The organism is Rhodococcus sp. 06-1460-1B, assembly GCF_002258475.1.
In the GTDB taxonomy this organism is placed as follows: Bacteria; Actinomycetota; Actinomycetes; order Mycobacteriales; family Mycobacteriaceae; genus Rhodococcoides; species Rhodococcoides fascians.
In genome coordinates this window covers 113617-166352 of record NZ_NOYS01000019.1, presented here as the reverse complement: position 1 = coordinate 166352, position 52736 = coordinate 113617, and the positions used below count along the sequence as shown (strand labels likewise).

Sequence of the window (52736 nt, the reverse complement as noted above, 5' to 3'; positions counted from 1 at the left end):
GTCGAACGGTTCACCTCGGCGGGCAAGCCGACGCCACTGACGACGGTGGCGATCATGAACGAGGACGGCGGTCTGCTCGATCGAGGGGAGCGCGGCGAGATCGTGGTCCGAGGACCTCTCGTGATGCAGGGATATCACGAGAATCCCGACGCCACAGCCGAAGTCGGCGCTCACGGCTGGCACCACACCGGAGACATCGGGTACCTCGATCGGGCCGGTTACCTCTACGTCGTCGATCGTGCCAAGGACATGATCATCACCGGAGGATTCAACGTGTACTCGGCCGAGGTGGAACAGGCCCTGCTGTCGCATTCCTCGGTGAAGGAATGCGCAGTCGTCGGCCTTCCCGACGACAAGTGGGGTGAACGAGTTACGGCTGCAGTGCTTCTGCGCCCCGGTCGCGACGCGTCCCCCGACGATCTGATCGCACACGTCAAGGCGCGGATCGGGAGTGTAAAAGCTCCCAAAGAGATTCAGATCTGGACCGATCTGCCCCGCTCGAAGGTGGGAAAGATCCTCAAGACCGAAGTACGCAGCACGATGTCTGCACCGTCACCAGCGAAGGGAAGCACAGTATGAGCGAGTTCGAGGGCAAACGAGTCTTCGTCACCGGGTCCGGTGCCGGAATCGGAAAAGCCATCTCCCGGATGTTCATCGAGCGGGGCGCACGCGTCGTGGTCAGTGACATCGACGAAGGTGTTGCAGCGACGACGGCCCAGGAAATCGGTGCCGAGGGTACCGCCAACTGCGACGTCTCCGACGAGAGCCAAGTACAGCGAGCCGTCGCCGGCGCGGTCGAGATTCTGGGCGGACTGGACATCGTCGTCAACAACGCGGGCATCGAGGTTTCGTCTCCTTTGCTGCAGCAGTCCACGGAGAGTTTCGACAAGATCTACGCCGTCAATGTGCGGGGCACATTCTTGGTTATGAAAGCCGCGATCGGTGCGCTTGTCGAGTCGAAGGGCAACATCGTCAACATTGCATCGCTGGCTGGTGTCGGCGGCACCGCGCTGCTCGGGTCGTACTGCGCCACAAAGGCAGCCGTCATTCAGCTGACACGTGTCGCGGCCATCGAGATGCGTGCCGCAGGAGTACGCGTGAATGCGGTATGCCCCGGGTTTGCCGATACCGCCATGGTCGAACGACTCGTTCCGGACTTCGAGGCGGCAACGCAGGTCCCGTTCGGCGATCTCGTTGCCGCCAAGCAAGGCCGACTGGGAACACCCGAGGACATCGCAGAAGTGACGCTGTTCCTGGCCTCGGACCGCGCAACATGGATCACGGGCAGTCACTACATTCTGGACGGCGGCCTCTCGGCGTCCCTGGTGTAGCGCTCGGAGCTCCCCGTCAGCCGAGGGCGACGGGGAGCAGGCCGGGTCGAGTCCGAGATGCGATGTCGGCCAACGCACCCTCCAGCGTCGGGTATCGGAAGTCGAACCCGCTGTCGGTCAACACCTGCGGCTCGACCCACCGACTCTTGAGGACCAGCTCGGGTTCGGTTCGGATCACCCGCGCGCCCAGCTTCAGCAGCCATGCCGGCGTCGCCAGTCCGTGATCGCGACCGAGAGCAGATCGAACCTGGTGCATGAGAACCTCGTTGGTCACCGGGAACGGTGTCGCCACGTTGACAGGTCCGACGATGTCCGAGGTGGCGTACAGATGGTCGAGAGTCCGAGCGACATCATCGACGTGAACCCAGCTGAACATCTGGCTGCCATCGCCCATGCGGCCACCCAAACCCACTCGCGCCAGATCGATGATGGGGTTGATCGCCCCACCGCCTGCGCCCAACACGATCGACAACCGCAGTGCCACTCTGCGAATCGACACGTCGGCGTCGAACAGTTCGCGCTCCCACGACCTGGCCACCTCGACCGAGAAGCCCGATCCCAGTTCGCCGTCCCGTTCGCTCATCGACCTGTCGCGGGCATCGCGATAGATGGTTCCGGTGCTCGCGTTGACCCACAGCGCCGGCGGATTGTGCGCTTGTGCCAAGGCACGCCCGAGCTGGGCTGTCGTCTGAATTCGCGACGACATGATCGCATCGGCGTTGGTCTTGTTGTAGCGACAGCTCACCGAGCGGCCGGCGAGGTTGACCACCAGATCGGACCCGTTCAGGACCTCGACGAGGCCGCGATGGTCGGACCATGTTGCATCGCTGGACGATCCGCGTCCGACCGTCCTGACGTCGATGCCGCGGTCCTCGTAGTAGCTGCGCAGATACCCGCCGATGTAGCCGGAGGCACCGCACAGGACGACGGTCGATGGTGAATCGGTCATTGGCTCAACCCTTCTGGTGAGGTCATTCGTTTCAGGAGACCGGCGACATCGGCTACCAGGCCGCGCGCAACCGGGAGTCGGGCGAGACGAACCGCCTTGGATACGACGGGCACGAGCCCGTCGACCAGAGTGCGGGTGCGAGCCTGGTTGTCGGACGAATCGGTGACCCAATGCAGCGTGACGCCCATGTAGATCATCCAGAGCAGCAGCGGGAGTGCATCGTTCAGCGACGTGGGTACCTTCTGCTTCGATGCATCCAACGTCGTGCGCATCAGATCGATGGCCATGGCTCTGGCGTCGGAGGATTCCTCGGAGAACGGACTGGAGCTGGACCTCGTCGGCAGCGCCAGCTGGAGGAAAGCGCCGCCGAACGCGTGATAGGGCGTCAGGACGTCCAAGCCGGAATGCAGAACCGCGGCCAGGTTCTCCGACAGCGACCCGCCCTGGGTGATGACCTGCTCCGCACGTTCGCGGTGATCGCGCTGGATCACCACATACAACTCGTTGACCAGTTCGTCCTTGCCGGCGAAGTAGTAGTACGCATTGCCGAGCGACACGCCGGCCTCGTCGGCTATCCGGCGCATGGTCGTGGCCTGGAACCCCTCTTCGCGAAACAGCCGAAGAGCCACTTCGACCAGCTTGTCGCGCGTCTCGGATGTGCGGGCCATGCGGTCACCTCGTTTTCTGAACGTGTTCAAAAAGGACGGTAGACCCATTTTTGAACATGTTCAAGCGCAATGGCCGGGCACTGGCCTGGATACTCGACGCATGCTCAGACGAATGGGAACCTCGCTGATCGGAGGCAAGGGGGCTCAATGGGTGCAAGCGCTGAATGCGCGGCATCCGTGGAGTCACAACGACTACTTCCACAGTTGGATTCTCGCCAACCTGCCGAGCCGGCGACGCGAGGCACTCGACGTGGGTTGTGGCCGTGGCGGTCTCGTGCACTCTCTCGCAACGTATTTCGATCACGTCACCGGAGTCGACATCGACTCCGACATGCGCCGCCGCACAGGTCTTGCGTGCTCCGACGTCACCAATGTGACTGTCTCCGAACGCCAACTCGACTCGTGGGCGGACGAATCCGTCGACCTGATCACGATGATCGCCGTTCTCCACCACCTCGACATCGACGACACGCTTCGCCAGGTCGAGCGTGTTCTCGCGCCGAACGGCCGGCTGCTCGTCGTGGGTATGGCTGCGCCACGAAGTCCTCGGGATCTGCTGTGGGACGCCGTATCCATCGTGACCAACCCGCTGATCGGCTTCGTCGGCCATCCCTGGCCGAGCTCAGCGGGAAAGCAGCCGGCACCCTTCCCGGTCAAGGACCCGGTGCTCAGTTTCGACGAAGTGAAGCGGTCGGTCGACGCGATACTGCCCGGGGCAACGATGCGACATCGCGTCGGATTCAGGCACACCATCGAATGGACGAAGCCTGAGTGACCGGAAGGTTCTCTGCTCTGAGCAGAATCGCCGACCCTCCTTGGCATCGAGGCTTAGGCTCCGATCATGGGCGAGGTCATACGAATCGATGAGCGCCGAGCAGCACGCGCAGTGGAACCGCTGTGGCGTGAGGTGGTCGGTCGCCGGCTGCGCGAGCGCAGACACTCCCGCGGCGACACGCTCGCCGACACGGCGGCGCGCGCAGGGATTGCACCGCAGTATCTTTCGGAGCTCGAACGCGGCCGCAAGGACCCGTCGAGTGAGATCCTTGCGGCTGTCGTCGGGGCACTCGGCACGTCGATGGCCGAAATTTCAGGTCTGGCGCATCACGACCTGTCGCGAGGAGACGCGACGTTGATGGCTGCCTGACGTCGTCCTTCGAGGACTTGGTCGACCAGGCCGTACTGCAGCGCCGACGGAGCCGTCAACACCAGGTCACGGTCGGTGTCGTGCCGAATCTTCGCGGCATCGCGTCCGGTGTGTTTCGCCAGAATCATCTCCATTTCGGCGCGCACCCTGACGATTTCGTCGGCAGCGAGAATGAGATCGGGAATGGTGCCTCGCCCCTGCCCCGCAGGCTGATGCAACACCACCCGGCTGTGCGTCAACGCCGAACGTCGACCCGGCGCACCTGCGGCGAGCAGCACCGCGCCGGCCGCCACTGCCTGCCCCACACATGTTGTGGCGACAGGGGATCCGATGAACTGCATCGTGTCGTAGATCGCCAGCATGGCCGCAGTATCGCCGCCCTCGCAGTTGATGTACATGGAGATTTCCTGATCGGGGGAGTCGGCCTCCAGATGCAACAGCTGCGCGATCATCGCATTCGCAACACCGGCATCCAGTGCGGTGCCGAGGTACACGATGCGTTCGCTGAGCAGATGCGAATAGACGTCGACGACGCGTTCGCCGCGCGAATCACGGGTGACGACATTGGGAATGGTGTACGTACTCATCGGGCCATCTCCATCCCGAACGACACGCGACGCGCAGGCATGACCTGATCGAACGAACTGACGATGGCGTCGACGAACCCGTAGTCACGCGCGGCGTCCGCGGTGAACCAACGATCGTGCAAGGAGTCGTCGAATATTTGTTCTCGTGTCTGCCCGGTGTCGTCGGCGATGAGGCCGAGCACCGTATCGCGGGTATGACGAAGATCGTTGGCCTGCACCTCCACTTCGACAGCAGAACCACCGATGCCGGACGAGCCCTGGTGCATCAGAATCCGCGAATGCGGTAGTGCGTAGCGCTTTCCGTGTGTTCCCGACGACAGCAGGAATTGACCGGCGCTGCAGGCCAATCCGAGTACCAACGTCGAGACGTCGCAGGGAATCAGGTGCATCACGTCACGGATCGCGAGCATGGCAGGCACCGATCCGCCAGGGGAGTGAATCCACAGGGCGATATCGGCCGACGGGTTCTCGGCCGCCATCGTCAACAGGTGGGTGGTGAGGACGGTGCCGTTGTCGTCGTCGAGTGCGCCGTCGAGCACGAGGATTCGATGACGTAGGAGTCGGTCGCGGAGTTCGGGTGGGAACATTCGGGGTGTCTCGCTCATGATTCGAGTGTGAACTCCAATAGCGCTGTCTGCCAACGATTCTGCTGTCGGCAGCGACGCTGCTCAGAGCTGCGCGACGCTCGAGGGACAATGGAGCCATGACCACACTCGAATTCTCCGATTCCGTCGTCGTCGCCGCATCGCCCGAGGACGTCTACGCCGTCGTATCCGACGTCACTCGAACAGGTGAATGGAGCCCGATCTGCCAGGCGTGCTGGTGGAACGAACCCGACGGCGGTGGTGTGGGATCGACGTTCACCGGACGCAACGCCACTCCCGACCGCACCTGGGAAACGGTCTCGACCGTCGCAGCGGCCGAGCCCGGACGCGAATTCGCGTGGGTCGTCGGCGACAACTTCGTTCGCTGGGGATACACACTCGAAGCGGTGGACGGCGGTACCCGACTGACCGAGAACTGGAACTTCCTGCCCGACGGCATCGCTTTCTTCCACCGCAAATTCGGAGACTCCGCGCAGGAGCAGATCGACACCCGCAGCAAGGCCGCGCTCGACGGCATTCCGCGCACCCTGGCGGCCATCAAGCGCATCATCGAATCGGAGTCCTGACAGGTAGGTGCGCTGGCTGTCCACTTTTCGCGTCGGCGCGCGATTCCGCCTGCAGACACGAATTGTGGACACTCAGCCCTGTAGTCGCGCCTATTCTGTGCCGATGACGTCGACGGTTCTTCAACTGACCGCGGTCCTCGAGCCTCGCGGCCCAGCGGCTGCGATCGTGCTGACCGACGCCCAGGTCGCCTCACTCGGCAGCACCAAGACGCCGCCGGTGCGGTTCACGATCGGTGGGCAGACGGTGGCAGGACGCATCGGGCGCATGGGCGGGGAGAACCTGCTGGGCCTGAACAAGAGTGTGCGCACCACGCTCGGAGTCGAGGCCGGCGACACCGTCGACGTGACCATCGAACTCGATGCCGAACCGCGCACCGTCGAGCTACCGGCCGAGCTCGCCACTGCACTCGACGCCGAACCTGCGGTGCGCGCAGCATTCGACGCACTGTCTCCGTCGAAGAGAAAAGAGCACGCACGATCGGTCGCCGACGCCAAGCGCGCCGACACCCGTGACCGTCGCATCGCGTCGATCGTCGCGGCTCTTCGGCCCTGACGTACGACCCGGCATGGGGGCGCGGGTGTCAGCGTCGATCAGACCACTGTCGCGGGCCTGTTCGATGCGACGACTTCCGTCGACCTGCCCGCCGCAGACAGGCGCGCGAGAATATCTACAGCCGAGGTGATGTCGGGAAGTGAACGAGTGAAGGGAATGCGTTGTCGGTCGTCGAAGGCATATCCCGTCCCGAATCGTAGTCCGGGTGCCAGCAGCACGCCGTGAGTCTGAGCTTCGGCGACAAGGGCACTGGATCGAAGACCGTCGGGCAGGGAACACCACAATGCCAGGCCGCCGTCTGGAACGCGAAAGTGCCAATCAGGCAGTCGATCTCGCATCAGAGCAACGGTGTGATCACGTGCGACTCTCGATATGTCGGCGCGCACTCGGCGTACCTCGTCGTATTTGCCCATCAACTCGACCGCAGCGAGTTGATCGAGAATGGACGTCGAAAGTTGGCGTCGCGCATAGGTGGCGGCGATCCTCGCCAGTAGCCCTGCCTCGGCGCGAACCCACCCGACTCGCAGCCCACCCCACACCGTCTTGCTCGTCGACCCGATCGTCACCGTCGCACTATCCGGCGTTGCCGCCCCGAAGGGTTCGATGTCGGGCGACCCGTCGAGGGACAGGTCCGCTGCTACCTCGTCGACGATGGTCAGTACTGCGTGGCGGTGCATCGTCGCGGACAGCTGTCGGCGGGTGCCGAGGGGGAGTCGAGCTCCCGATGGATTGGAGAAATCGGGCATGAAATAGGCCAGGGTCGGTGCGCTTTGACGTGCGGCACGGTCTGCGGCCGGCACGAACGGCTCGGTCTCGTCCGGGTCGATGGGCACCGGGATGCATCGGCCGCCGAGTGAGTGGACGAGTTCGACGACACCCGGATACGTCGGGTGCTCGACCAACACGCGGGCGCCCGGCTCGGTGAATGTCGCCAACACGGCATGGATGGCGTCGGTGGCACCGGAGGTGACGAGGATGTTCTCGGCCGTGGTCGGCACTCCGCGCCCACGGTAGTAGGCGGCGATCGATTCGCGGAGCTCGAACAGCCCGGACGGGGTATAGCCGCCGGACGCGAATCGGCCCTGAATCCTTTCGGCCGCGGTTCTGTACGCATCGGCCAGCAGAGGAGAAGCCGACGGTGACGCGTTGACGAATTCCAGTGTCGCAGTGTCGCGGTCGCCGGCGAGGGAACTCCAGGCCGGCATCGACCCCGTCGGGGAAACGTATGTGCCCGAGCCCCGTTGGGCGCTGATCCAGCCACCTTCGCGGAGGTGGCGATAGGCCGACGCCACCGTGACCCGACTGACGTCCAGACTGATCGAGAGTGCCCGCTCGGCGGGTAGCCGCGTCTGAGCCGACACCTCGCCGTTCTCGATCAGCCGCCGCAACTCGTCGGCGATCTCGAGGTAGAGCGGACCACCGGATCTGTTGCGCAGCGTCGACGGGCCGATACGTGCTGCCAGCTCCGGGGCCGAGATCGCGGTGGCGTCGAACGAGTCCATGCAGTCCACTGTCGCACACTGGACTGAACTATTCACGGTAAAACCAGTCCATTGTTGTCGCATGATCGCAATTGGAGCTGTATTGGCCTTGTCATTGGTCGGCGCGGGCTGGACCGTGGTCGCCCTGCGGGAGGGAGGGAGAAGCGCGCCTACTGGTCCGCCGCGCAGTCGTGTGAACGTCGACTGACGTGGCTGTGCTGCAGCAAACGCGCGCGCATTCGTCAGACGCGTCCGAGTTCGCTACCGATTCGGGGCCTATTTCGCTCGCACCTGGCAAACGCGCGCGCGTTTGCGAGATCAGCGGGGGTGGGTGCGAGATCAGCGGGGGTGGTGCGAGAACTGGGGGTGGGTACGAACTATGGGCGCTGAGGTCAGTTGCCGTCGGCGATGGAGTCGATGAACGGCGTCAGCAGCAGGGCGAGATCGTCTGCGGCAGAGGCGACATCGTCGGGCGGCTCGGGAATGTAGCTCAGGGCCAGGCGCACGATGGACTTGCTGATGACGTCGGCCTGTCGTGGACTTGCGCCCACCCATCCACGCTGAAATGTCTCCGCCAGACGCTCGCCCGCACGGTCGATCAGCACCTCACTGTCGGTGGTGATCAGGCGCAGAAGATCCTCCGGCGCGTCGCCGCTGTGCAGAGATCGGACGAGTGGATCCAGACCGCTGAGCTCGAAGAACGACGAAAAGCCTTGTCTCAGAGCGGCGGACGCATCGTTCTCGTGTTGGTACAGCGCGGTCTCGCACATCGCGACGAATGCGTCCGTCAATCTGATGGCATACCCCTGTGCGACGCCGCGTCGCGAACCGAACTCGTTGTACAGACTCTGCCTGCTCAACCCCGCGGCCTTGGCGATGTGGCTCATCGTGACGTTGCGCCAGTTGCGCTCCTGCAACAACTCGCGCAGCGCATCGAGCGCCACATCGCGCGCCAGAGTGGACGCGGCTTCACGGTATCGACCGGGAGTCGACGTCTGTTCGGCGGCGGGCATGAACACGACTCTATCGAACGACCGCATGTGGCCTGTCCAGCCAACCTTCTTCGAGATTGTTCCGATCGACGGGGTCCGCGCTCGCGATGAGGGTGCGGACCTGCCGGATGTCCTTGGGATGACCTACCCCGATTGCCCCGACGAGCCTGTCGTCGCGCACCGCGCAGGCCGTGAACCGACGGCTTTCGATGGAGCCGCGCACCACGAAATACTCGTCGTGTGCATCGGTCCACCCCGCGAATTGCAGGTTGACGCCGTGCTGTATGGACCATCCCCACGGGACATCGAGAGCACCGACGTCGAGACCGAGGATGGATCGGGCCGCCCGGGTGGCTTGATCGACGGCTCCGTTCCAGTGCTCACTCCGATACGTCCCGCCGAGTACCGAGTTGGGAACTTCGGCGACGTCGCCCGCGGCGTAGATGTTCGGTCTCGACGTGCGCATGCCGGCGTCCACCAGGATTCCCGACGCGGTCTCGAGGCCCAGGTCTGCCCCGAGCTCGGTGTTCGCGACCGAGCCGACGGACACCAGCACGGTGCCGGCGGACCATGAACGACCGTCCGCGGAGGTTGCGAGAACGGTGCCGTCGGCCAGCTTCTCCAGGCCGGTCACAGCGACGTCGGTGTGCATCGTGACGCCGTTGTCGGAATGCAGGTCTCGGTACATCTGCGAGATCGCGGCCGGTGCGATCCGGTTCAGCGGAGCCGATGCCGCCTCCAACACCGTGACCTCGGCGCCGAGCGATCGTGCCGCTGCCGCCGCCTCGCACCCGATCAGGCCGCCGCCGATCACCAGCAGTGATCTCGTTCGGACGATCTCGGCCTGCAGCGGGGCGACATCGGCTGCGGTGCGAAGGGTGAACACATGCTCGGCACCCGGTAGGTCGAGTTGCCGTGCACGAGAACCCGTTGCCAGCAGCATGGCGTCGTACGGGACCGGAGCTCCCTCGTCCAGGTGCACCTCGGAATCGGTGACGGCGGTAGCCGTGACGCCTGTGCGTACATCGACCCCGTCGATGGCTGCACCGAGCTGAACCTGATCGACCGATTTCGTACCCAGCAGCAGTTCCTTGGAGACAGTCGGTCGACGGTACGTGGTCTCCGGTTCGCTACCGACGATCGTGATGGATCCGGTGAAACCCTCGGCGCGAAGCACTGTGGCGGCGGTGTATCCGGCGGCCCCGGTGCCGACGATCACGACGTTGCCGGGTTGGCGAGCGGTCACCCGCGCTCGACCTCGACCATCTCGAAATCGGCCTTGGCCGCACCGCAGTCGGGGCACGACCAGTCGTCGGGAATGTCGTCCCAACGCGTGCCGGGTTCGATGCCGTCCTCGGGCCAGCCGAGCTCTTCGTCGTACTCGAATCCGCATTGCACACAGCGGTAAAGCTTCATTGCTTGCTCCTGAAGTCGATTTTCTCTCGGACGCCGCAGTCGGGGCACGGCCACTCGTCGGGTACCTCGGACCACGGAGTTCCGGCCGGGAAGCCCTCGCGTGGTGCGCCCGCGGTCTCGTCGTAGACGAACTCGCACACCGGGCACTCGTAGGCAGCCATCACTTCGCTCCGTATGCGGCGAGGACCTTCTCCCGCTTGGACGGCTGGATGTTGACGCGAGTGATGTCGCCGTCGTAGTGATCGAGAACGCGATGATCCATCACCTTGCGCCACACGGGCGGGAAGTAGGCCAGCGAGATCATGCTTGCGTAACCGCTCGGCAGGTTGGGTGCTCCGTCCATGCTGCGCAGAGTCTGGTAGCGCCGGGTGGGGTTGGCATGGTGATCACTGTGTCGCTGAAGGTGATACAGGAAGATGTTGGTCACGATGTGATCGGAGTTCCAGCTGTGCTCGGGGGTGCATCGCTCGTAACGGCCGTTGTCCTTCTTCTGGCGCTGCAGGCCGTAGTGCTCGAGGTAGTTGACCGTTTCGAGCAGCGAAAAGCCGTAGATTGCCTGAACGACCAAGAACGGCAACACGATCGGGCCGAACACAACGGCAAGGACCGTGTAGAGGACGACGGACATCAGCCACGCGTTGAGTACATCGTTGTGAATACTCCACGTGCTCTTGCTCAGTCGCTCCATGCGAGTCTTCTCGAGTTCCCAGGACGACCGCAGGCTTCCCCACACGCTGCGGGGGAGGAAGGCCCAGAAGCTCTCACCGAACTTCGAACTCGCCGGATCCTCGGGAGTAGCGACGCGCACATGGTGACCGCGGTTGTGTTCGATGTAGAAGTGGCCGTAGAACGTCTGTGCCAGTGTGATTTTCGACAGCCAGCGCTCGAGGTCGTCCTTCTTGTGACCGAGCTCGTGCGCGGTGTTGATGCCCACGCCGCCCATGACACCGATGCTGATGGCCAGGCCGATCTTCGAGAGCAGCCCCAGGCCGCCGTCGATGCCGAGCCACGAGAGGTTGTCGGCGGACCAGAGGTAGCAGGCGAACACCAGGCTGGCGAGCTGGAACGGAATGTAGGCGTACGTGCAGTAGCGGTAGTACTTGTCTTCCTCGAGCGCCTTCATCACCTCGTCGGGCGGGTTGTCGCCGTCCGGTCCGAAGAACCGATCGAGGATCGGGAGCAACCCGTAGACGAGCAGCGCACCGATCCACCACCAGACCGGTGCCACGGCGTTCCAGCCGAGCTGGTTGAAAGCCCACACCAGGCCGGTTGCCAGAAACACCGCCGTCGGCGGGATCAGGCCCATGAGCCAGAGGTATCGCTTGCGGTCGTGCCACTCGTCGACGGGCGCCTGTGCCTGATCGTCGACATTCGATGCCGTCATCGTCACTCCTCGTGTAGGGCGGATCACTGTGCTGTGGACAATACGCGCAATTTGTATCCCGTGTGTACAAATCAAGATATTTGTACATCAGGCGGATGGATTGTTGCGGCAGTCACAGCGTCACCGTTTGGTCGAATCGGCCTGCTACCTTCCGACTCGTTGTGATCGGTCACGAATGGTCACGGCACTCGCAGGTCCGTCTGTATCCCGTCGGGGGTACTTCACATCAGGAGTAGTTATGGACGCATTCATCGCCAAGATCATCGTCGACGTCATCCTCGGGCTCATCGGCAGCGGAAGTGCCGAGAGCGGCAGTACCGCAGTGAGCGCAATCCTCGGATCCTGACCCGAAACGGCTGCGTCGGCGAGAATGCCGGCGCAGCCCGCGGAGCGTCAGTGGCGAAGCGGTAGGAGTGAACGCGGGGCATCGCCGCACACGCTCGATGGCGAACGGCTAGAAGCGGCCCTCGGCGATGGCGAGTACGACGAGAGCGATCGCCGCGATAATGAGTATTGCTAGGAGTGCCAACTGGATTGGGCTGGTCGAGCCTGGCGGCCGAACGCCGTTCGGACCCCTTTTCTGGAGCATGGCACAGACTGTAGGTCACTTCTCGGGTTTGTGCACAAGTTGGATGGTACAAACCGGCGAATGTGCCGATATGATTCGCACACCTGTTCGATCAGGAGTAGAGTTCGAGTCGGTGGAGCGAGGAGGGAAGCCTTGCTCCACCGCTCCTACATATGACACCCGAGCGAGTGGACGGTGACGGCGATGGACGACGTGTTGCGCAAGGTAGCGGAGCTCAAAGCACTGGTCACCGAGCTCGAGGCGCTCGACCGTCAACGCGTCGGGATGGGTGACCGGCTGGTCGATCTCGAACATTACTTTCGCCGAGCTGGTTGCCCCGAGTTGTCGCAGCAGGCACTCGACGCGTTCGTCGGCACCTATGCCGGCCGAGTGCTCGAATTGGCGGACGGCATGCGCGGCTGACGCCTGCCGAAGACATCTGCCGTTCGCGTACCAGGCGGTATCTTCTGTGGTTCACTGGTTCATCCAAGTCGGGACACGAGGAAAGCCGCTCGAGATACGTGAACAGTCTGCGCGAATGGTGGGCACTTCCAGTCGACTACGGATGGAACGTTGCCTTCGCGCGCTCGCAGCAGGCGCTCGAGATCACGAAGATCCTCATCGGCCTCTGGTGTTGGCTGTTCGGCGCGGCGGCGGCCATCGGGTTGGTGGTGCCGGGCCTCGCCGAAGGCACTTTGGGTACGGCTGCACTGTGGTTCACCGTCGCTACGACAATCCCGGTCGGGGTCGCCTGGTGGGTCGGTGGCTGGCCGAGCTGGCAGATGTCGATCGCCTTCGTCTTCTACGCCGACGTCGTCCTCGCGGCCGTGGTGCTCACCATCGGTGTTCCCACGACGGTTCTGCCGACCGCCGCCCTGTTCACCGTCATCGGCAGTTACGTCGTGGGGTTCCACGGTCCCAAGCTGCTCACTGCCCACTACGGTTTCGCCTTGGTCACGACCGCGGTGCTGTACGGCTCGGCCTTGGTGGCCGAACCCGAACTACGGTTACTGGCCACGGTCTACCTGGTGATCTTGATACTGGTGATGTTCTCGGCGCCGCTGATCGTGCACACGTTCATGATGATGCTGCGACGCGATGCCACCGGCGCGTTCTACGACCCCCTCACCGGATTGCAGAACAGGCGGGGATTCGACGCTGCGATCGGGAACCTGCGACTACGGCCGGGATCGGCAACCGGAATGACGGCCGTGGTGATGGACATCGACAACTTCAAGGCCGTCAACGACCGATACGGCCATCTGCAGGGAGACGCCGTGATCCGGCTGGCGGCCTCCCGCATCCTCGACGTGTTTCCGGCACCCGCCATCACCGTCCGGCTCGGCGGCGAAGAGTTCGCCATTGTTGCCCTCGATGACCGTGACTCGGTTGTCGCCAGCGCTGAGGTACTACGAATCCGACTGTGCAACGCCACCGATCGGTCCCCGCTGACCGCCTCGATAGGCGTCGCGCATGCGGTTGTCGACGCGCGAGAGATCGGTACCGCAGTGGAAGAGTTGCTGGGTCGCGCGGACCGGGCGATGTACCGGGCCAAGGGGCTCGGCGGCGACCGCGTCGCCCTGTCGGAGGGCGAGCCTCGATCGCCGCGGCCGGCCGGCGAGCCGCACTGACGAGCGACGGCGTCGACCGATCCCGCTACTGGAACCGGTCGACGCCGTCAACGAAGTCGAAATATGTTGCTACAGAGCAACCTTGGACGCGATGGCCTGCTGCGTTCCGACGTCGAAGACCGGGTTGGTCAGGTGCACGTCGAGGGTGTTGTTGGGGCCGGCGATGAGACCGTTGAGCAACGAGGTGTACGTGCCGCAGTTCTGGAACTGCGGAATCGTGTACGTGCCCTTCACATGGGTGTCGGCCTCGTTGTTCTGAATCAGATCGATCGCGTCGAGGGCACCGGTCAGATTGGCGGTGGTCTCGCTGGTGACGCAGTTGCTACCCGGGGGAATCAGGTCGAGTGCCGCCGACCCGGACGATCCGGTGCCGCCGATGCCGAGGGGCTTGACGGAGTCGATGCGAATCTTGAAGCTCTGCGCGACATTCAGCTCCAGCTGCGGTGCCTCGGCGGGACCGCCGGCTGCAATGGTGCCGGAGACCGGAGTGGCGTCGACGATCGAGATGGTGAAGTTGGCGAGCGTCGCCGGACCGAGCTTGAGATCGGCCGACGCCTGCGGCAAGGCAAGAGTGCCGGTCACCGTTCCGCCGACGAGGTCGACGTCGGTGGCCAGAGCGGTGGTCGGGAAGACCACCGGCTGGCCGGTCTTGGCGATCACGGTCGTGGTGTCGGCCTGGAACGTGATGGGAAGGGTGTCGGCAGCGTTGGCCGGGCCGGCGACCAAGGTCGCCAGAGCGACACTCGACGCCAAGGCCGTCGCGGTGACGACGGCTTTGTTACGGATCTTCACGTGCTCTCCTGAATATTGTTGTTGTGCTGGAAAGGAATTGGCGATCAGGACAAGGTGAATGCCGGGTTCGGCTGCACCGACAGGCTGTTCACCGTGCAGTTGCCCGACATCGGCTGGTTGCTCGACGTCAGAGTGTTGGTCATGTTGTCGAACGAACCTGCGAGCGTTGCGGGCCCGCAGTTGTAGCCCAGAAGCGAGAAGCCGACGTTCGAGACCTCACCGGTGGTGGAGCTGGTGGGAGTGAGGGTCCAGGGCAGGTTCTTCAGCTGCGGCAGGCCGCAGAGGCGGTTCGATCCGCTGATCTTCGCGTCGGTGATCGACGCCGACGAGCCGTCCGCGCTGGTGGATCCGGACAGGGTGATCGAGCAGCTGACGGGCACCCCGAACGAGGCCGGTGTGGTGACGACGATCGTGCCGGGTGCGGTGAAGGCGGTATTCGCCGGTGAGATGGTGGCGGCAGCGGCACTTCCGGCACCGAGGGTGGCCCCGGCAATCGCGACTGCAGCAGCGACAGTGGTGAACGTTCGGGTACGGGACGGCAGGTTGAGCGTCATCGATCCTCCAAGTCCGAGCAGCTTCCGGCTCCCAGACGGGCATCCGGTGGCTCCGATTCTCCGGCAGCCGAAACGAACATTAGGACGACGAAATGGATGTCGGATATGTTCTTTTGCAAGACAGTGACAAGTCACAATCCGGTCGGTATGTTTGTTGTAAGTCTTGGTATTGATTTTGGTCGGCACCTCGGAAGGTATGTGCTTCATGGGTTTTCGGCCCGTTTTTCCTGGGGGAGTCGGCATGATGGGCGCGTAGGACACTCATCCTGTGGCGTTATCGAACCGTTATGGTTCGTTACCGAAACGAGACGCGCCGTATTGCTTCGGTGATACCTGAGTCGTTCAAGCTGGCGTCAGCGAGAAAAGACGACCCGAAGAGGTTTGAAACAGACAGCAACCCCTGCGTGACGGGGGTGGCTTTTTCATGTCAAACTGTGGTGTGACGTTCGCGCTGGCCGAAGTTGGTTCAACAGTCGACACGGACACGGGAGAGTTGACGGTGCAGCCGTATTTCGCCCCGGTCTGTCGACTGGACAACGGCGCGCTCGCAGCAATCGAAGTACAACTGCGCGGCCCGATGGACGGTCCACTCGCCTCCGCCGATGCACTCAAGCGCGCCGCTCGCGCCATGGACGCCAAGCGTGAACTCGATGTTCTCGCATGGGGAGTGGCCCGGCTCGAAAGCGCCGTTCGGCTACCGATGCTGGTCTCGATGGATGTCGACTCGCTCGCAGCACTCGACGAAGCCACCGAAGAACAGTTGCGCCGCGACATCGTCGTCGTCACCGAGGCGGCACTCGTGGACAGCCCGGCGCGCACACTGGCCGCGATCGACAAAGCACGTCGCGACGGAAAAGTGGTTGCCGTCGACGACGTCGGTCGCCGACCGCAGTCCCTGACGCTGCTGCCGCTCATCGAACCCGATGTCATCATTCTGTCTTCCTCCATGGTCTCCACCAGGCCCGATCTGGCCACCGCCCGTACGGCGCACGCGGTGTCGGCTCAGGTTGAGCGAACCGGGGCCGTGGTCGTGGCCAGCGGAGTCGACACCGCCGTGCACCGCAGCCGGGCACTCGGTCTCGGTGCCACCTACGGAGTGGGCGAGCTGTACCCGGCTGCTCAGACGACCGAAGAGTTGCCGGCCGACGCCGCGGAGATCATGCCGCCGTTCCCCACCTGGAGCACCCCCGCCACCGCGCTCGAGTCGCCCTACGCGATTGCCGCCGCAGGTAAGGTCGCGACGCGGAGCACCAAGCGTCTGTTGGTGGCCATGAGCACGTCCCTGGAGATGCAGGCGTCGGCGTCGGGCCCGGAAACATTGGTACTCGGCACCTTTCAGCGGGCCGAGCATTTCACACCGACCAGTCGTGCGCGGTGGGTGTCGATGGCGGAGCAGATCTCGTACGCCGGCGTCTACGGCGTGGGGATGGGCTACGTGCAAGAAGGCGGCATCGTGCACGCCCCGCTCGACCCGACGGACTCACTCGTCGAGGAGTGGAACGTGGTAGTTCTCGGCCCGCATTTCTGCGGAGTGCTCGCCGCCATCGATCTACACCGGGGCGAAGCCGATGCGGATCGTGAATTCGACTATGTGATGTCGTACGACCGCGCCACCGTAGTCCGTTGCGCCCGAGCAATTCTCGCGCGTTTCTGACCGTCGAGCCGGTGGTGTGCCGTAGCGCATGTTTCGGGCAGCTGCGGCAGGGCATACAGCACAACAGGTGATGAAGTAGTCCGGACTGCCGCATTGCTCAGACCCCGTACGTTGAAAACACAGCGTGCGGGGTCGCCTTGTCGGTCAGGGTAGGTGGGACATCTCGTGCACGAACTCCCGAGCGATGTCGTGCACTTTACGATTGTCGCGTTGCGACCTTGCGACCAGTAAAGCGAACGCCTCGTCGGCGGTGATGCGATGAACCGCCATAAGGATTCCCTTTGCCTGTTCGATCGGCGCGCGACGCGCCAACGCGTCCTGCGGATCGAGTGGGCCCTCGATCCTTGTCACGTGCGCAGCGCTCATGAGGATATTGTCGCGCACATTGCGTCGACGCAGGTCAGAGACCGAACGACACGCGCGATTTGTAGCAGACCGTGCCGCAGCCGTTACCGGCGGCGTAGCGTTCCGTAACCGCCTCGTTATCAGGCAGCCGGGTTGGCCAGAGGTCTCCCGATCAGAAGTTCGAGGGTGCGGTAGGCATCCGTACGCCGACCGTTGCTGGCATTGTCGTGGTACGCCGCGCCGGCGACGACCACGCCGACCGGAATTCGACCCGACTCGATATCGCGAGCCGTTTGCTCGGCGCAGTTCCGCAACACCGGGCAGTCGGCGCACAGCCGCCATGCCTTCTCTGCGCGTTTGCGTCCGTGCCGAGGAAGTTGTTGCGAGTCGTATGCATCCATGTCTTCGATGCACGCACCCTTGAGGCGCCAGACCTGGTCATCCGTCATCGTCGTGATCCGTTTCGCGTCGTGCCGATCGTTCCACAACGCTTATTCCCCATCCCTGGAGACTCGAAACAACCAAATGCCTTGCGGCGCCGAAGACCCGCCGTTGGGCCCCGCAGTTCTGGCCCACCGCTCAGGCAGGACGACGAGCAGCAGACCGAGATATGACGGCCGCCGCCGCGATGGTCACCAGTGCGCCGAGCACGATGGCGGGGCCTTCACCGGGTGCCAGCACGCTGCTCTGCTCCCCGAGAGTCACGGCCGAAACCGGAACGCCCAGTTGGGCGGCCGCGAGTATCCCAAGCCCGACGGGCTGGCCTGTCGCGCGCATCGCACCGTGCACCGCGATTGCACCCAGACCCAACACGAGCCCCAGCACGATCATGCTCGGGTGGCCACCCAGTGCACGCAGGTCGAGTGACGCGCCGAGCCAGACGAAGTACAGCGGACCCAGGAAACCTTCGGTGATGGCGAACAGCTGTTTCGCCAGACGTCGCGGTTCTCCGATCGCAGCGATGGCCAGTCCGAAGCCGAAGCCGGCCAGCATCACCGACGCGTGAGTGTGGACCGCGAGGGCCGCGAGGCCGAACAGCAGAACCAGGTTGAGTCGCAATTCGAGAGCGAACTTACGCTGGGCAGACACATGGTGGATTCGGCGGCGCAGTCCGGTGAGGTCGAAGTGTCGCCGGATGTGGCCGTCTTGCTGGATTCGACTATCGGCATGATGACCGCGGCCGAGGACGATGCCATCAACACCGCGTAGAGACCGGGGTGCGGTGGATCGAACGCAGTGGAGACGGCCCAGCCGAGTGCGGTAGCCAGCAGCCCGATGGCCACAGCCCGCGCAGCGCCCACCCGGAGGCCGACCCGCAGTCGAGGATCGCGAATCGGTACCTGACTGCCCGCCACGAACATCACGAGCGCGAACCCGACCTGCGCCAGAAAGCTCAGTGTCTGCTCACTCGGATCGATGACGCCGAAGCCTGTGTGACCGATGACAATTCCAGCGACGAGTTCTCCGATGACAACCGGTATCCGAAGCCCACGCGGAAGCGCCAGAAGTGGGCCGAACAAACCCACCGCGGCACACAGGGCGAGCGTCTCGAAGGTCATACGACCCCGCCGACGTCAGGCAGAGTTCAGCGTCGGGTGCATGTTCGGCGGCAGCGCCGACGCAACGAGATCACGAGGGTGCAGCACGCCTTGCTCGGCCATCATCAGTCTCATCAGCTGCTCGACAACACGCAGCTGCGCCGCCAGAGGGCTGCGCATGAGTTTGCGGTCGTAGTCGATGCGGGCGGACCGATATTCGGTGTCGAGATCGCTCATGTCATCGTCTCCTCGAACGGCGGATGCTCGACGGCTTTACCGCGAGGGGTGGTTTCGCGCCTGCAGGAAGTCTTTCCAGTCGCTGTCCCAACGCCGCATGCGAACTCGATCACCGGCCACGGTGGTGAGATAGACCAGGAATCCGACCACGACCGCGCCGAGAACCCACACGAACACGGCTGTAGAGGCCCCGTTGACGACGGCACCGACTTCGCTGACGGGCGCACGCGCGAGGGTTCCGTTCGCGTCGCACCAAATCGGAGTGGTCTCACCGATGTGGACGTCCGAGGGAACCTCGGTCGATTCCGAGCGAATCGACCCGTCCGGTGCACTCCATTGCACCGTTGCGACACCGGTGGCGAGCGTGGTGCTGTCGCTGCCGGTACTCGTGGACTGCACGGTGTCGATCACTCGGGCGTCGACCTGAACGTATTGTGCCCGTTGCTGACGCGACCGCGTCGACAGGTCGCTGTAGGTCACCGAACCGATCGTCGCGGCGACGGGTATCAGCAACAGAAGGACCGCGACACCGACGACGTACGCCGTTCGTTCGATCCTGTCGGGCAGTCGCATCAGCGGATTGGAACACCAAGGAGTTCGACGCCACCACCGGTGCGCGAGTTCTGCGAGCATGCGGTCACCTACCCCTCACCGCCGTGTGTTCGGCGTCGATTACGAGTCTCCGACGCCGTGCACTCGTAAGTAAGGGCACAAGGTCCCGATACGGCGAGGGCGGTGGCCCGTGAATGCGACCGTGGGTAGCGCGCAAGCGCGTGATGTTCGGGCGTGGTTTCATCGCGAAGTGGAGAGAAGTCCTCGTGGCGGCGGACCTTGTGCCCTAGCTCCCGGATTGTTCGGCAGCCACGCTGAGCTCATGATGTCGACAACACGAGCACTCACCACGAGGGACCGACGATGGCCGTGGCTGGGCGCAGTGTGCGCCGGAATTTCCATCAACGCCTTCGGTGGCGCGATCGGGTTGGCCTCGGGTGCCATCGATCTGGGCACCGAGGCGCACGCACGCCTGCCGCTGTCGAATACGGCGCTCGCCGGCCTCGCGTTGGTTCTGGTCGTCGGAGTGCCGATGGGACTGGCGGCGGCATCGGCTCTGGCGGGTGGCGGCAAGACCGGCCCCATCGCCCACACGGCGGGCGTACTGCTCGCTGCCTGGATAGTGGTCCAACCGCTTGTGATCGGCGAAACGAGTTGGCTGCAGGGCATGTTCGGCGTACTGGGAGTTCTCGTGGCCCTCCGAGGGTGGCGGATCACGGCGTACACGAACCGCCTCGCAAGTCGCACCGCATGAGAATCCTGGTCTCGACCGCCGGACGGCACGGAGCGACGAACTCGCTCGGGCAGGAGATGGCCCGCGTGTTCCGGCACGGGGGAGCCGAGGTCGATGTCTGCGCTCCGGATTCCGTCGTCGACATCAGTGGCTACGACGCCCTGGTCATCGGAAGTGCTGTCTATTCCGATCGGTGGGTCCCCACCGCCAAGCGGCTCGTCGAGCGGGTCTCCGGGTCTGCGCACCCACCCGTGTGGCTGTTCTCCTGCGGGCCATTGCATTCGAGCGACCGACCGGTCAACGACACCGCCGACGCCGCACGCGCGGTATCGATGTTGGATGCGTCCTCGCATCGAACATTTCCCGGTCGGCTCGACGCGGAACGGCTCTCGGTGGGCGAACGTCAGATCTTCGACAACTCCGGCGCGGTTGCCGGAGACTTCCGAGACTGGGTTCGTGTGTGCAATTGGGCCCGAGAGATCCTTGCCTGTCTCACGGCTGGGACACCGGGCTCGTAACCTTCGTGAACGTGCCTGCACCGACGCGCCGAGCGGACGGGCAGACGTGCTCGTGAATCTCTGCCGCCAACTGTGCCACCGATTCGGTCAAGACGGTATTCGCTTCGATCATGTCCTGCAGCAGTGCGGTATTCGAAAGTGTATGTACGGCAACCTCACTGCTCACCGAGTCCGCGCGCTTGGCCGAGATCAGCAGAATGGCACCCTGCAGTCCTGCCATCATCGACAGGAACAGGTTGAGCAGGATGAAAGGGTACGGATCGAACCCGTCGTTCTGGTTGTACGCGGCCCACAGCGCCATCACGCCCAGGAACAGGAAGACGAACGGCCAGGAGCCCATTCCGTTTCGGACGTAATCCGCCGCACGCTCACCCGTGGTCAGTGCATCACCGGTTCGGACGCCCGGATGTCTTCTCCACAGGTTCATCGTTCGCAAGTCTTCGAATCGGAGGGTGCAGAAGTGTCCATGGTGCCTAGTGTGGCCCCTGATCGCCAGAGTCACCAGGGGCGAAAGTCCATGACTGCTGTGCCTTTTGCCTCCCCACGCGCACCTCGGGAGACGTCCCGACCGGTCGATGACTTCCGGCCCTACGCGCCGACCGCCGCAGCGCCGATCATCGACGGTGTGCATTGCTCGACGGTCGAGAACGGCACCGGTTTCTGATGTTGGAGGAAGTTCACGATGAAAGCAGCTGTTGTCACCGAGTTCGGCGGGCCCCTAATAGTCAAGGACATCCCGATACCGCAGCCCGCGCCCGAACAGGTGCTGGTGAAGATGGAGACGTGCGGTGTGTGTCACACCGATATCCATGCTGCGCAGGGGGATTGGCCGGCCAAGCCGACCTTGCCCTTCGTCCCCGGGCACGAGGGCATCGGAGTGATCGAGGCGGTCGGGTCGCAGGTGTCGAAGGACAGAATCGGTGAGCGAGTCGCCATCGCGTGGCTCGGTTCGGCATGTGGCGAATGCGATCACTGTGTCTCGGGTTGGGAGACGCTGTGCGAGACGCAACAGAATAGCGGCTACTCGATCGACGGTGCGTACGCCGAATACGCTGTCGCCCATGCGAAGTATGTCGTCCATGTTCCCGACGGGATCTCCTCGTTCGACGCTGCCCCACTGACCTGTGCCGGCGTGACCACGTACAAGGCTGTCAAGGTCGGTGGCGTCACCCCGGCGCAGCGCGTGGCCATCTTCGGTGTCGGCGGGCTCGGTCATATGGCGGTGCAGTACGCCAAGATCGCCGGCGGCTTCGTCACCGCGGTCGATATCGAGGACGAAAAACTCGACCTCGCACAAGAACTCGGCGCAGACCACACCGTCAACTCGGCGACGACCGATCCGGTGGAGGCAATTCAGGCGCTCGGTGGAGCCGATGTCGCGATCGTCCTGGCCGTCATCCCGAGTGTGTTCGATCAGGCCTTCCGGTCGCTACGCCGCGGTGGACGTCTGGTGTGCGTGTCGATGCCGGCGCACGGCGTGTTCCCGATCCCGATCTTCGAGACGGTGGTCGGCGGAATCTCGGTACTCGGCTCGATCGTCGGCACCAGGACAGATCTGCGTGAAGTGTTCGCACTGCACGAGGCCGGACGAACGACGGTATCGGCGGTGTCGCGCAAACTCGACGAGGTCAACGACTGCTTCGACGACCTGATGGCCGGACGCGTCACCGCTCGTCAGGTTTTCGAGTTCTGAGGGGCTCTCCGATCTCGACGAGTGTTCCCCATGGGCTCGATTCGCCGTAGGGTTGCTCGAGGGCAGACACGCGCTGGACCAGCGCGTGTGCTCACAAGGAATCGAGCAGTGATGAATGCAGCGATTCAGGTGCAGAATGCGCGCCGCCACTGACGTCGCGTAGACCGACCAGCTTCAGTACGTCGATGATGCGTGTGACCGGGATACGTTGAGTCTGAGCCAGATACAACAAGTGGTCGTATGCGGTCCGGCCCGGGTGGACGGCCTCGGAATCCAGCAAGGTGCCGACCGTGAGTAGTGGGCGGTACAGCTGCGCGTACTCGACGCCCCCGATCAGTGCGGTGCCCGCGCTGGAGCGATCCAATCCGACGATCAATCGCATCGTGGTGGACTTACCCGATCCGTTGGGGCCGAGAAAGCCTGTGACGGTGCCGGGTTCGACGACGAACGACAGGTCGTCGATAACGAGCTTCCCGCCGTAGCTCTTGCTCAGTGCGCGTACTTCGATCGCGTAGGCGGCGGTGTCCGGTCGGCTCATGGACACAGCGTGCTCGGCTCGGCTCGGCCTTCGTAGTGCATTAGGACCCTCGTAGGTCGACGAACGGCATTGTCCGGTCGGGGACAGTCACATGATGGGCCGGTGGGTGACAGCGGCGAGGCGACCGGGCGACGGCACGACGGTGACCGGGCAGTGCGCTCGCGTCAGCACCGACCGGCTGGTCGAGCCGAGCATCATCTCCGCGTAGCCGCCGCGTCCGTGACTACCGATCACCACCAGCTGAGCGCCTTGGGCGTGATCGAGAAGTGCCTGCACCGGTTTGTCCTTGACCACCACGGACCGCACCGACACCGTCGGATGGAGTCGAGTGTGCGGCTCGAGCAGCCGCGCCAAGTGATCTGCAGCCGCGCGTCGGTTGTCTGGCCACTCCATGCCTCGAATCGGGAAGCCGATCGACAGATCCGTGTCCGACCAGGAGTGCACCGCAGTCAATGGTGCCGATCGAACATCCGCCTCCTCGAACGCCGACGTCATTGCGGCAGCGCTCGCCTTGGTGCCTCCACGCCCACGACCACCGGTTGGATCGCGTGGTCGATACTGCCGTCGGTCCAGCCACGCACCACGGTGACCGGGCATCGAGCATGAGTGGTGACGGCGAACCCGATCGAGCCGAGTGACCGCTGCTCGGTGCCACCGAGCCCTCGCGTGGCAATGACCACCATGCGAGCTGTCTCCGACAGTTCGAGCAATGTGGACACCGCAGAGGCTTCGGACGAGACGGTATCGACGGTGACCGTCGCCGTCCCACGAGTCGCAGTCTCCCGGGCCTCGTTGAGAATTCGGTCGGTTTCCGATCTGGCCTGGTGCACCACGGTATCGGGAAGGACGCCCAACCCGGTCAAGACCTTGGGCAGCGACATCGCCGAGACGACAAGGAGATCGGACAGGTGCAATCGTGCGTCGAGAGCGGCCCAGCGCACAGCGTCCAGAGCCGCCGCCGAACCGTCGACCCCGACGATGGTCGGAAGTGGACCCATCGATTTCCTCCTCGGTCGTGGTGTCGAACATCCATCAGACGCCGCGCACAGCCTCGGGCGCGGCAGGACAACAACACCTGGACCGAGGACTTTGGTCCTCTGTTTCCGTGACGAAAGGTCGGACCACCGCCGCCCGTCCCCCGTAGGCTCACAGGTCGAGGCGTCCGACATGGACGCAGGTAGAGGGGTGTCGACGTGGTCACGGTGTTCTTGGTGGACGATCACGAAATCGTGCGGCGCGGTCTGATCGACCTCATCGACTCCGATCCCGATCTCGAGGTCATCGGCGAGGCAGGCAGTTGCGCGCAAGCGCTGGCCCGAATTCCGGCCCTGCAGCCCGACGTCGCGGTGCTCGACGTGCGGCTACCCGACGGCAACGGCATCGAACTGTGCCGTGAGCTTCTCGATCGACTGCCGAACCTCAAGACCATGATGCTGACCTCGTTCACCGAGGACCAGGCCATGCTCGACGCGATACTCGCGGGCGCGAGCGGCTATGTCGTCAAGGACATCACCGGCATGGAACTGACCCGAGCGATCAAGGACGTCGGTTCCGGCCGGTCGCTGCTCGACAACCGTGCAGCCGCGGCGTTGATGGACAAATTGCGAGCCGGGACGGCGTCATCGGGCCCTATCGATCACCTCACGCCCCAAGAGCGCACCCTGCTGGATCTGCTGGGAGAGGGCCTGACCAACAGACAGATCGCGGCCAGGATGTTCCTGGCGGAGAAGACGGTGAAGAACTACGTGTCTCGGCTGCTCGCCAAGCTCGGGATGGAACGCCGCACCCAAGCTGCGGTGTATGCGTCGAAGCTCGCCGACGGCGATCCGCCTGCCCACCGGAAACCGGGGTCCCGGGATGGATGACCAGCACGGGGAAACCCGGTCTTCGCTACCGCAACTCCGGCTCGGGGAGCTGCTTGCCGAGGTGCAGGATCGTATCGGTCGCATCGCCGATGCGAGGATTCAAGCCGACGGTCTGCTCGACGCGATGCTCGTCATCACCTCGGGACTCGATCTGGAGGTGACGCTGCGTTCGATCGTGGAATCGGCCGTCAAGCTCGTCGACGCCCAGTACGGTGCGCTCGGCGTGCGCGGAGAAGGCCACGGATTGAGTGCGTTCATCAACTACGGCATGGACGAGGACACCCGGGTGGCCATCGGCCCGCTCCCCACCGGACGCGGGGTACTCGGACTGTTGATCGACCGACCGAAAGTGCTACGTCTGGACGATCTGACATCGCACCCGGAATCGGTGGGGTTCCCGCCCAACCATCCTCCGATGAAAACCTTTCTCGGAGTGCCGATTCGGGTTCGCGACGAGATCTTCGGCAATCTCTATCTCACCGAGAAGAAGGGCGGCAAGCAGTTCACCGAGGACGACGAAGTCGTCACCAAGGCGTTGGCGTCCGCCGCCGGCATCGCCATCGACAACTCGAGACTGTACGAGGATTCGCGGGTGCGTCAGGCGTGGATGGAGGCAACGCGGGACATCGGCACCGAGCTCCTTTCCGGGACGGACATCGACGAAGTACTGCAGATGGTGGCGCGTAAGTCGTTGCACCTGACCGGGTCCGATGCGGCGTACATCGCGGTACCCGAGGACGCAGACCAAGCCTTCGGGGATGTCACGCAACTCGTCGTCACGGTCAGTGAGGGACTCGGGGCCGATCGAATGATCGGGGCAGTCGTTCCGATCGAGGGCTCGAGCTCGGGAGTAGCCTTTCGGCGTCGAACAGCGTTGCGGAAGGAGCGACTCGACTACGGGGTCAAGGAACTGGGCTCTGCTTTCGGACCCGCAATGATTTCACCCTTCCGCGTGGCAGAGGGCGTCAGTGGAGTCCTGGTGGTTCTGCGCGCCGCGGGGCGGGGACCGTTCGACGAGACCCAACTCGAACTGGTCTCGAACTTCGCCAACCAGGCCGCGCTGGTGATGCAGATCGCGGACGCCAGCCGGCGAATGCATCAACTCGACGTGTTGTCCGACCGGGATCGTATTGCCCGTGACCTGCACGATCACGTGATTCAGAGGATCTTCGCTGCAGGATTGGCGCTGCAGAGCACTTTGCAGCGCACCGAGTCCCCGGACCTACGGCAGCGTCTGTCCAGAACGATCGACGACCTGCAGGACACGGTGCAGGACATCAGGACGACCATTTTCGACCTGCAGAGCACATCCCACTCCGCAACACGGTTGCGGCAACGTATCAACAGCGCGGTACTCGAACTCACCGAGAACGTCGATATCCGTGCCGTCGTGCGGATGTTCGGACCACTGTCGGTCGTCGACACCAAACTCGCCGATCATGCCGTTGCCGTTGTCCGCGAGACTGTCAGCAACGTCGTTCATCACGCCCAGGGCGACACTGTGACCGTTACTCTGTCGGTGGGGAACGAGCTCGAAATCGTGGTGTCCGACAACGGAATCGGTATGCCCGACAACACCACCACCAGTGGGTTGTCCAACCTGGGGACCCGCGCGGCCGAGTGCGGCGGAACCATGACCGTCTGCCCCGGTGCCTCCGGCAGCGGCACCGATGTGACGTGGGCGGTACCGCTGCCCTGACGGCTCCAGTCGTTGGTCACCTCTTTCGATGACCTCCGGCCGTTACCGCGAGTGGCGATGAGCTCGTAGCGTTTTCGGTGACGGTGCTGATCCTGCGTCGCACCACCGAGAGGAACCCGATGAACATCTCACACACCACCGGACCCGTTCTGGTCGGAATCGACGGATCGACGGCCGCGCTCGATGCAGTGCGCTTCGCAGTGCGTGAGGCGCGAGGCCGAGGAACATCACTGCGACTGGTACATGTGATCGAACCCCAGATTCAGCGTGAAACGGTATACGGGGCACCCGACGTGGACGGTGACTATGCGCGCACCGTCTTGGACCAGGCCGCGATCATAGCGAGGGCGAGCGACCCGACCGTCATCGTGGAAGCTGTTGTTCTACAGGGTGTCCCGGAAACGGTGATGCCGTCCGAAGCAGCGTCTGCGTGCCTGATCGTATTGGGTGCCAAGACCGAGAATTCGATCGCTGCACGGGTTCTCGGATCCATGGTGCGCACGGTGGTCGAATGCTCACCGAACCCCGTGGCCGTTGTGCACACCTTCGATTCCGAGCGCGACGGCGCGGTCGTCGCCGCTCTGGGAGACGCGAAGGTTTCGGCATCGGACCTCGTTGTGGCGCAGGCATTCCACGAAGCGTCGATGCGCGGGGCCACCGTGTTGGCCGTGCACACTCAGACTGTCTCGACCATTCTGGCCAGCGCCATCGGTGGTCCGGTCGACCATCTGCACCCCGAGTCAGCAATGGACGTCCGGTTGGAACCCTTCAGCGCCGACTATCCTTCGGTGCGGGTCGCGTCGGTCTACGCCGAGGCCGATGCGGGTTCGGAACTGATCGCGGTGTCCGACACTGCACAGCTGCTGGTGGTGGGGCACGAGCGCGATCGCGTGCCGGGAAGCACGTTGACGAAAGTCCTGCGGCACGCCGAATGCCCCGTCCTCGTTGTGCCGCACGCATGAGTGCCGTGAACTCGAGGGCGATCGTCGTCGGTGTCGACGGATCCGGTTCGTCACTCGACGCGGTCGGCTGGGCCGCACGCGAAGCCGAATTACGCGGAGCACCGTTGAAGCTGGTGTCCGCGTACCAAATCAGGGCCCTCTACACCAGTTTCGTCGCACTCCCGTCGCACCTCGGCTCCGAGGAGAATGCACGTGCGGATTCGATTCTGACGTCGGCATCCCTCGTCGCGCGGCGGTCGGTCGAGAAACCCGACGCGCTGACGATCATGATCGAACCGATTGTCGGACCGACTGTTCAGGCGCTGATCGATGAGTCCGCCACCGCGTCGATGATGGTGGTCGGCTCACGCGGCAACGGCGAGTACTTCGCCGAGCTGCTCGGCTCTGTGAGCACGGCGGTGGCTGTGCAGGCGCGCTGTCCGGTAGTCATCGTGCCGCGCAGCGTGGAGTTGCATTCGGCACGGGGACCGGTCGTCCTCGGGGTCGACGCCTCGGCGCACAACCAGGAGGCCGTCCGGCTGGCCTTCGAGGAGGCCTCGCTTCGGGGCACTGGCCTTGTTGCAGTCCACGTGTCGACGGACCGACTCGTCTCGTCACCCGACGCGTCGACGTCGGACAAGTCCGGGGCGATCGTGTCCAATGGCCGAACCGTGTTGGCCGAAAACCTGTCCGGGTGGAGCGAGCTGTATCCCGACGTGGTGGTGAAGCAGACAGTGCTGCGCGGCGACGTCGTCGAACGCATCCTCGGCGCGGCGGTGCGCGCAGAGGCCGTGGTGGTCGGTTCGAGCGGACGCACCGGTTTCAGTGGCCAGCTGCTCGGATCCACCGTCCGGTCACTGGCCCACCGCGTCGACTGTCCGCTGATCATCGCTCGCGGATAGCACCCGATCCGTCACGACCACCGCCATTCGCGAATCTCGGGTAGATCCTCGAAATGTTTCCGGATGTAGGCGTCGTGCCGGGTCAGTTGGTCCCGGCAGTGCTGCCGCAGTTCCTCGGCACCGGCCGGCGCCGTGTGTGCTCGGTCGAGTGCTTCGATCGCCAGGTGGTAGCGACTGATCTTGTTGAGCACCACCATGTCGAACGGTGTTGTGGTAGTGCCTTGTTCGATGAAGCCGCGGACGTGGAATCTCTGCGCGTTCGGACGGCCGTGCAGCAGCTGGTGTACCGCCCGGGGGTAGCCGTGGAAAGCGAAGACGACATCGACCGAGTCGGTGAACAGATCGGCGAACTGATCCTCCGAGAACCCGTGTGGATGATCGGCGACGGGTAGCAGCGCCATCAGGTCGATGACGTTGACCACGCGCACCTTCAGCTCGGGAGTCCAGTTACGCAACAGGTCCGCTGCAGCGAGAGTCTCCTCGGTCGGAACGTCGCCGGCGCAGGCCAGGACTATCTCGGGGTCGCCTGGTGTGTCGGTGTTCTCGGTACCGGCCCAGTCCCACCGTGAGGCACCGGCTGCTGCGTGTGCGCGAGCCTCGGTGAGCGTCAGATACTGGGGATGGCTCTGTTTGTCGACCACCAGCACGTTGACGTGTCCGCGGCTGCGAAAGCAGTGGTCGGCAACGGCGAGAAGAGTATTGGAGTCCGGTGGCAGCCACACACGCACCACATCCGGTGCCAGAGGAATCACCGCGTCGATCAGTCCGGGCCCCTGATGACTGAACCCGTTGTGGTCGTTGCGCCAGCACGTACTGGTGAGCAGCACGTTCAACGAGGCGACGGGTGCTCGCCAGGCCAGAGTGGCCGCATGCTGCAGCCACTTGGTGTGCTGAATCAGCATCGACACGCTCACCATCGCGAAAGCCTCGTAGCTCGCGAACAATCCGTGTCGGCCCGACAACAGGTACGCCTCGAGCCAGCCCTCACACAGATGCTCACTGAGCACCTCCATGACGCGGCCGTCGGCGGCCAGGTTGTCGTCGAACTCGGTGGTCGGCAGCTGCCAGCATCGGTCGGTGGCCTCGAACACGGCCTGCAGACGGTTGCTGGCGGTCTCGTCGGGGCAGAACAGGCGGAACGTGCCACCGCCGTCGGGTCGTGCGTTGTCGAGGTAGATATCCCGCATCATCTCCCCGAGTACGGTGGTCGTCTCGTGCGAGATGCGTCCCGGGGAGTCGATCGTCAGAGCGTAGTTCTCGAGCGCACGAATGACCAAGGGCTGCAACAGCACACCGCCGTTGGCGTGGGGAGTGGCCCCGAGCCTCTTGTCGCCCGTCGGAGTGAGTTCACGGATGTGCGCCGCGGGTACGCCGTTGTCGTCGAAGAGTGATCCTGGATCGTAGGAGAGCAACCACTGCTCGAGCTGCGCCAGATGCGACGGGTTCTCGCGGACGCCGGACAGCGGGACCTGGTGGGCCCAGTGCGTTCCCTCGATCAGCTTGCCGTCGACCTCGTGTGGCCCGGTCCAGCCCTTCGGGGTACGCAAGACGATTGCAGGCCATGCACTTCCGTGGTGCGACTCGCCGCCGCGGGCCGCACGCTGGATTCTCCTAATATCGTCGTGGGCGCGGATTAGAGCGAACTGCAAGGCCGGGAACACCTCTCGCGGATCGTCGCCCTCGACGAAGATCGGTGCCCAACCCTGACCGCCGAGGTAGTCGGCAATCGCTTGATCGGTGCTGCGCCCGAGCACTGTCGGGCCGGAGATCTTGGCGTCGTTGAGATGAAGAATGGGCAGCACTGCGCCGTCACGAACCGGGTTCAGGAACGCCGGGATCTTCCATGAACCCGACAGCGGGCCGGTTTCGGCCTCCCCGTCGCCGACGACACAGGCGACCACCAGATCGGGGTTGTCGAACGCCGTGCCCGCTGCGTGGATCAGGGCATACCCCAGCTCGCCACCCTCGTGGATACTGCCGGGGGTCTGCACGCTCACATGGCTCGGAATGCCACCGGGAGTGGAGAATTGGCGACACAGACGACGCACACCGTCGCTGTCGAGCGAGATGTCGGGATAGATCTCGCTGTACGTGCCTTCGAGATAGGTGTTCGCGACCAACGCCGGGCCACCATGACCGGGACCGGTGACATACAGCCAATCCGAACCGGTTCGGCAGATGAGGCGATTGAGCAGCGTGTAGATCATCGACAGACCGGGGCTGGTGCCCCAGTGCCCGAGCAATCGGGGCTTGATGTGTTCCACCGTCAGTGGTTGCCGTAGCAATACGTTGTCCTGCAGGTAGATCTGGGCAACCGTCAGGTAGTTCGCGGCAGCCCAGTAGCGCAGATCGGCGTCGAGTTCATCGGAGCTGTAGGCGGTCTCGGTGGTGGACGCGGTCATCGGTTCGTGGGTACGACAACGACGGGGACATCGACCGAATGCAGCACTGCGCGGGAGGTCGATCCGAGCAGCATCGAGGCGAAGCCGCCCCGGCCGCGGCTGCCGACCACGATCAGCTGCGCGCTCTCGGAGGCGCGGACCAGTTCGCGAACGGGTCTGTCCTGAACCACCACCCGGCGGATGGTGACGTCGGGGTAGTCCTCCGACCACCCGGCCAGGCTCTCGGCCAGCGAAGTCTTCTCTGCCAGTTCGGAGTCGGCCCACGGACCTTCTTCGTCGCGGGTCAGCACGCTCCCGAGCTCGAGGTCGCTCCACGCGTGTACGGCAACGAGGTCGACACCTCGCATCGACGCCTCGCGCAACGCGAATCCGATGGCCGGCTGGCTGTTGGACGTGCAATCCACACCCACGACCACCGGCCCGTCGCTGACCGTGTTCGACTTGATCACTGCAACAGGGCACTTGGCGTGTGACACGACAGCGGTACTGACCGACCCGACCAATCCGCCAGTGAACTCACCGAGGCCCCTCGAACCGACGACGATCAAGGCGGGTGCGACGTCGAAGTGCGTCAGATTGCTTGCAGCCGAGCCATGTTCGAGACGAGTGTCGAGAATCAGCGAATTGCCTGCCGCGGTCTTGTGCGCAACGTCGACCGCAGCGGTCAGGACCCGCTTGGCCTCGACGTCCGGATCTGCGAACGCGCCGATCCGGAGGCTGATGGCATCGCCGTAGGTTCCCGGTGCGAACAGTGACGACGTGACCAACTCGAGCGGGGCGTGGCGTCGTATCGCCTCGCGCGTTGCCCAACGGACCGCGTCGAGCGATGTGGCAGATCCGTCGACTCCGACGACGACCCGACTCGATGCATTCATGTTGTATTCCCGTTCGTTGACTGTCGTGTTCAGGTACACCTCGAGCATGGCCGGTTCGCTGGAGTGCAGACAGAGTCGGAAGTCACTCGGCTCGAGCCGGAATGCCCTGACCGCTACCCCTGGGGGGTATGTCTTGCTATCGTCGGTGACATGCATTCAGTGATCCGACGCCGTCGTCCGGGCTTTGCCTCGGCGACCGGATTGCTGATCGCGCTGACGATCCTCGGGGTACTGCTGATGCATTCGGTGGCACCGACCACGTCGGCACAAAGCGAGCATGCGGCCATGGCGTCGGCGACCCACCACGAGGACCCGGTTCAGGTGGCAGTCGGTGAGCACGACTGCCCGTCGGCACATCAGATGATGCATCCGTGCGCGGGAACCACCGTGTCGTGGGCTGCGCTGTCGGTCCCGGCGACGAGCGTCGATGTCGCCCACCCGGTCATGTCGGAGGACGGCATCGGTGGGCGCGTCCATTCCATATCGGAGCGTGCGCCGCCGTGGACTCTGTGGGAGTTGGACAGATCGGTGACCTTGCGAGTGTGACGGGGAGCCCGGTGGACGCACGACCACCGGCGGATCGACATACCTAGATCCCTGTATTGCACACTCGTTCAAGGAGATTCACATGCGTACAACACTCGTCGCTTCGCTGGCTGCCGCCACCGTGAGCGCATTCCTCGTCGCCGGCTGCAGCAGTGACACCACGTCGGATTCGTCGACGACGACTACCTCATCGGCTTCCGTTCAGGATTCGGCATCGGCATCGGCATCGGCATCGGCGGAGTTCAACGACGCCGACGTCATGTTCGCGCGGATGATGTACCCGCACCACGCGCAGGCGGTCGACATGGCTGACATGGTCCGAGATCGCACCGACAATCCGGACGTCGTGGCATTGGCGTCGGCGATCCAAGCCGCGCAGCAACCGGAAATGGACCGGATGACGGCCTGGCTCGCCGAATGGGGTCAGCCCGCACCCCCGTCGGACATGGGCGAGATGAGCGGAATGGACCACAGCTCGGGTATGGGCATGATGTCCCAGCAGGACATGGACGCCCTGAACGGTCTGTCGGGTCCGGAGTTCGACCGTCAGTGGCTGACGATGATGATCGAGCATCACGAGGGCGCGATCGAGATGGCGAACAACGAGATTGCGGACGGCTCGAACCCCGACGCGCAGGAGATGGCTCGCACGATCGTGGCCACGCAACAGCAGGAAATCGACACGATGCAGCGGATGCTCGGCTGATCCGTTGTCGGTACGTTGCCGGGCCGCACCCCAGACCGGGGCGCGGCCCGGCGGGGGACGACTACACGCCGTTGCCCTCGAGTACGCTGTGACGCGCGAGGAATTGTGTTCTGCGGGTCGGATCGAGGGAGAGTATCGACGATGTCACGTCCACGGGTCCTGGTCCTCGGCGGCGGCTTCGGCGGGTTGTATGCAACCCGCCGGCTGCACGGTTCGGATGTCGACATCACCGTTCTCGAACGAGGCACCTCTCATGTCTTTCAGCCGCTGCTCTATCAGTGCGCAACCGGCCTTCTCTCCGAAGGCTCGATCGCCAGCCCGTTGCGTCACCTGTTGCGCAAGCAGAAGAACGTGAAGGTGGCTCTCGGTGAAGCGACCTCGGTGACAACCGTGGGCGATGGCGGAGTGGTGACGGCGAGCCGCTTCGACGGGTCGACGTTCGAGTTGCCGTACGACTACCTCGTGGTTGCCGTCGGAATGCAGCAGGCGTATCACGGCCACGACGAATACGTGCAGTGGGCACCGGGCATGAAGACCCTCGACGACGCCTTGGCGATCAGGCGAAAACTGATCTCGGCATTCGAGATGGCCGAGTCCCTGCCCACCCCCGAAGAGCGTCGCCCCTGGCTCACCTTCGCCGTCGCCGGTGGAGGGCCCACCGGAGTCGAATTGGCCGGGCAGATACGGGAACTCGCCACCCGGGCGCTGGCGAAGGAATTCGATTCGATCCACCCGTCCGAAGCGCGCGTTCTGCTGTTCCACGGCGGTGACCGAGTGCTCGAATCGTTCCCCGACTCCCTGACGAAGAAGGCTCAGCGCACCCTCGACACGGTCGGAGTCGAAACGCATCTCGGCGTTCACGTCACCGACGTCACGGCCACCGACGTCGAGGTGACGGCCAAGGCCGAACCGAAGACCGTCACACGCCACGACACTCGCACCGTGCTGTGGACCGCAGGCGTCGAAGCGGTTCCGTTCGTGAAGAATCTGGCCGACGCCCTGGGCGTCGAGCACGACAGGTCCGGACGGATCGCCGTGCAGCCCGACCTGTCCGTGCCGGGTCACCGCAACGTGTTCGTCGTCGGCGACATCATGGCGTTGAACGGTCTGGCCGGTGTCGCCGAAGTGGCGATGCAGGGTGGACGTGCAGCGGGCGCAGCAATCGCAGCAGATGTATCCGGTTCTGCGCGTTCGGATTTCAAGTATCGAGACCTGGGCACTGCCGCCTACATCGCCCGCGGGCACGCACTGGTGCAGGCCGGGCCGCTGAAGATGTCGGGATTCCTGGGCTGGGTGTCGTGGGGCGTCATCCACATCGCATTCCTGGCCGGTAAACGCAACCGAGCCGGGACGCTGATCAACTGGGGTGCAACACTTCTCAGCGGAACACGACGTGAACGGGCAATCACCTACGGCGACCCGGAAACGGCGCGCAAACCGTACAACTGACCTGAGCGCCCACTATTTTCACCCTCGTACGGAATCCCGCTTTCGAGGGCGAATTGTGGACACTCAGATCAGTTGCCGGCGGTGTCGACAGGGTCAGCCGATGCCGGGGATGTAGCCGGGGTAGACGAAGTGCCGTGGACCGCCGCCCGGGAGCAAGTGGCCCGTCGAACCCGGGTAGTCCATACTCAGCGGAATGAGCTTGTGCGGGTTGCCGTTCGAGTCGGCCTGCCAGCACTCCAGCAGTACGCCATGGAATCCGGTGCAGACGATGCGAGTGCTGTTGCCGTAGGGCGAGGTCAGTCGATTCTCGCTGACGAAGGGATTCCAGTAGTCCGGGTCCTGAGGAGTGAGGAACACTCCGGTGACGTCCTGTGGAGCCGTCGGGCTCGGGTACGGCGGCGCGACGGGCCATTCGTCGGCGTCGGCGGTACCGACTCCGAGTGCGGCGGCACCTGCGACGACAGCAACCGTGACGGCGATACGACGAAACATGGCGCACTCCTGACGTTGGGTTCGCGTCGAATAGACCACACATGGCCGTCGATTGGGAAGCCCTCTACTGCCCATCGGAGACGACTCGATCAATACCGTTGGGACTGTGTTCTATTGCGTGCTGCACCCCATCGCTGTCGGATTGCTTCTCGGATCGGCACGAGCGACGCGCACGGTGGCGTCGACCATCGGTCCGCTCGTGCCGTTCGCGCTGACGCTGTTCTCGGTGTCGGCGCCCGTGCCGCCGCGGGTGTTCGGTTGGGTGGACGGGACATCCGACGTCTATGTGCCGCCCATTGTCTGGTTGAATTCGCCACTTCCCGTCGGCGTTGTCGTGGCGGTGATCGTCATCCTGGTGTGTCTCGTCCTCGGTTCGAGGGCCGAGCGCGAGCATCACGATCGCGTCTCGGATTCGTCCGGTCCATAACGCTCGGGACGTTTGCTCGAGGTAACGTCACCTCATCTTCGGCCGATGTAGAAACTCGACCGGTGTAACTCGACGAAAAGGTGAAACAGCGTGCCACGATCTCGACGACACGGCTTCCAGCGATTCGGTTCGGCTGCGGCCGTCGCCCTCGCAGTGGCGATTCTTCCGACCGCGCTGATGACGCCCGTCGCGTCCGCGGACGAACTGCCCGCCGCAACGACTCAGTCGAGCAACGGCTCGCGAATCGAATCGGTGAACACCCTCGACGGTCGACAGGTTCAGCTCCAGGTGTACTCCGCGTCGATGAACCGCACCATTCCGGTCACGGTGCAGCGCCCCGCCGACGAGAGCGTGTCGCGTCCGGTGCTGTACCTGCTCAACGGTGCAGGTGGCGGCGAGGATGCCGCATCGTGGCAGTCGCAGACCGATGCCGAGGCCTTCCTGTCGGACAAGAACGCCTACATCGTGACTCCGCAGAAGGGCAAGTGGTCCTACTACACCGACTGGCTGCAGGACGATCCGAAGCTCGGCAGCAACAAGTGGAGCACCTTCCTCGGTGAAGAACTGCCTCCGCTGATCGACGCCCAGTTCGACACCAACGGTCGCCAGTCGCTGGCAGCGTTGTCCATGACGGGCACATCGGTCCTCAACATCGCGATCAAGTACCCGGGCAAGTTCACCGGCGTCGCGGCCTACAGCGGTTGCGCGCAGACCTCGGACCCCATCGGTCAGCAGTTCGTCAAGCTCGTCGTCGAGACGTACGGCGGCGGAAACGTCGAGAACATGTGGGGCCCGCTCGACGGCCCCGTGTGGCGCGAGAACGATCCGCTGCTCAACGCCGAGAAGCTGCGCGGCACCCAGATCTACATGAGCACCGGCAGCGGACTGCCCGGCATCCCGAACGACACCTTCGCCAACCCGCGCCTGAAGAACGACCCGGCGACGCTCGCCAACCAGGTCATCGTCGGCGGCGGCATCGAGCTGGCCACCAACTTCTGCACGTCCAACCTGGCCAAGCGTCTCGACCAGCTGGGAATCCCGGCAACTGTCGACTTCCGTCCGGTCGGCAACCACTCCTGGGGCTACTGGCAGGACGACTTGCACAAGTCCTGGCCGTTCCTGGCAGGATCGCTCGGCATCTGATTCATCCTGATCGAAGACGGCCATCCGCACCTCGTGTGCGGGTGGCCGTTTCTCGTTGCGGGGATGGGTAGGACTGCATTCGAATCGAACGTATGATCGAACGATGGCACGACGCGCTCAACCTCGACCCGCGTCTGCCGTGCGTCCGTTCAAGATGCTCAGACCACCACTCAAGGTGTGGATCGATCTGAACGTCCTGTATCCGCTACCGCCACATCACGCGTCGAAGTTCAATCCGGAAGGCTTCGATGTTCGACGCGTGGTCCCGGGGGATCTGGTCGAATGGTCCATCACCGTCGACGGCGATTGGTTGGGTCGCGTCACGTACGAACTGATGTCGCGAGACCGGAGCGAAACCGTCACACACTGGGTGCCCAGCCGGGCGCTGAAACCGCTGTAGAACGAGCGAAAGCCCCGCCTGAAAACGAGGCGGGGCTTTCGGGTGATCACCTTCAGAAGCTGTGCTTACGCGCCTTCTTGGCGAGCTTGCGGGTGGTGCGCTTCGACGGAACGAACAGGTGTGCAGCGCTGCGTCGACGGTTGCGGCGACGGATCAGCACGAATGCGACGGCACCGGCGGCGGCTGCGATGGCGGCGATGATCGGAGTGCCGACCTTCGCGGCCTCGGCCACATCCTCGCTGTCGATGTTGCGGACCGTGGTCTTCACGTCGTCGGCGACGGCGGCGGCCTTCTCGGCTGCCTTGTCGGCGACCTGGGAGGCCTTCTCCTTCACGTCGTCGACGTCGACGTTCTCGACCTTGTCCTGGACGGCGCTCTTGACGTCTGCGGCGGTGTCGGCTGCCTTGTCGGCAACGTCTGCAGCTGCGTGCTTGGCCTGCTTGGCAGCGCCGGCCGCGGAGTCGGCAACGCTCTCGGCGGCGTCGGAAACCTTGTCGGCAGCCTGCTGAGTGTTGGCCTTGGCCTGGTCGGTGGCCCCTTCGGCGCGAAGGCTGTCGTCACCGGTGGCCTCACCGGCCTTCTCCTTCGCAGTCCCGGCCAGTTCTTCTGCCTTGTGCTGAGCCTTGTCGATGAAGTCGGCCATCGGTATCCCTCTTTCGTGTAGGTCGTCTCCGGAATCCGGAGCGGTGACGTCGCGGACGACGCCGGTAAGTATGAGTCGAACTCGACGGTCCGAAACATACGTCCGACTACGGTGTTTCGGGTCACTACGACGAGTAGCCGTATTTGTGCTGCTCGGCGGGCTGCGACTACTTCGTCGAACGCGGCCACCACGTTCTACGGCGTGCGCGCGCCGCACGCGCTGAGTAGGCCGTCGACAACGAGCGCCGGTCGAAGTCCAGTCCCGATCCTCTCGACGTGAGCAGGATCAGCGCGATGACTCCCGCAGCCCCGACCGCCACGGGAGTCATCGGCTACTGGTTCCGGTTGCGTTGGGTGTACACCCAGCGAAGAGAGTGCGGTCCATGACAGCTCCTGTCTGTGTTGTCACGAAGGCTGCCATTGACACCGCCACCAGTCAATGGCACATTATTTGATGTTAGTCGCGGTGTCGCTGCTCGGTCGGCGTCCGGGCGATGGTGTTCGGTGAGACAGCGAGGCGCGTCGATGAATGCAGATACCTGGCCCGAGGTCGACGGTTCGACCCACGACAACTTCAGGGACGTGCTCATCATCGGTGCGGGAATCTCGGGAGTCGGAGCCGCGTATCGACTGCAGGAGATGGCACCGGAGCTCAGCTACGCGATCCTCGAAGGGCGCGAGCGAGCAGGCGGTACCTGGGACCTGTTCCGGTACCCGGGAATTCGTTCGGACAGCGACATCTTCACGTTCTCGTTTCCGCACACGCCGTGGCAGGGAAACACCCTGCTTGCCCATGGCGAAGACATTCGCAACTACATCGTCGATACCGCTCACACCAACGGCATAGACGAGCACACGCACTTCTCGACCTCCGTCGTTGCGGCGAACTGGGATTCGTCGACCGACCTGTGGACCGTCGACACGCTGTCCGACGGCGTTCCGCGGACGTATCGAAGTCGATTCGTGTTCTTGTGTACCGGCTACTTCGACTACTCGGGTGGGTACACCCCTGACCTTCCCGGGATGGAGAAGTTCACCGGGCAGGTGGTGCACCCCCAGCAGTGGCCGGAAGATCTCGACCACACCGGCAAGCGCGTCGTCGTGATCGGAAGTGGCGCGACCGCAATTACTTTGGTGCCTTCGCTTGCGGTCGATGCTGCGTCGGTGACGATGCTGCAGCGTTCACCCACGTACATTGCGTCCCTGCCGATGACCGATCCGTTCACTACACTCGCTCAGCGTGTGCTGCCGGACTCCCTCGCGCACACTGCACTGCGGTGGCGCAATGCGCTGTTGATGGTCGGCTCGTATCAGCTGTGTCGACGTGCGCCGAAGACGGCCCGCAGGGTGTTCCGAGCGATGACGAAGGCGCAGCTTCCGCGTGGATACGATGTCGACAAGCACTTCAAGCCGACGTATGCCCCGTGGGACCAGCGGCTGTGCGTCGTGCCGGACGGCGATCTCTTCAAGGCCATTCGCTCCGGCCGCGCGACCGTGGTGACCGACCGGATAGCCGAGATCACCGCCGACGGGATCCGGTTGGAATCCGGTGACGAGATCCCCGCCGACATCATCGTCACCGCAACCGGATTGAAGCTCCAGGCGTTCGGGGGTATCGAATTGTCTCTGGACGGTGAGCGGCTCGAAGTGCACGACAAGTTCGTCTACAAGGGTCACATGCTCGAGGACGTACCCAACGTTGCATGGTCCATCGGGTACACGAATGCATCGTGGACGCTCAAGGCCGACATGACGGCGCAGGCAGTAGCAAAACTGTTGGTGTACATGCGGTCTCACGGCTACACCCATGCAATCCCGGACCGGCAGGGCAAGGCCGTCGACTCTCGTCCGGTCGTCGACCTCGCCTCCGGATACGTCACGCGTTCCCTGAACGAGCTACCCAAATCAGGGACCGAACGTCCCTGGTCGGTGCGGCAGAACTACATTCTCGACAGGATCGACGCACGATTCGACGATCTGACGGAATCGATGACATTCGGCCGAGCCGACAACGCACGTGTGGCGGGGGCGGATATCGCGCCCGTATACCGCATCTGGCCGAGAAAGGTCGGCACGCAGTGACTTCCGACATCGACGGTCTGACCCTTGCGCACACGATCCGGGGTGAGGGCCCTACATTGGTGCTCATTCACGGCATCGTGCACCGACAACATGCGTGGGACAGTGTCGTCGAGATATTGGCGCGGCACCGACGAGTGGTGACGGTGGACCTGCCCGGTCACGGCGCCTCACCGGACTTGCCCACCGAGGAATTCGATCTGGGGCCGTGGATCGTTGCCGAGCTGGAGCGATTCCTCGAGCACGTGGCGGTGGACGGCGAGAAGCCGCACGTGGCCGGAAATTCGCTGGGCGGTTACTTTGCGCTCGAACTGGCTGCCCGCGGGTCGGTCGCCTCGGCGACCGCCCTGTCACCGGCCGGATTCTTTCGCGGACACTGGGATCAGACCCGGGCGCTCCTCGTGTTCCGACTGTTGCGAGCGTTGTCTCGAGTGATCAGCCCGATCGCACCTACCGTCATGCGTTCGGTCGTCGGCCGCACGATCGCCAACGGCGTGTTCTACGCCAAGCCGTGGCGAGTTCCCGCAGCGACGGCCACGATCGACGCACTCAGCATCACCACCAACCGTGCGATCGACGCAGCCGGAAATGCAGTGCCGCGCTTTAGCATTCCGGTCGACGAGACCGTTCCCGTCACCGTCGCGTGGGGCCGTCGTGACTTGGTTCTGCCGGTCTATCAGGCACCGCTCGTGCGTCGAACCTTTCCGCAGGCCGAAGTGACGACGTACCCGGGTCTCGGGCACGTTCCGATGTCGGACGATCCGGAGCTGGTGGCGTCGATTCTGCTGAGGGGATCACGAGCGGTACCGCAGTCGGCATGAGCGCGGTGGTCAAGGTGGACGGGCGAAGCGACCGGTGGCGCGACCACAGAATCACCCGGCGACGTGAACTGCTCGATCGAACACTGGCAGCGATTCGTGAGCATGGACACGACGTGGGTATGGATGCCATCGCCGCAGCGAACGGTGTCTCGAAAACCGTTCTGTACAAACACTTCGCGGACAAAAAGGGTCTCGCCGACGCTGCGATGGCTCGATACGTCGAGACTGCACTGGTGCCGCGGATCCAGGACGCGATGTCCGAGGACCTCGATGAGTATCACCTCACTCGCGCAGTGATTTCCGCCTACGTCACGACGGTTGCCACAGATCCCGAAATCTACATCTACGTCCATTCCAACAATGCAGTCAGCGGCAACCAGGACATCATCACCGTGTCCGAGGGACTGATCGCGGAGTTACTGTCCTCCGTCATCGCCGACCGATTCCGAGAGCGGGAGTTCTCCACGGGCGGTTCGATGCCCATCGCCTTTGCCATGATCGGCGCGGTGCGGTTGGCGTCGCACTGGTGGATGTTCGACCGGACCATGACGGTCGACGAGCTCATCGACTACCTCACCATGATGGTCTGGGGCGGTATCGCGGGCATAGCGCGCGCTGCGGGATCGGCCGCTATCTTCACCTCGGAGCCGCACACGTTGACGCTCGATAGCTGAGCGCCCTCCTCGACATCAGCGGTCGAACACCGCACGAACGCTTGTGGAATCGGGCACGGACTGGCAGGCCAATCGGACACCGTGCTGCAGTTCGTGTTCGTCGAGCGTCTCGTTGGCGAGCATGTTCACCGTGCCCTCGGTGAGGGTGTACGCACAACCGCCGCAGGTTCCTTCGCGGCATACGTACGGCGGGTCGAGACCCAACTCGAGGAGTCGGTCGAGAAGCTTGGTGTCCGCATTCCAAGCGAACTCGTTCTCCATTCCGTCGATCTCGACCTGAGCGGTGACGGAGTTCGCGCCCGGTTCGTCGGAAATCGTCGCGTCGCCGGGCCGAAACGGATTCGAGTCGAAGGAGGAGAACACCTCGCGATGGGTTCTGTGCGCCACCGTGCCGGTCCGGGCAAGCCACTCCTCGGCGACGTTCATGTACTGCGCTGGGCCGCAGAGGAAGACCTCGCAATCGGCCGGAATGTTCGCACCCAGCGAAGCCAGTCCCGCAGCGGTGGGCAACCCCGATTCCGAGGTGTACCAATGGTGAACGTTCAGTCGTTCGGGAAAGCGAGACCGCAGTTCGGTCAGTCGCTCTGCGAAGATCACCGAGTCGCGATTCTGGTTGGCGTAGACGAGGGTGATCCGATTCTCGTGCTGCAGCAGGGCGGTCTCGAGGATCGACATGATCGGGGTGATGCCGCTGCCGGCGGCCAGCAGGACGAAATGGTCGTCCCAGCTCTTGGGTCCGAACATGCCCGACGGCTTCAGCGCCTTGAGTTGCATCCCACGAACAGCGTTGTCGTGCAACCAGTGTGATGCCAGTCCGTCCCGGATGCGCTTGACGGTCACGGTGGGGAATGGGTTGCGCACCGGAGAGCTGGAGAAGGAGTAACAGCGGGCCACCGAGCCGCCGTCCGTGCAGGGAATCTCGAGGGTGAGGAATTGTCCCGGCTCGTACCGAAACTGCGCTTCCCGATGCTCGGGAACCAGAAAGCCGAGGGAGATCGCATCTTCGGTCTCGCGGGTCACCTCGGCGATCTCCAACTCGAAGACCCTGTCCTCGGGACCGATGGCAGACGCATCCAGTTCCGCCGGTGGATTACTCCTGAACATCGTCACGTGTGCTCGCTCCCTTGCGCTTTCGGTGTTGGACGCCACTGTCGCACACTTCGCCACTAAATAATAGGCCATTGACAAATGGCGAATAGCGGGTGAGGGTGATGACGTGACTCCGACCACCGACGACGACTACCTGCCTCGCGGCGCTTTCAGGGCCGGGTCTCGGCGAACCCGTCTGGCTGCCTTGATGACTCGGCTGATTCTGCGTCCGATGACGAACCTGCTGCCGACCTCACGCGGCGGCATCGAGTTCTCTCGACGCCTCGTCGCCACCTCGATGAACCTGTGCGGTCCGGTCCCGAAAGGAACGGCAGTGGACCTCGTGGCCGAAGGCCCGGTTCGCGGTGAGTGGGTGCGAGCACCCGGCCTGTCGCCGGGGCCACGCGTGATCCTCTACATCCACGGCAGTGCATACGTCATCTGCTCGGCGCGGACGCACCGTGGTCTCACCGCACGATTGTCCAGGGCGACGAGCCTGCCGGTGTTCACGGTCGACTACCGGCTCGCCCCGGAACACCCATTTCCCGCCGCAGCCGACGACCTCGAAGCCGCGTACCGCTGGCTGCTGGGCCAGGGGTACGACGCATCGAACATCGTCATCGCCGGGGACTCTGCCGGCGGACACCTGGCCGCTGACCTGATCATCGAGAACGACCGAACCGGGACGCCGCAGCCGGGAGCATTGGTGTTGTTCTCGCCGTTGATCGATCTCGACTTCGAGCTATCGGCGCGCATGGAACGCACGCGCAAGGACCCGATGATTTCGGCGAAGGCAGCGCGAGGACTCGTGGCGCTGTACACCGACGGCCACGATGCGGATCTCCCGCGTCTCCGGCTCGATCTCGGACGTGTGCGAGAGCTGCCACCGACGCTGATCCAGGTGGGCGGAGCCGAGATGCTCAGGGGCGATGCGCGACACCTGCACTCCATGATCGACGCGGCCGGCGGAGAGAGCGAACTCGAAATCTGGCCCGATCAGATGCACGTGTTCCAAGCTCTCCCGAGGTTGATCCCCGAGGCCGACCGAGCACTAGAGCATGCATCCGAATTCATCGCGTATGCGCTCGATAATCAAGCCCTACAACATGATTCGAAGGAACAGGTATGTCGATGAGAAGCAAGACCGGAAGACCCTCGTACGGGTCGAGAGCGGTAGTGACCGGCGCAGGCAGCGGCATCGGCCGGGCGTTCGCATTGGAACTGGCTCGACGTGGAGGAGCCGTCATGTGCGCCGACATCTCGTTGCCGCGAGCGCAGGAGGCCGTCGCGATGGTGAACGCCCTCGGCGGCACCGGATACGCCGTCGAGTGCGATGTGTCGATCCGCGAGAACGTCGAGGAACTGGCCCTGCGTGCAAGTATCGAGTTCGACGGACCCACCACGGTGCTCATCAACAACGCAGGCGTCGGAATCGGCGGAAAGCCCGTCGGCAACATCGGTTTCGAGGACTGGAACTGGGCCTTGGGAATCAACCTCTGGGGCGTGATCCACGGCTGCGAGGTGTTCACGCCCGGGCTTCGGGCCGCGGGTGAGGGCGGGATCATCAACGTCGCGTCCGCCGCCGGCTTCGCCGCTGCGCCGCTGATGGGTCCGTACAACGTCGGCAAGGCCGCAGTGATGAGCCTGTCGGAAACGATGGCGGCGGAATTCTCGGGTACCGGTGTGCGGGTGTCGGTTCTGTGTCCCACCTTCGTCAAGACCAACGTTGCCGTCGACGGCCGGATTACCGCGAGTTCGTCCCGACTGGCCGAGTTCGCGATGCGCTGGACCGGACGGTCTCCCGACAAGATCGCTGCCAGAACGCTCGATGCATTCGACCGGGGCCGGCTCTACGTCGTGCCCCAGTTCGACGCCAAAGCCGTCTGGCGGTTCAAGAGATTGCTGCCCGCCGTGTACGTGCGCTTTCTCGGCTTGCTCAATCGTGTGCTGCCCGCCGAGCAGCAGCCGGCGAAGAACGAATCCCTCACCTCGACAACCACAGGAGCCTGACATGGCAATGGACTTCGAAGACATGTTGACCAAGATCAAGGACCGTCAGTGGGCATTGGCGGACATCGACTGGGACGGCCCGGGAGCCGAGACCATCAGCCCCGAACTGCACGCCAAACTCAAGCCCTTCATGTCCGATCTGATGTGGATCGAGAACGTGGGCGCTCGCGGCTTCGCGGCGATGGCGCTCAAGGCACCGAACGAGACTCTCGCGGAGATCTATCGCTACTTCCACGCGGAAGAGCAGAAGCACGCCAACGCCGAGCTCGCTCTCATGCGTCGTTGGGGCATGCTCGACGGTGACCGGATGCCCGAGCCGAACGTCAACGTCAAGCTCGTCATCGACTGGCTCGACAAGCATTCCGACGGGCTGTCTCTGACCGTGCTGGGCACCGTCATACCGATGCTCGAGGTGGCCCTGGACGGCGCGCTGGTGAAGTTCATCATGGACGAGATCGACGATCCGGTGTGTCAGGCCGTGTTCAAGAAGATCAACTCCGACGAATCTCGGCATCTGGCGGTCGATTTCGCGGTCATCGAATTGCTCGGGCATTCCCGGATGCGCAAGCTGGTGGTCGAGACCATGGGTGCTTGGATGAACCCGGCCCTCATCGTCGGATTGCTGCGCTACATCCCACTGCTGAACAAGATGCGCGACAACATCGTCGAGATGGGTGTCGACGAGGAGCGGCTCTACACCGCGATGAAGCGATTCCGCAGTGTGGGGGAGCGTAGCCCCGAGGCGCTCCGCGTGCCGATGTATCGATTCGTGCAGTGGCACAGCAGCATTGTCATCAACCGCAAGCATCCATACCACCGCGTTGCGGATGGCCTGGTGAAGCTCACTCGCCGGTACCCGACCAAGACTCTCAATTCCGAGCCCACCTGGGCCAAGGAACTGACCTACGAGCCCGTCGCATGAGCGAGTTCGACGTGCGCGAAGGTGTACTCGACGCCGTGATCGTCGGTGCGGGATTCGCCGGAATCGGTACCGCTATTCGACTGCGCAACAGTGGAATCGAGAACTTCGCCATCCTCGAACGCGGCAGCGCCGTCGGCGGAACCTGGCGCGACAACACATACCCGGGCGCAGCCTGCGACATACCGTCGCGGTTGTATTCGTACAGTTTCGCGCCCAATCCCAACTGGTCGCACACCTACTCCGGTAGCAGTGAAATTCTCGACTACATCCACACGATGGTGGGTGAGTTCGACATAGGATCGCGTATTCGTTTCGGACACAACGTAGTCGACATCATCTGGAACGAGGCGGCCGGGCATTGGCACGTGAGCATCGACGGGTGCGCCGATGTTCGGGCGCGCACGGTGGTGATGGCATCGGGTCCACTTGCCAATGCGAGCCTGCCGAACATTCGCGGCATCGACACCTACGAGGGGCACAAGATTCACAGTGCTCGGTGGGATCACGACTACGACTTCGAGGGTAAGAAGGTCGCGGTCGTGGGAACCGGGGCGAGTGCGGTGCAGATCGTGCCCGAACTGGTGAAGATCGCCGATACGGTCAAGGTGTTCCAACGCACCCCGGGTTGGACGCTGCCCAGAATCAATCGAAAGGTGCAGGCAGGCACCAAGCGTCGATACGCCCGGTATCCGCAGACGCAGACCCTGGCGCGGTCGCTGTGGTTCTGGGGGCACGAATCCGTTGCCCTCGGTGTCGTGTGGAAGACCCCGTTGACGCGCATCGTCGAACTGGTCGGACGCGCGCATCTGCGTCAGCAGGTTCGCGATCCGTGGCTGCGTCGACAGCTGACACCTCGGTTCCGGGCCGGCTGCAAGCGGCTGCTGATGACCAGCGACTACTACCCGGCCCTGCAGAAGCCCAACTGCACGTTGGTGACCTGGCCGATTGCGACGCTCTCGCCCAGAGGTATTCGAACCGTGGAAGGCATCGAGCATCAGTTCGACGCCATCGTCTTCGCTACCGGGTTCGACGTGTCCAACACCGGGACCCCTATTCCGATCACCGGACGCGACAGCCGCGTGCTGGCCGACGAATGGAGCGCGGGAGCCAAGGCGTACAAGAGTATTGCGGTATCGGGCTATCCGAACATGTACTTCACCTTCGGTCCCAACTCCGGCCCTGGACACAGCTCGGCGCTGGTGTACATGGAGGCGCAGATCGACTACATCGTAGAGGCGATCTCTCTGGTACTCGACGGAGATCTGCACAGTGCCGATGTGCGCCAGGACGTCCAGGATGCCTACAACGAGGACATGCAGCGCAAACTGGCGAAGACGACCTGGAATTCCGGTTGCAGCAGTTGGTATCTCACCGAGGACGGCTTCAATGCCACCATGTTCCCGGGTTTCGCCACCCAGTACGTCAACCAACTCAGAGGTGTCGAACAGGGCGACTTCACCATGGTCCCGCGCCGCGTCGACCTGCCGCGGGAACCGGTACGGGCGGTCGCCCACTCCTGAATCGCATCGAGAGCACGCTTGTCGTTTCGATGACGGTCGGATTCGGCTATTCCTTCCGCCGCGTGGTCGACGTATATCCTGAGGGTCGACGCGCGGCGGAGGTAGGGAGCTCGGTGGAGTATCGAATCGACGACTTGGCCCGAGAGGCCAAGACGACCACTCGCAACGTGCGGGCGTACCAGGAACGCGGGCTGCTGCCGCCGCCCACGCTCCGAGGACGAGTAGGTATTTACAACGACGATCACCTGACTCGATTGAAGGTGATCGACTCGCTGCTTCAGCGGGGGTTCACCTCGGCGCACATAGCCGATTTCCTGTCGGGCTGGGAGCAGGGCAAAGACCTGGAAGAAATCCTGGGCCTGCAGGAAATCGTGACTCGCAAGTGGTCGTCGGCCGAGACCACGGTCATTCCCGTCGAACTGATTGCGCAATTTCTCGGTGAGGACAACGACGACATCGTTGCCCGACTGATCGAAGCGAAACTGATCAGAATCGACGGTGACCAGTGCGAGATTCTCGATCCGACTCTCCTCGAGGTGTTCGTCGACCTGAGTCAGTACGGCTTCACATTGGAACGTCTGCTCGACCAGCACGAGCGGACCGCGTCGAAAATGAACGAAATCGCCGAGTCGATGGTCGGGAGCGTGACCGACCATCTGGCCGCGAAACACGGTCCAGGTTGGCTGCCCAAGTCCGGAGAGGTAGCCGAGACCACCGAGATGTTCGAGAAGATGCGCAGCCTTGCCATGAAATCGGCACAGGCAGAACTGGCGCGCGCACTGGACCGGGTACAGGAACGCGCCCTCGACGATTATCTGTCGGAGACTCTGTCGAAGCGCACGTGACGTGGTTTGAAGCCTGCCACAATCGGACATACCTGCCCTTCGACAGCCGAACGGCGGCTGACCGCCTAAGGGGGCACCAATGAGGTTCGTAACGTTGATCGTTCTGGTTTGGCTGATCATCGGCGCATTCGCGTCGTACCAGCGCGGAGACTTCGAGAATGCGCCCGAGAACTGTGCAGGTGCGGGCACAATCGCCCTCACCGTCGTTGCCGGTCCGCTCAACTACTTCGGAATCAACCCCGAGGTCACGGACTGCAACGTCACCGTGCCGCAGCCCAGCGAGTGATATGAGTCGCTGACCGCGCGCTCGCGGAGCGCCTTCCCTAACCTGGTGAGGTGTTCCGCGGACGCTGGTTGCTGTTTCTCGCCCTGGCGTTCCCAGTTGTCCTGGTGTCGTCGGTAGGTGTCGGCGGCTACCTCGCGTTCACCAAAGCTCGGGTGGATCCGCTCGTTGCCGCCGACGCAATCGTGGTGCTCGGCGGCGAACACGACGGACGTGAGGCCTACGGCATTTCGCTCGCCCAACAAGGCCTGGCCACGACAGTGGTGCTGTCCGATCCCTACGGATCCAGCGATCCGACGATGAAGAAGGCCTGCGCGGCGTCCACGTCGCAGTTCGAGGTGTTGTGCATTCCGCCGTCGCCCTCGACCACCCGTGGCGAAGCCATGTTCACCGAAACCCTTGCCCGCGAACGCGGCTGGAACCACGTCATCGTCGTGACGTGGCGATACCACCTCCCGCGGGCTCGCTACATCTTCGATCAGTGCTTCGACGGAACCGTCACGATGCGTCCGACGCCTCGCGCGTACGACTTCTCACTCGTCGAATGGGAGTTCACGTACCTGTACCAAATCGCAGGGTTCGTCAAGGCCGGAGTGCAGGGCTCCTGCCAGGATTCGGAAAGCGACTGACCGGATTCGGTCACAGAATCTTGTGATAGAGCGTCACACCGGACTTCCACGCCAGGAACCCGAACATCACCGCGGCAATTCCACCCACCACGTTCGCGCCGAAGAACAGTGCTGCCGAGCGGTACCGACGATCTCGCGCAAGCCCGATCGTCGCCAGCGTCGTCCCCGCCAGCGGAGCCACCGACGCCAGAAACCCGACCGCCACCACGGAGCGAACAGCATTCGGCGGATCGAGTGCGAACACCAACCCCAGCGCGGCACACGCCACCAGATTCAGTGCCGTCGCCCGTCGCCTCGACCGGAGGGCGAACGAGAACACGAACTGGCACAGAGCCGCGAGTCCGCCGCCGGCCGCCACCAGGATCAACGTCGTCACAGCGTCGGGCTCGTTCGTGCCGGTCTCGTGATCGCAGCCCCGACGGCCATCGCGATCAACGCGAACACCGGCGTCGCCACCAGATAGATCACCGAATTCCACGCCCCGCGATGGGTGACCGCCTGAAACGCATAGAGACCGAACGTCGTCAGACCGCACGCAAGACCGAACAGCCCGGCCCGAGTCACCGGAGCCCGACGACCGGACAGATACCCCAACGCAGCGCCGACGAGCAGACAGCCGAACACATTCACGCCGAACGTGGACAACAACTGCCACCGCGGCGTCGCCCGCCACGTCCACACCTCGTACCGAAGCGCCGCACCGACCGCGCCGCCCACAACGACCGCGACGTACTCCCCGAGCGAGCGACGAGGCAGACCGCGACCGTCCATGGAGTGCAGGCCCTCGATCACCTGGACGAGCCTAATGCGATCGATACCCCTCGGCTGAGTGAGCCGACGGCGGCAAACCAACCCGAAGGCCACCCCCCGGGGACTCAATGTCACGTTCGGTGGACTTTTCGGGGGTCAATGTCACGTTGAGTGGACCTGCGGGGGGTCGATGTCACATTGAGTGGACTTTGGCGGCGGTGGCGGGGCGGGGGAGCGAGGTAAAGTCTTCGTGTGACTGCGGACGAATCGGGGCTCGGACCCCAGCATTTCGATGTGATTGTTGAATGGCGTGATCAGGATGTCGTTCTGTCGGTGTCGGGTGAGTTGGATTTGGTGACGGCTCCTGATCTGTCCGAGTCCGTGGCTCTGGTGCTCGAGAAGTCGCCGTCGGCTGTGGTCATCGATCTCAGTGATGTGGGTTTCCTCGCATCGGCAGGCATGTCGCTGCTGGCGTCGACGCATCAGCAACTGGGCGGTACTGCCGGGTTTGCCGTGGTGGCGGACGGTCCGGCGACGGGGCGTCCATTGACTTTGGTCGGGCTCGACGAGGTGTTCGGCATCTATGCGACGGTCGACGAGGCGCTCGTTGCGATTCATGCGGGTAGATCCTGAAGTTTTGGGTAGACGGGATTCATGATGGCGACTCTCTTCGGAGGTGACGACTCACGTACCGACAGTTCGATCTCGACGGCAGGTGCGCGAATGGAAGAACTGCTGTTCACCGACGAGCCTGCCGATGCGGATCGAGCGTCGGAGCTTCGGCGTGAACTCGGTGACTGGTTGAACGAGTTGGGCGTCGACCCGGATCGCGCGTACGACGTCGTGTTGGCAACGTACGAGGCGATAGCGAACAGTGTCGAACATGCGTATCGCGATCACACCGACCGAGGAACCCTCGATATTCGAGTGTTGTGCGGTGCCCAGGGCCGGATCGATGTGAAGGTGACCGACCGCGGCGATTGGGCGACGCGCAATTCCGATCCCAACCGAGGTCGAGGCGTCCCACTGATGCGGGCGCTGGCCGATACCGCGGCGGTGACGTCGGATCAGAACGGCACCACGGTCCACATGATCTGGGACGCGATCGGTACCAGCTGATCGTTGCTGCACACTGACTACATGGTCGATGTGCAGATCGCGACAGCCGAGAAGAAGAAAATAACGGTACCCAACCTACGGGTGTTGTGGCAGTTCGTGCGGCCTCATCGTCGCACCTTGATTCTGGGCATGATGCTCGGCCTGGTCGGTACCGGAACGGCGTTGGCTACGCCGATGGTTGCCAAGGGTGTGCTCGACGGACTCGGCACCGACGCGTCGCTGATCGTTCCCGTCGTCGTTCTGGTGGCCCTGTTGGTCGTCGGCTCGGCCGTTCTGTATCTGCAATGGATCGTCCTCGGGGTGTTGGCCGAGCGGATTGTGCTCGACGCACGCAAGTCGATCGTGCGGAAGTATTTCGGTGCCACGGTCGGCAGCCTGAACACTCGGCCCACCGGTGAGTTGGTCACCCGTGTCACCTCGGACACCGTGCTGCTGCGTGAGGCGACGTCGAATGCGCTGGTGGCCATAGTCAACAGCGTCGTGGGTCTGGTGGGTGCGTTGATCCTGATGGCGGTTCTGGATCTGGTGTTGCTGGGCGCGATCGCGGTGGCCATCGTGGCGATCGCAGTGTTGTTCGCCCGGCTGATGCCTCCGATCGCCATCGCGCAGAGGCAATCACAGGAAGCGATCGGACGACTCGGCGGCATTCTCGACGGCACCCTGCGGGCCATCCGAACAGTGAAGTCCAGCAGAGCCGAGACTCGCGAATCCGAACGCGTCATCGCGGAGGCGCGGACCTCTGCTCGGCACAGCGTGCACGCCGTCAAGATCTCGGCTTTGGCGTGGACCTTCGCGGGCGGCGGCGTGCAATTGGCCATCATCGGCATTCTCGGCCTCGGTGGCTACCGCGTCAGCACCGGGGATCTGGCGGTATCCAGCCTGATCGCGTTTCTGCTCTACGCATTTCAGGTCATGAGCCCGGTCTCCACCCTCGCCACCAACATCACCGCGCTGCAGGCGGGTATGGCCGCGGCGGCGCGAATACGTCAGATCGACGACCTCGTCGTCGAAGTGGGAGAGGAAGGTACCCCCGCGCCGACCCGTTCCGTTGTCGACGCTGCTCCGGCGCTCGAATTCCGCAGTGTGACAGCACGTTACGGTCCGGGACGAGAGCCGGCCGTGCGAGGAATCGACCTGGACGTCCCCGCGCGTGGTCACACAGCGATCGTCGGTCCCTCCGGTGCAGGCAAGACCAGCGTGTTCTCGCTGATCCTGCGGTTCCTGACGCCCGAAAGCGGCGAGATACGGCTCGGCGGAACGCCGTACAGCGAGCTCACGATCGACGAGGTGCGCTCTCGACTGTCCTACGTGGAGCAGGAGACGCCGGTGATCCCCGGTTCTGTGCGGGAGAACCTGTTGTTCAGTCACCCGGACGCCAGTGAGGGTGACATCTGGGCGGCGCTCGAGTCGGTGCACCTGGATTCGACCATCCGCGCTCTGGACGAGGGATTGGACACCGACCTGATCGGCTCGACGGTGTCCGGTGGGCAGCGGCAACGAATCGCGTTGGCGCGAGCCATCGTTCGACGCCCACAGATCCTGCTGCTCGACGAGGCGACGGCTCAGGTCGACGGACGCACCGAGGCGGCGATCCACGAGGTGATCCGTTCCATCGCCGAGGATGCTGCCGTCGTCACCATCGCGCATCGGTTGTCCACCGTGCTCGACGCCGACACAATCCTGGTGATGGACGATGGGGTGGTGCGCGCACGTGGAACGCATGCGGAGCTCATGGCGTCGGACGAGCTGTATCGAGAACTGGTGGCCGCGTTGAGAATCGGAGACAGCGCGCCCGATCTGACAGCGGGCCGTCCGTGAGATCTACCGGCCCGACTCGGTGGTCGTCGGCTCGTCGGTCGTGGGCTCGTCGGTCGAGTCCTCGTCGGTGGTGGTCGTGGTAGTTCGGTCCGACCGCTTGGTGGTTGTTCGGGGCGTCCGCGTCGTCGTCTGAGGCCGCTCCGGCGTCGTCGTCGGCGGCTTGGCGGTGGTGGGTACCGCGACCTGCCAGGTGGGCGACGGCGGAACCACGACGATCGCGGACGTCGGAGACGCCTGGACCGAACTGAGGGAGTCCGACCTCAGCGCAGGCGGCCTGACGTCCTGGCTCGAATCGTCGAACGCGCCACCGAGGGCACCGATGACCAGACCCACGGTGACGGCGACTCCGGCACTCGCCACTGCTGCCAACGCGATGACCTTGTCGCGCATGAACAGACCCTAACGCCGTGGCCGCACCCGGGTGGTCGGCAATGATGCGAGAACGTTACCGCAGCGTGCGAATTCGTGGTGGGTCGAAGGTTACGGCTGCGCCAGTCGGAGAACATTCGGCAACGATGCTGCGATCAGCTCGCCGGCTTCCTCGTACACGGACGGGTCGCGCCGGTACGGGTCGCCGATATCCAGCGTCTCGACGCTGTGGACGGCCCGCGCGTCGGCGAGGGCAGCAACCGATCGTGCGCCCGACGCCGCGGCCAGGC

At 63.8% G+C, this 52736-nt stretch carries 68 protein-coding genes (2 of these 68 only partly in view); 36 read left to right on the top strand and 32 right to left on the bottom strand.

Translation table 11 applies throughout. The annotated features are described in order from the left end of the window. Both CH268_RS08960 and CH268_RS08955 read left to right on the top strand, forming a co-directional pair. Positions 1–579, top strand: partial view of an AMP-binding protein gene (locus tag CH268_RS08960; protein WP_094663414.1) — the 3' portion only. The gene continues 981 nt to the left of window position 1, outside the view; only the last 579 of its 1560 coding nucleotides appear in the window; its start codon lies beyond the left edge, outside the window; its stop codon occupies positions 577–579. Then, positions 576–1331, top strand: a complete 756-nt coding sequence (locus CH268_RS08955) for an SDR family NAD(P)-dependent oxidoreductase (protein WP_048317602.1) — start codon at positions 576–578, stop codon at positions 1329–1331. The genes CH268_RS08960 and CH268_RS08955 overlap by 4 nt, the downstream gene beginning before the upstream one ends. Before the next feature lie 16 nt (positions 1332–1347). Here the strand turns inward: CH268_RS08955 and CH268_RS08950 are convergent, their stop codons facing one another. Then, positions 1348–2280, bottom strand: a complete 933-nt coding sequence (locus CH268_RS08950) for a TIGR01777 family oxidoreductase (protein WP_094663412.1) — start codon at positions 2278–2280, stop codon at positions 1348–1350. After that, positions 2277–2948 (bottom strand): TetR/AcrR family transcriptional regulator, encoded by a 672-nt coding sequence (locus CH268_RS08945; protein WP_094663410.1) that lies wholly within the window; start codon positions 2946–2948, stop codon positions 2277–2279. The genes CH268_RS08950 and CH268_RS08945 overlap by 4 nt, the downstream gene beginning before the upstream one ends. 100 nt (positions 2949–3048) lie before the next feature. Here CH268_RS08945 and CH268_RS08940 point away from each other — a divergent pair, with 100 nt between their 5' ends. Both CH268_RS08940 and CH268_RS08935 read left to right on the top strand, forming a co-directional pair. After that, positions 3049–3723, top strand: a complete 675-nt coding sequence (locus CH268_RS08940) for a class I SAM-dependent methyltransferase (RefSeq protein WP_217900901.1) — start codon at positions 3049–3051, stop codon at positions 3721–3723. Between the two features lie 66 nt (positions 3724–3789). After that, entirely contained in the window at positions 3790–4092 is a 303-nt protein-coding gene (locus CH268_RS08935; RefSeq protein ID WP_032371831.1) for a helix-turn-helix domain-containing protein, read from the top strand. On the opposite strand, the gene CH268_RS08930 is transcribed toward CH268_RS08935, so the two are convergent. Together CH268_RS08930 and CH268_RS08925 are read right to left on the bottom strand one after the other, a co-directional pair. Beyond that, complete coding sequence (locus tag CH268_RS08930) at positions 4050–4679, bottom strand: ClpP family protease (RefSeq protein ID WP_032374960.1); 630 nt, start codon at positions 4677–4679, stop codon at positions 4050–4052. The genes CH268_RS08935 and CH268_RS08930 overlap by 43 nt on opposite strands. After that, positions 4676–5284 carry a ClpP family protease gene (locus CH268_RS08925; RefSeq protein ID WP_094663406.1) on the bottom strand — a complete coding sequence of 203 codons (609 nt, stop codon included), beginning with the start codon at positions 5282–5284 and terminating at the stop codon, positions 4676–4678. Before CH268_RS08925 ends, CH268_RS08930 begins: the two co-directional genes overlap by 4 nt. A 98-nt stretch (positions 5285–5382) precedes the next feature. Between CH268_RS08925 and CH268_RS08920 the strand changes: the two genes are divergently transcribed. Both CH268_RS08920 and CH268_RS08915 read left to right on the top strand, forming a co-directional pair. Then, the gene (locus CH268_RS08920) at positions 5383–5850 is read left to right on the top strand and encodes an SRPBCC family protein (protein WP_094663404.1); all 468 of its coding nucleotides are present in this window, start codon (positions 5383–5385) and stop codon (positions 5848–5850) included. Between the two features lie 103 nt (positions 5851–5953). Next, a complete protein-coding gene (locus tag CH268_RS08915; RefSeq protein WP_032371834.1) occupies positions 5954–6403 on the top strand; it encodes a YdeI/OmpD-associated family protein in 450 nt (149 codons plus the stop codon). A 38-nt stretch (positions 6404–6441) separates the two neighbouring features. On the opposite strand, the gene yczR is transcribed toward CH268_RS08915, so the two are convergent. The 6 genes from yczR to CH268_RS08885 form a co-directional block, all read right to left on the bottom strand. After that, on the bottom strand, positions 6442–7905 hold the full coding sequence (gene yczR / locus CH268_RS08910; protein WP_094663402.1) for a MocR-like transcription factor YczR: 1464 nt from the start codon (positions 7903–7905) through the stop codon (positions 6442–6444). 371 nt (positions 7906–8276) lie between these two features. After that, entirely contained in the window at positions 8277–8897 is a 621-nt protein-coding gene (locus CH268_RS08905; protein ID WP_094663816.1) for a TetR/AcrR family transcriptional regulator, read from the bottom strand. A gap of 10 nt (positions 8898–8907) precedes the next feature. Next, on the bottom strand, positions 8908–10122 hold the full coding sequence (locus tag CH268_RS08900; protein ID WP_176457888.1) for an NAD(P)/FAD-dependent oxidoreductase: 1215 nt from the start codon (positions 10120–10122) through the stop codon (positions 8908–8910). Next, positions 10119–10292, bottom strand: a complete 174-nt coding sequence (locus tag CH268_RS27845; protein WP_027495558.1) for a rubredoxin — start codon at positions 10290–10292, stop codon at positions 10119–10121. Before CH268_RS27845 ends, CH268_RS08900 begins: the two co-directional genes overlap by 4 nt. Then, on the bottom strand, positions 10289–10453 hold the full coding sequence (locus CH268_RS08890; protein ID WP_032366929.1) for a rubredoxin: 165 nt from the start codon (positions 10451–10453) through the stop codon (positions 10289–10291). Before CH268_RS08890 ends, CH268_RS27845 begins: the two co-directional genes overlap by 4 nt. After that, positions 10453–11676, bottom strand: coding sequence for an alkane 1-monooxygenase (locus CH268_RS08885; protein ID WP_094663814.1), 1224 nt, complete (start codon positions 11674–11676; stop codon positions 10453–10455). The genes CH268_RS08890 and CH268_RS08885 overlap by 1 nt, the downstream gene beginning before the upstream one ends. Before the next feature lie 772 nt (positions 11677–12448). On the opposite strand from CH268_RS08885, the gene CH268_RS08880 reads away from it, so the two are divergent. Both CH268_RS08880 and CH268_RS08875 read left to right on the top strand, forming a co-directional pair. Further along, on the top strand, positions 12449–12667 hold the full coding sequence (locus CH268_RS08880; protein ID WP_094621470.1) for a hypothetical protein: 219 nt from the start codon (positions 12449–12451) through the stop codon (positions 12665–12667). Between the two features lie 98 nt (positions 12668–12765). Further along, a complete protein-coding gene (locus CH268_RS08875) occupies positions 12766–13875 on the top strand; it encodes a GGDEF domain-containing protein (RefSeq protein WP_094663398.1) in 1110 nt (369 codons plus the stop codon). A gap of 69 nt (positions 13876–13944) precedes the next feature. Here the strand turns inward: CH268_RS08875 and CH268_RS08870 are convergent, their stop codons facing one another. Beyond that, positions 13945–14667, bottom strand: a complete 723-nt coding sequence (locus CH268_RS08870) for a hypothetical protein (protein WP_032392238.1) — start codon at positions 14665–14667, stop codon at positions 13945–13947. Positions 14668–14711: 44 nt separating this feature from the next. After that, the gene (gene praA / locus CH268_RS08865) at positions 14712–15221 is read right to left on the bottom strand and encodes an alkane oxidation protein activator PraA (protein ID WP_032366927.1); all 510 of its coding nucleotides are present in this window, start codon (positions 15219–15221) and stop codon (positions 14712–14714) included. 424 nt (positions 15222–15645) lie between these two features. Between praA and CH268_RS08860 the strand changes: the two genes are divergently transcribed. Further along, complete coding sequence (locus CH268_RS08860; RefSeq protein WP_176457887.1) at positions 15646–16875, top strand: EAL domain-containing protein; 1230 nt, start codon at positions 15646–15648, stop codon at positions 16873–16875. Positions 16876–17019: 144 nt separating this feature from the next. Here CH268_RS08860 and CH268_RS28175 read toward each other — a convergent pair whose 3' ends face one another. The 6 genes from CH268_RS28175 to CH268_RS08835 form a co-directional block, all read right to left on the bottom strand. Then, positions 17020–17241, bottom strand: a complete 222-nt coding sequence (locus tag CH268_RS28175; RefSeq protein WP_228139345.1) for an ANTAR domain-containing protein — start codon at positions 17239–17241, stop codon at positions 17020–17022. A 119-nt stretch (positions 17242–17360) separates the two neighbouring features. Further along, positions 17361–17669, bottom strand: coding sequence for a WhiB family transcriptional regulator (locus CH268_RS28170; protein WP_135043299.1), 309 nt, complete (start codon positions 17667–17669; stop codon positions 17361–17363). 130 nt (positions 17670–17799) lie between these two features. Further along, positions 17800–18279, bottom strand: a complete 480-nt coding sequence (locus tag CH268_RS28420; protein ID WP_308436823.1) for a cation:proton antiporter domain-containing protein — start codon at positions 18277–18279, stop codon at positions 17800–17802. Next, positions 18213–18779, bottom strand: a complete 567-nt coding sequence (locus CH268_RS28415) for a cation:proton antiporter (RefSeq protein ID WP_314733877.1) — start codon at positions 18777–18779, stop codon at positions 18213–18215. Before CH268_RS28415 ends, CH268_RS28420 begins: the two co-directional genes overlap by 67 nt. 15 nt (positions 18780–18794) lie before the next feature. Continuing rightward, the gene (locus CH268_RS08840; protein ID WP_094663394.1) at positions 18795–18995 is read right to left on the bottom strand and encodes a hypothetical protein; all 201 of its coding nucleotides are present in this window, start codon (positions 18993–18995) and stop codon (positions 18795–18797) included. A 36-nt stretch (positions 18996–19031) separates the two neighbouring features. Next, positions 19032–19628, bottom strand: coding sequence for an Rv1733c family protein (locus CH268_RS08835; protein ID WP_094715760.1), 597 nt, complete (start codon positions 19626–19628; stop codon positions 19032–19034). Positions 19629–19869: 241 nt separating this feature from the next. On the opposite strand from CH268_RS08835, the gene CH268_RS27840 reads away from it, so the two are divergent. Together CH268_RS27840 and CH268_RS27835 are read left to right on the top strand one after the other, a co-directional pair. After that, positions 19870–20301, top strand: coding sequence for a hypothetical protein (locus CH268_RS27840; protein ID WP_176457125.1), 432 nt, complete (start codon positions 19870–19872; stop codon positions 20299–20301). After that, positions 20298–20798: a flavodoxin domain-containing protein gene (locus tag CH268_RS27835; RefSeq protein WP_176457124.1), complete on the top strand. Its 501-nt coding sequence runs from the start codon at positions 20298–20300 to the stop codon at positions 20796–20798. The genes CH268_RS27840 and CH268_RS27835 overlap by 4 nt, the downstream gene beginning before the upstream one ends. Here the strand turns inward: CH268_RS27835 and CH268_RS08825 are convergent. Beyond that, positions 20773–21225, bottom strand: coding sequence for a DUF1003 domain-containing protein (locus tag CH268_RS08825; RefSeq protein ID WP_094663388.1), 453 nt, complete (start codon positions 21223–21225; stop codon positions 20773–20775). The two genes, CH268_RS27835 and CH268_RS08825, sit on opposite strands and share 26 nt — an antisense overlap. A 90-nt stretch (positions 21226–21315) precedes the next feature. On the opposite strand from CH268_RS08825, the gene CH268_RS27830 reads away from it, so the two are divergent. Together CH268_RS27830 and adhP are read left to right on the top strand one after the other, a co-directional pair. Next, entirely contained in the window at positions 21316–21462 is a 147-nt protein-coding gene (locus CH268_RS27830) for a hypothetical protein (RefSeq protein ID WP_155289616.1), read from the top strand. An 18-nt stretch (positions 21463–21480) separates the two neighbouring features. After that, on the top strand, positions 21481–22491 hold the full coding sequence (gene adhP / locus CH268_RS08820) for an alcohol dehydrogenase AdhP (protein WP_032371845.1): 1011 nt from the start codon (positions 21481–21483) through the stop codon (positions 22489–22491). Between the two features lie 91 nt (positions 22492–22582). Here the strand turns inward: adhP and CH268_RS08815 are convergent, their stop codons facing one another. The 3 genes from CH268_RS08815 to CH268_RS08805 all read right to left on the bottom strand — a co-directional run bounded on the left by CH268_RS08815 (position 22583) and on the right by CH268_RS08805 (position 24027). Continuing rightward, positions 22583–23029: an ATP-binding cassette domain-containing protein gene (locus CH268_RS08815; RefSeq protein WP_094663386.1), complete on the bottom strand. Its 447-nt coding sequence runs from the start codon at positions 23027–23029 to the stop codon at positions 22583–22585. An 87-nt stretch (positions 23030–23116) separates the two neighbouring features. After that, positions 23117–23524, bottom strand: a complete 408-nt coding sequence (locus tag CH268_RS08810) for a universal stress protein (RefSeq protein WP_176457886.1) — start codon at positions 23522–23524, stop codon at positions 23117–23119. Beyond that, positions 23521–24027, bottom strand: coding sequence for a universal stress protein (locus tag CH268_RS08805; RefSeq protein ID WP_176457885.1), 507 nt, complete (start codon positions 24025–24027; stop codon positions 23521–23523). Before CH268_RS08805 ends, CH268_RS08810 begins: the two co-directional genes overlap by 4 nt. A 195-nt stretch (positions 24028–24222) precedes the next feature. Between CH268_RS08805 and CH268_RS08800 the strand changes: the two genes are divergently transcribed. The 4 genes from CH268_RS08800 to CH268_RS08785 all read left to right on the top strand — a co-directional run bounded on the left by CH268_RS08800 (position 24223) and on the right by CH268_RS08785 (position 28436). Continuing rightward, positions 24223–24894 carry a response regulator gene (locus CH268_RS08800; protein WP_027495581.1) on the top strand — a complete coding sequence of 224 codons (672 nt, stop codon included), beginning with the start codon at positions 24223–24225 and terminating at the stop codon, positions 24892–24894. After that, positions 24887–26593 (top strand): GAF domain-containing sensor histidine kinase, encoded by a 1707-nt coding sequence (locus tag CH268_RS08795; RefSeq protein WP_094663380.1) that lies wholly within the window; start codon positions 24887–24889, stop codon positions 26591–26593. The genes CH268_RS08800 and CH268_RS08795 overlap by 8 nt, the downstream gene beginning before the upstream one ends. A 119-nt stretch (positions 26594–26712) precedes the next feature. Further along, positions 26713–27555 carry a universal stress protein gene (locus CH268_RS08790; protein ID WP_141215106.1) on the top strand — a complete coding sequence of 281 codons (843 nt, stop codon included), beginning with the start codon at positions 26713–26715 and terminating at the stop codon, positions 27553–27555. Beyond that, the gene (locus CH268_RS08785) at positions 27552–28436 is read left to right on the top strand and encodes a universal stress protein (RefSeq protein WP_053068679.1); all 885 of its coding nucleotides are present in this window, start codon (positions 27552–27554) and stop codon (positions 28434–28436) included. The genes CH268_RS08790 and CH268_RS08785 overlap by 4 nt, the downstream gene beginning before the upstream one ends. 11 nt (positions 28437–28447) lie before the next feature. Here the strand turns inward: CH268_RS08785 and CH268_RS08780 are convergent, their stop codons facing one another. Continuing rightward, entirely contained in the window at positions 28448–30838 is a 2391-nt protein-coding gene (locus tag CH268_RS08780) for a phosphoketolase family protein (protein ID WP_094663376.1), read from the bottom strand. After that, complete coding sequence (locus tag CH268_RS08775; RefSeq protein WP_094663810.1) at positions 30835–31713, bottom strand: universal stress protein; 879 nt, start codon at positions 31711–31713, stop codon at positions 30835–30837. The genes CH268_RS08780 and CH268_RS08775 overlap by 4 nt, the downstream gene beginning before the upstream one ends. A gap of 150 nt (positions 31714–31863) precedes the next feature. Between CH268_RS08775 and CH268_RS08770 the strand changes: the two genes are divergently transcribed. The 3 genes from CH268_RS08770 (at position 31864) to CH268_RS08760 (ending at position 34414) form a co-directional block, all read left to right on the top strand. Then, positions 31864–32259, top strand: a complete 396-nt coding sequence (locus tag CH268_RS08770) for a DUF6153 family protein (protein WP_094663374.1) — start codon at positions 31864–31866, stop codon at positions 32257–32259. Between the two features lie 82 nt (positions 32260–32341). Then, positions 32342–32965 (top strand): DUF305 domain-containing protein, encoded by a 624-nt coding sequence (locus CH268_RS08765; protein ID WP_094663372.1) that lies wholly within the window; start codon positions 32342–32344, stop codon positions 32963–32965. Positions 32966–33106: 141 nt separating this feature from the next. Beyond that, the gene (locus tag CH268_RS08760) at positions 33107–34414 is read left to right on the top strand and encodes an NAD(P)/FAD-dependent oxidoreductase (protein ID WP_094663370.1); all 1308 of its coding nucleotides are present in this window, start codon (positions 33107–33109) and stop codon (positions 34412–34414) included. Between the two features lie 93 nt (positions 34415–34507). Here CH268_RS08760 and CH268_RS08755 read toward each other — a convergent pair whose 3' ends face one another. After that, positions 34508–34906: a hypothetical protein gene (locus CH268_RS08755; RefSeq protein WP_032400384.1), complete on the bottom strand. Its 399-nt coding sequence runs from the start codon at positions 34904–34906 to the stop codon at positions 34508–34510. A 118-nt stretch (positions 34907–35024) separates the two neighbouring features. Between CH268_RS08755 and CH268_RS08750 the strand changes: the two genes are divergently transcribed. From CH268_RS08750 to CH268_RS08740, 3 genes are all read left to right on the top strand, one after another. Then, positions 35025–35333 (top strand): hypothetical protein, encoded by a 309-nt coding sequence (locus CH268_RS08750; protein WP_141215105.1) that lies wholly within the window; start codon positions 35025–35027, stop codon positions 35331–35333. Between the two features lie 177 nt (positions 35334–35510). Beyond that, the gene (locus CH268_RS08745; protein WP_205914390.1) at positions 35511–36476 is read left to right on the top strand and encodes an alpha/beta hydrolase; all 966 of its coding nucleotides are present in this window, start codon (positions 35511–35513) and stop codon (positions 36474–36476) included. Positions 36477–36579: 103 nt separating this feature from the next. Beyond that, a complete protein-coding gene (locus CH268_RS08740) occupies positions 36580–36876 on the top strand; it encodes a hypothetical protein (protein WP_027495602.1) in 297 nt (98 codons plus the stop codon). Positions 36877–36928: 52 nt separating this feature from the next. Here the strand turns inward: CH268_RS08740 and CH268_RS28540 are convergent, their stop codons facing one another. After that, positions 36929–37519, bottom strand: coding sequence for a CsbD family protein (locus tag CH268_RS28540; protein ID WP_094663368.1), 591 nt, complete (start codon positions 37517–37519; stop codon positions 36929–36931). Positions 37520–37685: 166 nt separating this feature from the next. Continuing rightward, complete coding sequence (locus CH268_RS27820; RefSeq protein WP_155288534.1) at positions 37686–37847, bottom strand: hypothetical protein; 162 nt, start codon at positions 37845–37847, stop codon at positions 37686–37688. A gap of 196 nt (positions 37848–38043) precedes the next feature. Between CH268_RS27820 and CH268_RS08730 the strand changes: the two genes are divergently transcribed. From CH268_RS08730 to CH268_RS08720, 3 genes are read left to right on the top strand one after another with little or no spacing between them, the layout of a single operon-like run. Continuing rightward, positions 38044–39600, top strand: coding sequence for a flavin-containing monooxygenase (locus CH268_RS08730; RefSeq protein ID WP_048317530.1), 1557 nt, complete (start codon positions 38044–38046; stop codon positions 39598–39600). Positions 39601–39617: 17 nt separating this feature from the next. Next, complete coding sequence (locus CH268_RS08725) at positions 39618–40418, top strand: alpha/beta fold hydrolase (protein ID WP_032372033.1); 801 nt, start codon at positions 39618–39620, stop codon at positions 40416–40418. Next, positions 40415–41092, top strand: coding sequence for a TetR/AcrR family transcriptional regulator (locus CH268_RS08720; RefSeq protein WP_051365015.1), 678 nt, complete (start codon positions 40415–40417; stop codon positions 41090–41092). Before CH268_RS08725 ends, CH268_RS08720 begins: the two co-directional genes overlap by 4 nt. A 15-nt stretch (positions 41093–41107) precedes the next feature. On the opposite strand, the gene CH268_RS08715 is transcribed toward CH268_RS08720, so the two are convergent. Continuing rightward, on the bottom strand, positions 41108–42196 hold the full coding sequence (locus CH268_RS08715) for a ferredoxin--NADP reductase (protein ID WP_094663808.1): 1089 nt from the start codon (positions 42194–42196) through the stop codon (positions 41108–41110). A gap of 112 nt (positions 42197–42308) precedes the next feature. On the opposite strand from CH268_RS08715, the gene CH268_RS08710 reads away from it, so the two are divergent. The 7 genes from CH268_RS08710 to CH268_RS08680 all read left to right on the top strand — a co-directional run bounded on the left by CH268_RS08710 (position 42309) and on the right by CH268_RS08680 (position 48390). After that, a complete protein-coding gene (locus CH268_RS08710) occupies positions 42309–43316 on the top strand; it encodes an alpha/beta hydrolase (protein WP_369597501.1) in 1008 nt (335 codons plus the stop codon). Beyond that, complete coding sequence (locus CH268_RS08705; RefSeq protein WP_032371856.1) at positions 43313–44191, top strand: SDR family NAD(P)-dependent oxidoreductase; 879 nt, start codon at positions 43313–43315, stop codon at positions 44189–44191. The genes CH268_RS08710 and CH268_RS08705 overlap by 4 nt, the downstream gene beginning before the upstream one ends. Before the next feature lies 1 nt (position 44192). Then, positions 44193–45113 (top strand): hypothetical protein, encoded by a 921-nt coding sequence (locus CH268_RS08700; RefSeq protein WP_032371857.1) that lies wholly within the window; start codon positions 44193–44195, stop codon positions 45111–45113. Beyond that, positions 45110–46633 carry a flavin-containing monooxygenase gene (locus tag CH268_RS08695; RefSeq protein WP_094663366.1) on the top strand — a complete coding sequence of 508 codons (1524 nt, stop codon included), beginning with the start codon at positions 45110–45112 and terminating at the stop codon, positions 46631–46633. The genes CH268_RS08700 and CH268_RS08695 overlap by 4 nt, the downstream gene beginning before the upstream one ends. A gap of 113 nt (positions 46634–46746) precedes the next feature. Further along, entirely contained in the window at positions 46747–47478 is a 732-nt protein-coding gene (locus CH268_RS08690) for a MerR family transcriptional regulator (RefSeq protein ID WP_027495610.1), read from the top strand. A gap of 79 nt (positions 47479–47557) precedes the next feature. After that, positions 47558–47764, top strand: coding sequence for a hypothetical protein (locus CH268_RS08685; RefSeq protein WP_027495611.1), 207 nt, complete (start codon positions 47558–47560; stop codon positions 47762–47764). A 50-nt stretch (positions 47765–47814) separates the two neighbouring features. Further along, the gene (locus CH268_RS08680) at positions 47815–48390 is read left to right on the top strand and encodes a YdcF family protein (RefSeq protein ID WP_094663364.1); all 576 of its coding nucleotides are present in this window, start codon (positions 47815–47817) and stop codon (positions 48388–48390) included. 10 nt (positions 48391–48400) lie between these two features. On the opposite strand, the gene CH268_RS08675 is transcribed toward CH268_RS08680, so the two are convergent. Continuing rightward, positions 48401–48766, bottom strand: coding sequence for a CrcB family protein (locus CH268_RS08675; RefSeq protein WP_032366900.1), 366 nt, complete (start codon positions 48764–48766; stop codon positions 48401–48403). Continuing rightward, positions 48763–49182 carry a FluC/FEX family fluoride channel gene (locus CH268_RS08670; RefSeq protein ID WP_255182325.1) on the bottom strand — a complete coding sequence of 140 codons (420 nt, stop codon included), beginning with the start codon at positions 49180–49182 and terminating at the stop codon, positions 48763–48765. The genes CH268_RS08675 and CH268_RS08670 overlap by 4 nt, the downstream gene beginning before the upstream one ends. A 255-nt stretch (positions 49183–49437) precedes the next feature. On the opposite strand from CH268_RS08670, the gene CH268_RS08665 reads away from it, so the two are divergent. From CH268_RS08665 to CH268_RS08655, 3 genes are read left to right on the top strand one after another with little or no spacing between them, the layout of a single operon-like run. Then, positions 49438–49773 carry an STAS domain-containing protein gene (locus CH268_RS08665; protein ID WP_027495615.1) on the top strand — a complete coding sequence of 112 codons (336 nt, stop codon included), beginning with the start codon at positions 49438–49440 and terminating at the stop codon, positions 49771–49773. A gap of 21 nt (positions 49774–49794) precedes the next feature. Continuing rightward, positions 49795–50259: an ATP-binding protein gene (locus tag CH268_RS08660; RefSeq protein ID WP_027495616.1), complete on the top strand. Its 465-nt coding sequence runs from the start codon at positions 49795–49797 to the stop codon at positions 50257–50259. Positions 50260–50280: 21 nt separating this feature from the next. After that, positions 50281–52077 carry an ABC transporter ATP-binding protein gene (locus CH268_RS08655; protein ID WP_094663362.1) on the top strand — a complete coding sequence of 599 codons (1797 nt, stop codon included), beginning with the start codon at positions 50281–50283 and terminating at the stop codon, positions 52075–52077. A gap of 3 nt (positions 52078–52080) precedes the next feature. Here CH268_RS08655 and CH268_RS08650 read toward each other — a convergent pair whose 3' ends face one another. After that, positions 52081–52467 carry a hypothetical protein gene (locus tag CH268_RS08650; protein ID WP_032381438.1) on the bottom strand — a complete coding sequence of 129 codons (387 nt, stop codon included), beginning with the start codon at positions 52465–52467 and terminating at the stop codon, positions 52081–52083. A 90-nt stretch (positions 52468–52557) separates the two neighbouring features. After that, on the bottom strand, positions 52558–52736 hold the 3' portion of the coding sequence (locus CH268_RS08645; protein WP_027495619.1) for an arsenate reductase/protein-tyrosine-phosphatase family protein. Its footprint extends 331 nt past the window's final position; the window shows 179 of its 510 coding nt (coding positions 332–510); its start codon lies beyond the right edge, outside the window; the stop codon is at positions 52558–52560.

What these genes read in the sequence shown, in the direction of transcription:
- CH268_RS08775 (WP_094663810.1), bottom strand. Translation starts at nt 31,713, where the DNA reads ATGAATGCATCGAGTCGGGTCGTCGTCGGAGTCGACGGATCTGCCACA.
- CH268_RS08760 (WP_094663370.1), top strand. Translation starts at nt 33,107, where the DNA reads ATGTCACGTCCACGGGTCCTGGTCCTCGGCGGCGGCTTCGGCGGGTTG.
- CH268_RS08805 (WP_176457885.1), bottom strand. Translation starts at nt 24,027, where the DNA reads ATGGGTCCACTTCCGACCATCGTCGGGGTCGACGGTTCGGCGGCGGCT.
- CH268_RS08935 (WP_032371831.1), top strand. Translation starts at nt 3,790, where the DNA reads ATGGGCGAGGTCATACGAATCGATGAGCGCCGAGCAGCACGCGCAGTG.
- CH268_RS08780 (WP_094663376.1), bottom strand. Translation starts at nt 30,838, where the DNA reads ATGACCGCGTCCACCACCGAGACCGCCTACAGCTCCGATGAACTCGAC.
- CH268_RS08905 (WP_094663816.1), bottom strand. Translation starts at nt 8,897, where the DNA reads ATGCCCGCCGCCGAACAGACGTCGACTCCCGGTCGATACCGTGAAGCC.
- CH268_RS08705 (WP_032371856.1), top strand. Translation starts at nt 43,313, where the DNA reads ATGAGAAGCAAGACCGGAAGACCCTCGTACGGGTCGAGAGCGGTAGTG.
- CH268_RS08940 (WP_217900901.1), top strand. Translation starts at nt 3,049, where the DNA reads ATGCTCAGACGAATGGGAACCTCGCTGATCGGAGGCAAGGGGGCTCAA.
- CH268_RS08740 (WP_027495602.1), top strand. Translation starts at nt 36,580, where the DNA reads ATGGCACGACGCGCTCAACCTCGACCCGCGTCTGCCGTGCGTCCGTTC.
- CH268_RS27820 (WP_155288534.1), bottom strand. Translation starts at nt 37,847, where the DNA reads ATGACTCCCGTGGCGGTCGGGGCTGCGGGAGTCATCGCGCTGATCCTG.
- CH268_RS08840 (WP_094663394.1), bottom strand. Translation starts at nt 18,995, where the DNA reads ATGAGCGATCTCGACACCGAATATCGGTCCGCCCGCATCGACTACGAC.
- CH268_RS08950 (WP_094663412.1), bottom strand. Translation starts at nt 2,280, where the DNA reads ATGACCGATTCACCATCGACCGTCGTCCTGTGCGGTGCCTCCGGCTAC.
- CH268_RS28415 (WP_314733877.1), bottom strand. Translation starts at nt 18,779, where the DNA reads ATGACCTTCGAGACGCTCGCCCTGTGTGCCGCGGTGGGTTTGTTCGGC.
- CH268_RS08920 (WP_094663404.1), top strand. Translation starts at nt 5,383, where the DNA reads ATGACCACACTCGAATTCTCCGATTCCGTCGTCGTCGCCGCATCGCCC.
- CH268_RS08715 (WP_094663808.1), bottom strand. Translation starts at nt 42,196, where the DNA reads ATGTTCAGGAGTAATCCACCGGCGGAACTGGATGCGTCTGCCATCGGT.
- CH268_RS08695 (WP_094663366.1), top strand. Translation starts at nt 45,110, where the DNA reads ATGAGCGAGTTCGACGTGCGCGAAGGTGTACTCGACGCCGTGATCGTC.
- CH268_RS08885 (WP_094663814.1), bottom strand. Translation starts at nt 11,676, where the DNA reads ATGACGGCATCGAATGTCGACGATCAGGCACAGGCGCCCGTCGACGAG.
- CH268_RS08660 (WP_027495616.1), top strand. Translation starts at nt 49,795, where the DNA reads ATGATGGCGACTCTCTTCGGAGGTGACGACTCACGTACCGACAGTTCG.
- CH268_RS08745 (WP_205914390.1), top strand. Translation starts at nt 35,511, where the DNA reads ATGACGCCCGTCGCGTCCGCGGACGAACTGCCCGCCGCAACGACTCAG.
- CH268_RS27835 (WP_176457124.1), top strand. Translation starts at nt 20,298, where the DNA reads ATGAGAATCCTGGTCTCGACCGCCGGACGGCACGGAGCGACGAACTCG.
- CH268_RS28175 (WP_228139345.1), bottom strand. Translation starts at nt 17,241, where the DNA reads ATGAGCGCTGCGCACGTGACAAGGATCGAGGGCCCACTCGATCCGCAG.
- CH268_RS08685 (WP_027495611.1), top strand. Translation starts at nt 47,558, where the DNA reads ATGAGGTTCGTAACGTTGATCGTTCTGGTTTGGCTGATCATCGGCGCA.
- CH268_RS08915 (WP_032371834.1), top strand. Translation starts at nt 5,954, where the DNA reads ATGACGTCGACGGTTCTTCAACTGACCGCGGTCCTCGAGCCTCGCGGC.
- CH268_RS08930 (WP_032374960.1), bottom strand. Translation starts at nt 4,679, where the DNA reads ATGAGTACGTACACCATTCCCAATGTCGTCACCCGTGATTCGCGCGGC.
- CH268_RS08770 (WP_094663374.1), top strand. Translation starts at nt 31,864, where the DNA reads ATGCATTCAGTGATCCGACGCCGTCGTCCGGGCTTTGCCTCGGCGACC.
- CH268_RS08925 (WP_094663406.1), bottom strand. Translation starts at nt 5,284, where the DNA reads ATGAGCGAGACACCCCGAATGTTCCCACCCGAACTCCGCGACCGACTC.
- CH268_RS08880 (WP_094621470.1), top strand. Translation starts at nt 12,449, where the DNA reads ATGGACGACGTGTTGCGCAAGGTAGCGGAGCTCAAAGCACTGGTCACC.
- CH268_RS28540 (WP_094663368.1), bottom strand. Translation starts at nt 37,519, where the DNA reads ATGGCCGACTTCATCGACAAGGCTCAGCACAAGGCAGAAGAACTGGCC.
- CH268_RS08815 (WP_094663386.1), bottom strand. Translation starts at nt 23,029, where the DNA reads ATGAGCCGACCGGACACCGCCGCCTACGCGATCGAAGTACGCGCACTG.
- CH268_RS08765 (WP_094663372.1), top strand. Translation starts at nt 32,342, where the DNA reads ATGCGTACAACACTCGTCGCTTCGCTGGCTGCCGCCACCGTGAGCGCA.
- CH268_RS27845 (WP_027495558.1), bottom strand. Translation starts at nt 10,292, where the DNA reads ATGAAGCTTTACCGCTGTGTGCAATGCGGATTCGAGTACGACGAAGAG.
- CH268_RS08785 (WP_053068679.1), top strand. Translation starts at nt 27,552, where the DNA reads ATGAGTGCCGTGAACTCGAGGGCGATCGTCGTCGGTGTCGACGGATCC.
- CH268_RS08955 (WP_048317602.1), top strand. Translation starts at nt 576, where the DNA reads ATGAGCGAGTTCGAGGGCAAACGAGTCTTCGTCACCGGGTCCGGTGCC.
- CH268_RS08890 (WP_032366929.1), bottom strand. Translation starts at nt 10,453, where the DNA reads ATGGCTGCCTACGAGTGCCCGGTGTGCGAGTTCGTCTACGACGAGACC.
- CH268_RS27840 (WP_176457125.1), top strand. Translation starts at nt 19,870, where the DNA reads ATGATGTCGACAACACGAGCACTCACCACGAGGGACCGACGATGGCCG.
- CH268_RS08730 (WP_048317530.1), top strand. Translation starts at nt 38,044, where the DNA reads ATGAATGCAGATACCTGGCCCGAGGTCGACGGTTCGACCCACGACAAC.
- CH268_RS08835 (WP_094715760.1), bottom strand. Translation starts at nt 19,628, where the DNA reads ATGCTCGCAGAACTCGCGCACCGGTGGTGGCGTCGAACTCCTTGGTGT.
- CH268_RS08755 (WP_032400384.1), bottom strand. Translation starts at nt 34,906, where the DNA reads ATGTTTCGTCGTATCGCCGTCACGGTTGCTGTCGTCGCAGGTGCCGCC.
- CH268_RS08860 (WP_176457887.1), top strand. Translation starts at nt 15,646, where the DNA reads ATGTCAAACTGTGGTGTGACGTTCGCGCTGGCCGAAGTTGGTTCAACA.
- CH268_RS08945 (WP_094663410.1), bottom strand. Translation starts at nt 2,948, where the DNA reads ATGGCCCGCACATCCGAGACGCGCGACAAGCTGGTCGAAGTGGCTCTT.
- CH268_RS08720 (WP_051365015.1), top strand. Translation starts at nt 40,415, where the DNA reads ATGAGCGCGGTGGTCAAGGTGGACGGGCGAAGCGACCGGTGGCGCGAC.
- CH268_RS08825 (WP_094663388.1), bottom strand. Translation starts at nt 21,225, where the DNA reads ATGAACCTGTGGAGAAGACATCCGGGCGTCCGAACCGGTGATGCACTG.
- CH268_RS08790 (WP_141215106.1), top strand. Translation starts at nt 26,713, where the DNA reads ATGAACATCTCACACACCACCGGACCCGTTCTGGTCGGAATCGACGGA.
- CH268_RS08700 (WP_032371857.1), top strand. Translation starts at nt 44,193, where the DNA reads ATGGCAATGGACTTCGAAGACATGTTGACCAAGATCAAGGACCGTCAG.
- CH268_RS08795 (WP_094663380.1), top strand. Translation starts at nt 24,887, where the DNA reads ATGGATGACCAGCACGGGGAAACCCGGTCTTCGCTACCGCAACTCCGG.
- praA (WP_032366927.1), bottom strand. Translation starts at nt 15,221, where the DNA reads ATGACGCTCAACCTGCCGTCCCGTACCCGAACGTTCACCACTGTCGCT.
- CH268_RS08655 (WP_094663362.1), top strand. Translation starts at nt 50,281, where the DNA reads ATGGTCGATGTGCAGATCGCGACAGCCGAGAAGAAGAAAATAACGGTA.
- adhP (WP_032371845.1), top strand. Translation starts at nt 21,481, where the DNA reads ATGAAAGCAGCTGTTGTCACCGAGTTCGGCGGGCCCCTAATAGTCAAG.
- CH268_RS27830 (WP_155289616.1), top strand. Translation starts at nt 21,316, where the DNA reads ATGACTGCTGTGCCTTTTGCCTCCCCACGCGCACCTCGGGAGACGTCC.
- CH268_RS08810 (WP_176457886.1), bottom strand. Translation starts at nt 23,524, where the DNA reads ATGACGTCGGCGTTCGAGGAGGCGGATGTTCGATCGGCACCATTGACT.
- yczR (WP_094663402.1), bottom strand. Translation starts at nt 7,905, where the DNA reads ATGGACTCGTTCGACGCCACCGCGATCTCGGCCCCGGAGCTGGCAGCA.
- CH268_RS08650 (WP_032381438.1), bottom strand. Translation starts at nt 52,467, where the DNA reads ATGCGCGACAAGGTCATCGCGTTGGCAGCAGTGGCGAGTGCCGGAGTC.
- CH268_RS28170 (WP_135043299.1), bottom strand. Translation starts at nt 17,669, where the DNA reads ATGACGGATGACCAGGTCTGGCGCCTCAAGGGTGCGTGCATCGAAGAC.